Origin of the sequence: Corynebacterium sp. HMSC068G04 (assembly GCF_001814885.1) — a bacterium.
GTDB classification, from domain to species: Bacteria; Actinomycetota; Actinomycetes; order Mycobacteriales; family Mycobacteriaceae; genus Corynebacterium; species Corynebacterium hiratae.
The window spans coordinates 1-57406 of record NZ_KV818336.1 but is presented as its reverse complement, the minus strand read 5'-3'; the positions used below and the strand labels follow the sequence as shown (position 1 = coordinate 57406).

The window sequence follows — 57406 nt, the reverse complement described above, 5'->3', positions numbered from 1 at the left end:
TATCACCCAGCTGTGTGGTACCAGTCTTGGAGGCCGACGGACGTCCACCGGCCAGTGCACCGTTCGACCATGCGGCAATCGGCTGCATCGCGGAGATCACGTTGTTGGCCACGTTGGCGGAGACGCGGCGCTCACCGCCATCGGTCGGGTTCTCGTAGAGAACCTCGCCGGCGGCGTTTTCCACCTTCTGCACGAAGTGCGGCTGGTGCCACACCCCCTGGTTGGTCAGGGTCGCCATTGCCGTCGCCATGTCGAGCGGGCGGGACTGGTACTGGCCCAGCACGACTCCCTCGTACGGCGTGCCACCGTTCTCCGTCAATGTCTTCTCGATCCCCGGCAGGCTGCGAGCAACGCCCAATGCGTGCGCCATGTCAGCGGTGTCCTGCATCTTGTTTTCCAGGTCATCCTGGAGGCGCAGGAAGGACGTGTTATAAGAATTCTTCAGCGCCTCAGCGATGGTGCAGCTGCCGCAGCCGCCGCCCACGTTGGTAACGATCTGAGAGCCTGGTAGCTGGTACGGCGCAGAGGAGTAATACGTACTGAGGTCGATACCCTGCTGGAGGGCCGCAGCGAGCGCCATGATCTTAAAGACCGAACCGGTCTGCAACGGCGAGTTGGCATAGTCCCAACCATTAGAATCATCGCCGCCGAAGTAACCGCGTACAGCGCCCGTGGCAGGGTCGATGGTCACGGCGGCGGCGCGGGCGTCCTCTTGCAGCACAGCAAGCTGTGCATGAGCGGCGTCGGTCGACGCGTTCTGCACGGTCATGTCAATGGTGGTGGTCACCTTAAGGCCGCCAGTGGCCAGCTGGTCTTCGGTAATACCCACGCGGGACAGCTCATCGATGACCTGGTTCTTGATGTGACCATAGGCACCCGGCGCTTCGGTATACGCGGAATACTCAGACGGATCGCGGGTCTCCGGGAAGACGAGCTGATCGCGTTCAGACTGATCCAAGTCACCCATCTCAACGAGGCCATCCATGACGTAGTTCCAGCGAGCTTGGGACCGTTCCTCATCTACCCACGGATCAAGGACGGACGGGGACTGGATAACACCCGCCAGCAGCGCGCCTTCTTCCTTAGTGAGGTCCTTGGCGTCCTTATTAAAGTACGCATTGGATGCAGCCTCGATGCCATACGCGTTGCGGCCGAAGTAGACCGTGTTGAGGTAGGCGTTGAGGATGTCCTCCTTGGACCATTCGTTGGTCATTTTCACCGAGTAGATGAGCTCACGAATCTTGCGGACGTAGGAATACTCGTCACCAACGAGAGTATTCTTCACATACTGCTGAGTAATCGTCGAGCCACCACCGGCGGAAGCATCACCGGTGAGCTTGCCCAAGACGGCACGGCCCAGACCTGTAAAGGAAAAGCCCGAATTGGTCCAGAACTCGCGGTCCTCAGCCGCGAGGACAGAATCCTCAACGTAATCCGGGATCTCATCCAGAGTTACTTGGCGGCGGTTACCCTCCGGTGGAACTAGCTTGGCCAGCTGGGTTTCGCCGTCACCGGCGACAATCGTGGAAATCTGGCTCGGCTGCAGCTCCTTGGGCTCGGGGACGTCGTATTGCGTATACGCGTATCCAAAGAGTAAGGCGGGGATGCCGACAATTACGAATAAGACAGCGAGCACGATCCACGGCCAGCGGCGTGTGCGGCCGGACGAACGCCTACTCCTGTGCGAGGTGCTCTTCTTGCGATTACCTGACTTTCGCCCGGAGGTTTCCTTCTCGGTCACTAATCCGTGTCCTCATCAATCCTGTACAGAAACTGTAAATACATGCAGCTTACCGGCGTGAACTGGGAAGCCAAAACTACCTTCGAGCATAGACCGTGGCCGCTCGAAGCAGATGATTCCAGCGGCATGCCGGGCACACTTCCACGAAATGCACTGTAAACTCCAGTCCCTCGGCCGCCATTTCTGCAATTTCCGCCGCGCTGCGCGCGCTTCCCGCACGGCGCTTTAAAGAGTCGCCATAAACCCAGCGGGTCAGTCGCAGCTCTTCTCCGCACACCGGGCAAGGCTTCTGCATGTCAACGCCGTGATGCTCCGCCGCCGCGCGGAGGAGAAAATCAGCATCACACAGTTCTTCGCGCTTCACTTTCCCCGCGCGAAGCTCGCGCAGATGCTGCGCGCGCTCCCATTCATAGGAGACTTCATTGCGGTAGACCACTTCTGGCCTTGTCTTTGCAGACTCTGCCTTGGACGGAGAATTCACGCCGGACAGTGTAGTGCGGGCAGCGTCAACAATCTAGGCTCCCCCTGGGCACTTCGCGACGCAAAACCTAATTTTTTAGTCGGCTAACTACCGCCGAGAGTGGTTTGTAGCTACACTTATTTTCCATGAGTGAAGAAACTATCGAATCCCCGATCCCCTACGAGGACGCCCTGGATGTTGCCCGCCAGATCCAGCCCGCGCTCAATAAGCTCATGCTCATCTTCCAGCGCACAACGGAGGGCACGTCCCTAACCACCTCGCAGGTCTCGATCATGAATCAGCTGCGCCTGCGTGGGCCCTCTCGTGTCAGCACCATCGCCCAAGCAGAGCTAATCCGGATGCCCACCGCGTCCAATGCACTGTACCAATTGGAGCGCCAGGGCTTCGTGGAACGACACCGCGATGAAAAGGACCGCCGCGGTGTTCTCGTCGCTCTGACCCAGCTCGGCGAATCCGAGCTGACCATCGTCTCTCGCCAGCGAGCGGCAGCTTTGGCCGAGATACTGCGCTGGCTTGAACCGGAGGACATCAAGGACGCCAATTCTTTGGTCAACCTGATTTCCAAACTCGCGGATGTGTACCGCCCCACCATGGACGGAAAATAGACCAAAAAGCGCCGGTAGAACAGATTTTATTTTAAAGCGTGAAGGGTCGATAATGAAGGAAACGACCCCGATCCTTTTGATGAATGGCTAAGAAATCTTCACATCCCGCGGAAGGACAGTCCTCCTCGGAAGACCGTATCTTGCCGCTTCGCGTACTCGTCTCGTGGAGCCCGAGCTCCACGGGCACCGAGGCCATCGAGTTTGCCGCATGGCTCGCGCGTTCCACGCCCGTTCAGATCCGGGTAGTATCCACGATTTCGCAACCCTTCACCGTGACGTCGCTCAGCAAGCTCAGCGGCTCCTATAAAAAGTGGTTCAAAGCGGAGCGCGCGACCTGCGAACGCGCCGTTAAGCAGGCCTTGGACGCAGCCGGAGTGGGCAAGACCCAGCTCGATAAGAACGTCTCCGTTCTCATCGCAGGACCGTCCCGCCCGCAGCTGCTGGAGCAAGCGGCTACGGATTTCAACGCGCACGTCATCCTCCTCGGGGCCAACCAGTCCGCGCCCAAGGGCCGTTTCTTCTCCGGTTCTACCGCCGATGCGCTGCTGCACTACTCGCCGCTTCCCGTGGGTCTCACCCCGCGCGGTATCAAGCTGTCCAAGCACGGGGTGACGCGCATCAATTTCGCCTTCACCGAACTTGGCCGCGCCGACGATCCCGCCCTCCGGCACGCGGCATGCATTGCGCAGCGCGGCGGTATCCCCTTGCGTATCCTGGCGTTTTCCGCCAAGGGGCTGGTCGACGTCCCCCTCGAATACTCCCCCACTTTTCCTTCCGACGCCCCCAATTGGCGCGAGCACTCGCTCTCGTTGTTGGACCGCGCCCACGATTTCATCGCAGAGGTCTTCCCGGAGATTTCCGTCACGACGGACATCGGCAGCGGTCACGGCTGGGCCGGCGCGGTAGATTCGCTCAAGTGGAAAAAGGGCGACCTGCTCTGCTTGGGTTCCTCCCCCATGGGGCCGATCGAGCGCGTCTTCATCGGTAGCACCGCCACCGAACTTCTCCCCCACGTGGGAGTGCCAGTCCTGGTCTGCCCGAGCACCTATGACACCGAAGCACGTTAGACTTGCACAGCATGGCAGCAGAGCACCCCGAAAATGATCTCACGTCCGACGCGGACTATACCAACCTGCCTCGCCCCGAGCCCCGCAGCTTTGATGAGCTTGCCGACGAACCCGATCCCCTCGCCGTCGCCGAGGCCAACCGCCGCTCCTCGCGCCAGGCGCTGTGGTTTATGGTGGCTATCCTTGTGAGCTCGGCGCTGTACGCGCTCCTCCTCGCTGGATTCTTCAGGTTCTTCGGAACCACGACCGACTGCCTTCAGGCCGAATACGCAGCTTGGCTCTGCACGAGGACCCAGCGCACGGTGTTCGCCACGACGACGCTGATCATCCCCTTCATCGGCATGATCGGCTGCGCCGTCATCATGGTGCGCAAACTCAAGGCCTACGTGCGCTGGCGCGGTTGGATGGCGATTTTCTGGGTCATGGCCGGCAACTTCATGATCTGGTGCATCAACGATATCCAGATCCTGCTGGCCCCGGTGCTTGAAAACTAACCCTGCGCTTGGGCGGCAGCCACCTCGGCGCAGTCCGGCCGCCCACAGTGCTGGGTTTCCACGTGCTGGATACAGTCATCGCAGATGAGCACCTGCTTGCGGCACGTGTCCTCATTAATGCAATTGTGGAAGGTATTCGTCCCCTTCCCACAGTGCACGCAATGCCCCAGCTGAATAAAGCCTGGATCCTCTAGGCCCTGACCAAACTCGTGGTGCATGCGCTTGTCAAAGACGTACATCGAGCCTTCCCACAGGCCATCGTTGCCGTACTTTTCGCCATAGCGAACAATGCCGCCGTCAATCTGATAAACCTCGTTAAAGCCGCGGTTCTTCATCAGCGCGGAGAGGATTTCGCACCGGATGCCGCCCGTGCAATAGGAGACCACGGGCTTATCCTTCATCCAGTCATACTTGCCAGACTCGAGTTCGGCGATGAAGTCGTGGGTCGTGCGCACATCCGGCACCACGGCATTCTTGAATTTGCCGATTTCCGCCTCCATGGCGTTGCGGCCATCGAAGAAGACGACCTCCTCACCGCGCTCCTCCACCAACTTGTTGACCTCTTCGGGCTTGAGGTGGACACCGCCGCCGATGACACCGTTCTCGTCCACTTTGAGCTCGCCCGGCGCGCCGAAGGCCACGATCTCATCGCGCACCTTGACCGACAGGCGCGGAAAGTCTTCCGCTCCGCCCTCGGACCACTTGAACTCCATCTTCTTGAATCCCGGGTACTCACGGGTTTCGCGCACGTAGCGCTTGCACGCATCCATGTCCCCGCCCACGGTGCCGTTGATGCCGTGCTCCGAAATGAGGATGCGGCCCTTGAGCCCGAGCTTCTCGCACAGGGAGCGCTGCCACAGCATGATCGCGGTGGGGTCCTCGATGGGAGTAAAGCAGTAGTAGAGGAGAATCTTGCCAATAGTCACGCCCGCAAGTCTAGGCCTGCTAGTGGCAAGATCCCCAATCTTTCGGCGAAGTCTTAGCGCTTCTGGTACAGCGCGCTCTTGCGGGCAAAGACCGGATCGGAGGTCACCAGGACGCCCAGGTTGCGGAAGATGCCCTCATCCACCGAACCCAAGATGGTGGTGGTGTGCACGTCACAGCCCTGAAGCTCCTTGAGCGCCTCAAGCGCGCGGCGGGCATTCTCGTCCTTCGCTGCCGATACCGACAGCGCGATAAGCACCTCGTCGGTGTGCAGGCGCGGGTTCTGCGAGCCCAGGTGCTTTGTCTTCAACGTTTGGATGGGCTCGATGGATTCCGGGGACAACAAGTGCAGCTCATCATCGATGCCAGCGAGGTGCTTGAGCGCATTGAGCAGCGCGGCTGCGGAGCAGCCCAGCAACGGGGAGGTGCGGCCGGTGATGATGGTGCCGTCGTGAAGCTGCAGCGCGGCTGCCGGGCCTTGCGTCTCTTCCGCCTTCTGACGTGCTGGGAGCACAACCGGACGGTCGGTGGACTTGATGCCGGCCTTCGCCATGACCACGGCGGCGCGCTCGGACTGCGTGGTGTCGAGGCCGTTGCGGGCTTCCTCCACCAAAGTCTTGAAGTAGCGGCGGATGATCTCCTGCTGGGAGGCCTCGCGGCAGACTTCGTCATCGGTGATGCAGAAGCCCACCATGTTCACGCCCATGTCCGTCGGGGACTGGTAGGGCACGGTGCCGGTCAGCCGCTCCAGCAGGGACTTCAGCAGCGGGAAAGCCTCGACATCACGGTTATAGTTCACCGTGGATTCGCCGTGCGCGGAGAGGTGGAAGTGGTCGATGACGTTGGCGTCGTTGAGATCCACCGTGGCCGCCTCATAGGCCAGGTTCACCGGGTGATTAAGCGGCAGGTTCCAGATGGGGAAGGTTTCAAACTTGGCGTAGCCTGCCTGCACGCCGCGCAGATTCTCGTGGTAGACCTGCGAGAGCGCGGTCGCCAGCTTGCCGGAGCCCGGCCCCGGCGCGGTGACCACGACGAGGTCACGGGTGGTCTCCACGTAGTCGTTCTTGCCCAGGCCGTCCTCGGAGACAATGAGGTCGATGTTGGCGGGGTAGCCCGGGATGACGCGGTGGCGCGCCACCGTCAGCCCCAGGCGCTCGAGGCGCTCGATGAAGGCCTCCGCCTGGCTGTTGCCGTCCTCGAGCTGCGTCATGACGATGTTATTGACAAGGAATCCGCGGCCCCGGAAGACGTCGACAAGCCGCAGCACATCGTCTTCGTAGAGGATCCCCAGGTCACCGCGCATCTTTTGGCGCTCGATGTCCTTGGCGTTGATGCAGACGAGGATTTCTACGTCATCCTTGATGCGCTCGAGCATCGCAATCTTGTTATCCGGGGTGAAACCGGGCAGCACGCGGGAGGCGTGCATATCGTCGAAAAGCTTGCCGCCCATCTCGAGGTAAAGCTTCCCGCCGATTTCTTTGCGCCGAGCGTTGATGTGCTCCGACTGCAGTTCAATGTATTTTTCACGGTCAAAACCGAGTGCGCGCCCCATAGTATTTAGGCCCTTCCGTTCAACGGGTAGTACCCGGAAAGTCTACAGCAGCACAGCCCCCGCGTAGACTTCCTGACATGCCTGAGGGACACGTTATTCACCGCCTTGCTCGGACACTCAATGCGGATTTCCGTAACAAGCCGCTGGCCGTGAGCAGCCCCCAAGGTCGGTTCGCTACGGAGGCCGCGCTTGTCGACGACTCCCGCCTCTTACTCGCCGAAGCCTTCGGTAAGCACCTCTTTCTGCACTTCGATGCGGATAACCCGCGCCACGTTATCTACGTCCATCTGGGCCTCATCGGTTCCCTACGCTTTGAGCCGTCTGCCGATGTCTGGGGCCAAATCCGGCTGCGCATCGATAACGGCACCACAGCCGCGAATCTGCGCGGCCCGCAGTTCTGCACGCTCATTACGGAGGAGGAATACCAGGCCAAGGTGGCGAAAGTGGGCCAGGATCCGCTGCGCAAGGATGCCGACCCGGATGCCCTATGGGCCCGCGTGCATGCCTCGCGGCGCAGCATCGGCGCGATGCTCATGGACCAAGGCCTCTTTGCTGGCGTGGGCAATATCTACCGCGCAGAAGCCCTATTCCGCCAAGAACTCTCCCCCTTCATCCCCGGCAACCAGCTCGACCGAGCAGAGTTCGATGCCATCTGGTCTGATCTGGTCGATCTCATGGACTACGGCGTCGAACGCGGCCGCATCGACACGGTCCGCCCCGCCCATACGCCGGAGGCCATGGGCCGCGAGCCCCGCAAAGATGACCATGGCGGCGAGGTCTATGTCTACCGTCGCGCCGGGCAACCCTGCTACGTGTGCGGCACCGAGATCCGGGAACAGGTCATGCAGGGCCGCAACCTCTTCTGGTGCCCTACCTGCCAACCCGCGCGCTAGGGTGTGGGTTATGCGCCCTGCTTATACCGTCGCCACTGTCCGTGCCGCTGAGAAGCGCCTGCTAGAACAACAGTCTCATGAGGATCAGCTCATGAAGCTGGCCGCCGCGGCGGTGGCAGAAACCGCATCAGTGATGTTGGAGGCACGCCCCGGCGCGGTGCTCATTCTCGCTGGCTCCGGCGGCAACGGCGGGGATGGGCTCTACGCCGGGGCGGAGCTGGCTTCACGCGGGGTTACGGTCCATGCTTTGGTTCCAGAGCGCTGCCACGAGGAGGCCCTCGCTGCGTTCCGCAGTGCTGGCGGCACGGTCCTCTCTCCCGGCGAGGTCCCTACTGATACCGCGCTGCTTATTGACGCCATCGCTGGCCTCGGATCCGCTCGCGGCCTCTCCGATGCATCCCTGTCCCTCTACCGCGATACCACCGCTGCCGGGGCCGCGGTTTTAGCCGTCGACATGCCCACCGGCGTCGACGCCGACACGGGAGTCTGCGCCGCGGATGCCGTTAACGCCGATGTCACCGTCACCTTTGGCTCGCCACGCCTCGGCCACGCGCTGGCCGCCGAATGCGGGCAGGTTGTGGTCTCCGATCTCTTCTTGCCCGGCGTGCCTTCTTTTGCTGAGACCCTCGCCGAACTCGATGAACCAGCGGCATTCATCGCTCACGAGCCCTCCGTGCCGACGCCCTATGCGTGGCAATCGGGCGAACTCGATCTTCCTGGCGGGCGTGCTACCCGCCCCTGGCCGGTAGGCTGCACTGGCCCCATCACCGATCCCACACCAGGCGCGCGCTCCGATAAGTACTCCGGCGGGGTCGTCGCCCTGGTTGCCGGAAGCGATACCTACCCGGGTGCGGGGATCCTCTGCGCCACCGCGGCGGTGCGCGCCACGCCCTCGATGGTACGTTTCATCGGGGATAACTCGATTACCTCCCTGCTTCCCGAGCTGGTCTGCCATTCCGATGTGTCCTCCGCCGGGCAAGCCCAAGCCTGGGTCGTGGGCCCTGGCCGCGGTACCGATGCCGCGGCGGCCACCGAACTGCGAAAGGTGCTAGCGCAGGGACTGCCCACCATCCTCGACGCCGACGCCCTAACACTTCTAGCGCGCAATACCTCCCTGCGCCAGACAGTCACCGAACACCCGATGACCATCCTCACCCCGCATGAAGGTGAGTTCCGCCGCCTCTACGAGGCCACTTTCGGATCTGCTCCCGATGCGTCTGATGGCTGGAGCTGCGCCCTCCACGAGCTAGCCGAGGAGCTGGACAGCATCATCTTGCTCAAAGGCCGCTTGACCCGCGTCACCGCTCCAGGCCAGCCGCTCTATTCCTTCAACGCCGGTCACTCTTTTGCCGCGACCCCCGGCTCCGGGGACGTGCTCTCCGGCATTCTGGGCGCGGTCATGGCCCAGTTCTTCGCCAGCGCTCCCGCCGCGTCACCTGCCGGGGTCATCGCCGAGGTCCTCCACGCCGGCGCTATCCACACGCACGCGGCGGCCATCGCGGCCGAAACCCCCGAGGGCTTCGCGCCCTGTTCGGCCTCCCAGATCGCTGCGGCTATCCCGCGGGCCATCGCGCGGCTCCTCAACGCCGAGCGCTAGCTCCTTGGCCCGGCGCTAGCTCCGCCGCTAAGTACGTTTCGATCAAATAGCGCCCAGAAATTTGAAGATCTGGGACCTTGTTTGATCGATCTGTACCTGGCCGCCACCACCTTGGTACGTTTTCGCAACGAAGCCCTAGAATTTCGCGATTTTCGGACCACTATTTACGAAAACGTACCGTGGCGCGGCGCAGGATCCCGGACGCGGTACCGACGGACTTGCGCATGAGCCCGCGTGGCCCCACCGCCACCGTGCCGCGGCGCAGCGAGGTGTTCTCCCACGGCCACGTCATCCCGGCCCATGCTGCTGCGACGGCAAGGATTTCCACTGCGATGTAGCCAGGCCATGGGCCGAATAGGTTGATGATGGAGGAGCTGCCCGGCGCGTGGTTCAGGAAGCCATAGTTGCCGTCGGTCTTCGCATTGACCGCCATGGCGGTGGCCATCCACACCGGCGTGACCTTCACGGCGAAGCGATAGCCCTTCCACGTCGGCCGGTAACCCAAGCCAAAGGTCAGCGCCATGGGCACGGCGAGGGCCACGATGTGGAAGAACCAATAGGTGCCAAACCGCAGCCAGCGCGGGGAGAAATAGTAGATGACATCCGGGGTGATAATGGCCTGCGGGTTGAGGATGATGCCCCAGAAGTAAGACAGGGTCAGGGCATGCTCATTGCCGGTAATGAGGCCCAGCGCCAGAATCGGGCGCAGCACATCGCACAGGTGCAAAGGCAAAGACTCGCGGATATCGAATTGCTTCGGGTCCAGGGAGATGACCGTCCACGCAGTGCCCGCCACCAGCAAGGCCCAGCCCACCATCCGGCGGATGAACGCCTCGCGGGAGGTTCCCTTGATTCTGCGGGCAGCGACGATAAAGACCCCGCAGGCCACCACGGTGATGCTCAACATGAGCGCGTGCAGCGCGGTCCACTGCTGCATGCGCGGGTAGTCAGTTGGGCTTACTCGGGGCTTGCGGGGTCGAATCATAACGGGGCTTTAATCTACCCCTTTGTATGAACACGTGAGAGATGAGAGGCTTCCTACGCGGCTAGCTCAGAGTATTCGGAAAGCTTTCCGTCCTTGACCTCAACCACGTTGTCGGCATAATCAAGCAGGCTGCGGTCGTGCGTGATGAACAGGGTTGCGGTATCGAAGTCATCGGTGACACCGCGCAGGAGCTTGGCAATCTCGCGGGAGAGCTTGGAGTCGAGGGCAGAGGTGGGTTCGTCGGCAAGCAGCACGGAAGGCTGGCCCATGAGCGCGCGCGCAATGTTGACGCGCTGGCGCTGGCCGCCAGAAAGCTGGTTCATCCGGCGGTTGCCAAAGCCCTCCAAGCCCACGAAGCTGAGCAGCTCATCGGCACGATCCTGGCGCGGCTTGCGGCCCTCCATGTGGTCAATGATGAGCAGCTGTTCGCGCGCCGTCAGGGCGGCCAGCAGGTTGGCCTGCTGGAAGATGAGGCCGCGGGAGCCGGTTCGCTCCACGCTGCCGGAGTCCGGCTCGATGAGGCCGGCGGCTACGGACAGCAGGGTGGACTTGCCGGACCCGGATTCGCCGATGACGGCGGTGAGCTCGCCGGGTTTGACGTCCAAGCTGACGCCGTCGAGTGCAGTGGTGCGGGACTGGCCGTCTGGGTAGGTCACCACGATGTCGCGAAGGGACAGTGAAGGGGAAGAAGCAGTGGTAGTCATTAGGCGTTGCCTCCTAGGGCATCGAGCGGATTGATTTTGGAGACGCGGCGGGTGGCCAGGAAGGCACCAGCGATGCCGAGCAGCCAAATGCCGAGTGCGGGGACGATGACGGTCATGGCGGAGACCTCGAAGGGCACGGCACCTTGGGCGGCAAGGCCCAGCAGCCAGCCGACGAGCGCGCCTACCCCCACGCCAATCGCCAGGATGATGGCAGCCTGCGCGATGGCATCCTTGAGCAGGTACTTCACGCTTGCGCCAAGGGCGCGCAGGATGGACAGGTCGCGGGTGCGCTGGATGGTCCAGATGCTCAGAAAAGCGATGGTGACCAGCGCGGAGATTCCGTAGAGGAAGGCCTGCATGGTCAGCAGGGAACCGCGCTCCGAGCTATAAGCCGGCAGGCCGGACAGGGCCTTGCTCATGGACACGGAGGTGTCGGTCGGCTCCTGGGACAGCACGGCTACGCCCACCATGTCCTCAGGAGAATGGGAGACCTGCTGCCAGGTTTCAGTAGAGACCCACACCACCGGGGAGTGGGAGTAATACTCATCCTCGACCACCCCGTTGACGTCCAGGTCCACGCCGCCGAGGGTGCCCCGGGATGGCGCGTTCAGGGCGTCGTCGATGGATTGGCTCAAGACCATGCCCTCCTCCGGAATCACGGTGCTGGAGCCAGGGATCTGGGTACCTTCGGGCAGGCCGAAGACCGCCACGCCGCCGTGGCCCTCAAGCTTGGTCTGCGAAGTACCGAGCGGAATGCCAGAAGCGGGGACATCCTCGGCGAAGATCTCCGACTCGGTGAAGGACGGGTCTTCCGTCGAGAAGGTCACATAAGGAGTCTGCTCCCCGAGTGCCTCGAGTGCGGAAGTATTTTGCTTGGACAGGCCTTGGGTCAGGCCGGACAACATAACGAGCAACAACGTAATTAGAGCCACGACGCCGCCGATCAGGAAGAACCGACCGCGGGCGGTGACTATCTCTCTCAATGCCAGGAACATACTCTTAATCCTGCTGTGGCCAGCGCAGAAAGTAATCGAGTAGCCAGTTGAACCTCCACTCAACCAGTTGGTTGATTCCCCTCCTCCAGCCAGAGGATAAGCTGGAGCGCCGTGATGATGAGCAACAAACTGTGGACCGTGGGACTGCATGCCATGTTCGGCTTTCTCCTCGTCTTCGGCGTGCTCCGCGCGTGGGCCGATGACCGCCTTGACGCCCGCGCTCTCGGCCTCTCCATCGCACTCGCAGTGGTCTACACGGGGTTTGCCATCTTCGGCTCCCGCACCATCACCCGCCCCGTCCCCACCACGCTGTGGCTCGCCGCCCTGTGCCTGCTGTGGATCGGGCTTATGGTGCACGCCCAAGACTTCATGTGGCTCGAGTTCCCGCTGGTCTTCGTCTTTATCCATGCGCTTCCCTTCTGGCCGGGAATCGTCGCCAGCGTGGTGCTGTGGGCCGTCGCCGCCTTCGTCCCCGCATGGATCCACCCGCAATTCTGGACCGCGGCCGCAGCCATCGGGCCGTTCATCGGCACCTGCTTTGCCGTGGCCGTCTACCACGCCGCCCGCCGGGTTCAGGCGGAGGCGGCGCACCACGCGGCCGTCGCCAAGCAGCTGCGTGAGACCCAGGAGGAGCTAGCGGCCAGCGAGCACCAAGCCGGGCGCCTCGAGGAACGGGAGCGGCTCTCCCGCGAAATCCACGACACAGTGGCGCAGGGGCTGTCCTCCATCGTCCTGCTCAGCCGCGCCGCCAAGAACACCTCCGCTCAACAGGATGTCACCGAGCAGCTCGCGCTCATTGAAAAAGTGGCCCAGGACAACCTGGCGGAGGCCCGGCGCTTCGTCAAAGAGCTGGCGGCGCCTGCCTCCTCCATTGACGCGGAACTGCGCACACTTGTGGATGAGCTCCAAGCCCAGGCTAAGGGCCTGGGGCTGCGCACCCGCTTCGGGCTCAAGCTCACCGGCAGTGCCGACGTCCCCGCCGAGTTTTCCCACGTCATCCTGCGCGCCGCGCGCGAAGGACTCACCAATGTCATGAAACACGCCGATGCCGACCGCGCCGTGGTCACTCTGGGCTCTTTCGAGGATGGAATCATCCTCGATGTCGTCGATGACGGCCGCGGCATCGAAGGACCACGGGGCTTCGGGCTGACCGGCCTGGAGCAGCGTGTTCGCAGCGTTGGCGGCAGCGTCCAGGTAGAATCTTCACCCGCCGGCACCGCACTCGCGGTGCGAATCCCAACAGGAAGCAGCAGCAATGGTCAACGTGATGCTCATCGACGATCACCCCGTAGTCCGCGCCGGGCTGCGCGCGATTCTTAACGCCTTCCCCGACATCGTGGTGGTGTTGGAAGGCTCCGATGGCTCGGCCGTCGAAAAGCTGGCGGATGCTGATGTTCCCCATATCGATGTGGTCGTCTGCGATATCCAGATGCCGGACGTCGACGGCATCGCCGCCACTCGGCGCGTGCGCGAGCTCGACGGTCCACCGGTGCTCATTCTGACCACCTATGACACGCAGGCGGATATCCTGGCCGCCGTGGAGGCGGGCGCGCTGGGTTACCTGCTCAAGGACGCCCCCGAGGAAACCCTGCACGCCGCGGTGCTCGACACGGCCGCAGGAAAGCGGACCTTGGCGCCTGAGGTCACCAACCTCCTGGCGGAGCGCTTGGCGCAGCCGGAGACCGCGCTGTCCGCGCGCGAGCTGGAGATCCTGCAGGCGCTGTCCACGGGAGATTCCAACAAGCAGATTGCCCAGCGGCTCTTCATCTCCGAAGCCACGGTCAAGACCCACCTCATCCACGTCTATCAAAAGCTCGGCGTGGAAACCCGCACGGCGGCCGTCTCCGCGGCCCGTGAGCGAAAGCTCATCCAATAGATGCATACCTACGATTGCATCGTGGTGGGTGGCGGCCAATCCGGCCTGGCCACCAGCTATTACTTGCGCCGTCAGAAGCTCGATTTCCTCATCCTCGACGCCAACTCCTCCCCCGGCGGGGCCTGGCAGCACGTGTGGGATTCACTCACGCTCTTTAGCGATGCCCAGTCCTCCACCCTGCCCGGCTGGCCCATGCCCGCCCATCCCGGTTTCCCGCCGGCTTCCCACGTGGTGGATTACCTCACCCGCTATGAGCAGCGCTATGACCTGCCGGTCCGGCACGGGGTGACGGTGGAGCGCGTGCTTGACGACGTCCCCCTCTTCCACCTCTTCACCACCCACGGTGAGTTCCGCTCCCGCACCGTCGTGGCTGCGACGGGCACCTGGTCCGCGCCGTTCATCCCCTTCTACCCCGGTGAATTCCAGGGGCGCCAATGGCACACGGCGAGCTACCCGGGGTGCGGTCCTTTCTTAGAGCGCGGCCACAACAATCCTGTAGCCGTTGTCGGCGCGGGCAACTCCGGTGCCCAAATCGCCGCCGAGCTAGCTCTCGCGGGCGTGGACACCACGTGGTTTACCACGCACCCGCCGCGCTGGATGCCGGATGATGTCGACGGGCGCGTGCTCTTTAGCCGCAACAGACAGCGCATGCTGGCAAAACTTCGGGGCGAGCCGGACCCGGGGCCGGAAAGTGAGCTAGGAGACATCGTCATGGTCCCGCCGGTGCTCAAGGCCCGTGATAATGGGCTGCTGCGCGCCACCGGCATGTTCTCCTCGCTGGACCAGTTGAACCGCGAAGGCTTCAGCGATCTCATCTGGGCCACCGGCTTCCGCCCAGCGCTGCGCCCCTTCCCTGGGCTGCTGGCAAAAGGAAAGCCCACGGTGGAAGGCTTCTTCCCCGTGGGCTATGGCTCGTGGACGGGCCCGGGCTCGGCCACGATTACCGGTGTCTCCCCCTATGCGCGGCGGGTGGCGGGGGACGTCGCCAAGCTCGTGCGTACGCCCAGCTAGGCACTACAGCGTCGCCATGGCGAGGAGCACCACCGCTGCCACCGCAAGCAGGAATCCGAGGCGGCGCAGAATCTTCATCTGCTCTTCGCGTCCCACGCGCGCCATGAGTGCGGCGCCGAGGACAGCACCCACCGTGTTGTATAAGAGGTCGTCGATATCGCTAAAGCCCAGCGCAAAGATGTACTGGGCGCTTTCGATGCACAAGCTGATCACGAGCCCAAGGAGCATCGTCCCGCCCAAGCCCCAGCGAATCCTGACGCGGTTGCGCCCGGCCACGTAAATCGCCGCTCCCAGCGGCATGAAGAGAGCAATATTCCCCAGGAGATCGGTCCACCCGCCGTACCACACGGAGGCGTTCTCAAATCCGCCAAAGAGCTGCAGGTTGACCCTTCGCACCGCGTGCGCGGAACCATCCACCACGCCGGGAACGTCCATGAAGGGCTTGCCCACCGTCGCCAACACCACGACCACCAGGGACAGGGCTGCGACAAGGAGGGAATCACGAAGCAGGTGCCGATACGGATCCGGCGCGGGCCGCAGCCGATTGCGCGGGCGTTGAGCTTCTATCCCAGTCATGCGCCTCACCCTAGTGGTTTTCGCTGACAATCGGCTGAAGCAGTAGCCAGAAAACACTGCTTCACATCCTCTGTACGATAGTGTCCATGAACACACTGATTGTCACTCGCACCGATTCCGGAGTAACGCACTCGTTCCAAGAGCAGCCCCTGCTCGGGGAAGGTGACACGGTCGTGGATGTGCAGTTTTCCTCCCTCAATTACAAAGACGCCATGGCCCTGGAGGGCGATAAAGGTGTCATGCGCATCGATCCGCTCGTCCCGGGCATCGATGTGGTGGGCACCGTGGTGGAAACGTCCGATTCACGCTTGAGCCCTGGCCAGCTTGTCGTCTCCTGCGGCGATGGCCTGGGCGAGTTCCGCCATGGCGGCTACACCACCCGCCAGCGCGTCAACGGTGAAGCCACCATCCCCGTGCCTCAACGCTTCAGCGCGCACGATGCCGCCGCGATTGGCACGGCCGGATACACCGCTGCTATCTGCGTGAACCAGCTGCGCACGCACGGCACGACGAAGGGCCATATCCTCGTCACCGGTGCCACCGGCGGCGTGGGCTCCATCGCGGTCCAGCTGCTCAAGTCTTCCGGCTACGAGGTCACCGCCGTCACCGGCCGCGTGGAATCCCAGTCGGAGTACCTCACCTCACTCGGCGCGGATCACGTGCTTGACCGTGCAGCGCTGTCTGAGACCGGCCGCCCGCTGCAGAAGGCGCTGTACGACGGCGCCATTGACACCGCCGGTTCCACCGTCTTGGCCAACGTGCTGGCGCAGGTGCGCTGGGGCGGCGTGGTGGCGGCCACCGGTATGGCGGCTGGTCCGGACCTTCCTGCCTCGGTGCTGCCATTCATCCTGCGCGGCATCGTGCTGGCCGGCGGTAACTCCGTCGATGCGCCCCGCGAGGTGCGCGAGGCGGCCTGGCAGCTTCTCGACGAACACCTCGACCTCACCATGCTGAACTCTATTACTGAAACGGTGCCGCTGGCCGATGTCGCCACTGCCGCTCAAGAGCTGCGCGCCGGCTCCCGCCATGGGCGCACGGTAGTCGAGATATAGGAAGGGGCAGGTGTGAGCGGGCAGCCGTTTACTGCCCGGCCCCTTTAGTGGTGCACGCGGTGCGATAGGGACTCGTCGTCGGTGCCGGGGGCATTACCCAGCTCACCGGTGAATTCATCGTCGCTGCGCGCCAACCAGATGGAGGACACAACCAGTCCGCCCCAGATGACGACGACGAAGAGGATGAAGAGCAGGATTGCGCTTGTAGTCATTGTTATTCTCCTTTCCTACTAGCCGCTACTTGTCGTCCGTGTTCGGTGCGGCGGCGTTGCCTGTGGCAAGCGGGTTCGGTGTGCCGGCCGGGCGGCCGCCCACTGGGACGCCGTAATCAGACGTCTCTATGCCGTCTAGGTACTTGTTTCCGCGGAAGTCCACTAGCGGCATGACGAAGCTAACGAGCAGAATGACGCCCAGCACGGTCCAGCCATAAAGACCAATCTGGGTGGAGGAGTAGCCCTCATAACCTTCGCGGACAATCGTGGTGATCTCGTTGACCAGGAAGTAGACGAGCAGCAGCGGGGTGGCGATGAAGGTCAGGAACTGCCAGAAGCCACCCACCTTGAACTGCGACACGGCGTTGATGTGCTGCTGGATCTCGCGGCGGCGGCCGGTCACCCAGCCGACGACTACGAGGGCGCAGATGGCGCCGAAGACGATGCCCAAGTTGTTGGTGAACTTATCCATGATGTCCAGAGTGACCAGGCCCGAGGAGGTGGCGAACAGGAAGCAGGACAGTACTCCCATCGCGCTGCCAACGCTGATGGCAGAAACGCGGCGGGAAATGTTGAACTTATCTGCCACGGCGGAGACAACGACCTCCATGATGGAGATCAGCGAGGTCACACCGGCCAGGAACAGGGAGCCAAAGAAGAGGACACCGAACAGCCAGCCGAGCGGCATGAGGTTAATGATCGTCGGGAAAGCGATGAAGGCCAGACCGATACCAGACTCAGCCACCTCATCGACAGACACGCCCTGCTGGGCGGCCATGTAGCCCAGAGTGGCGAAGACGCCGATGCCGGCGAGAACCTCGAAGGAGGAGTTCGCAAAGGCGGTAACCAGGCCCGTGTTGGTGAGGTTGGTGCGCGGCTTGAGGTAGGACGCGTAGGTGATCATGATGCCGAAACCGATGGACAGGGAGAAGAAGATCTGTCCGTAGGCGGCGATCCACACCGACGGGTTGCTCAGCACGGACCAGTCCGGAGTGAAGAAGGCGTTGAGGCCCTCGGCAGCACCGTCGAGGAAGAAGGCGCGGATCACCAGAATGATGAACATGACGGCCAGGACCGGCAGGAAGATGGAGGTCAGCTTACCGATGCCCTTGTTGATGCTCGTGGCCAGCGTAGCGATGCAGACAACCCATACGAGGATCATGACGCCCAGAATGGATGGGACAACGTGCCCGGAATAGGTTGCCTCCGCGTCTGCTTGGAGGAAGTCAACTATGAAGTACGTCGAGGGATCCTCGCCCCACGTCTGCTGCAAGGACTTAATAGTGTAGAGCGCTGCCCACGCAATGATGGCGGCGTAGTAGATGGCGATGAAGAAGTTCACGCCGACCTTGAACCAGCCGATTCCTTCCCAGCGGCTGCTGATACGGCGGAATGCCAGCGGCGCAGAACCGCGGAAGCGGTGACCAATGGCGAGATCGAACCACAGGATGGGGATACCGGCGGTCAGCAAGGCGACCATGTACGGGATGAGGAAGGCGCCGCCGCCGTTCTCATAGGCAACGTAAGGGAAGCGCCAGATGTTACCCAGGCCGACGGCGGAGCCGATGGCGGCCATGAGGAAGACGAAACGCGTATTAAAAGTATCGCGTGTAGAGCGAGTCTTATGCGGGGTTGATGTGGTCATGAGAGAACTTTCTTCTTGAGCAAATATCGCGCACCACAAGACCGTAGGAATTGTTTATACGGGCCGCGTACGACGAGTATTAGCGAGAAGCTTAGCCTACCTGCCAACCTATAGGTACCGTTTTGAATAATTATTTACCCCCACAACGCCACACCCCCTTTAGGGCCTGACCCTCCAGCCGGAACAAAAGCCAGCGGAGAAAGGGTTAAGCGCTAAAGGGGGTGGCGAGTGAACAAACTCGGGGCGATTAAACGTGCAGATCGCGGTCCTGAATACCCTTCGGGACGGTGAGCACACCGATGAGGGAAACGACCGAAATCGCGATGCCGTAGGCGGCGATGGCCATCGAGGTCTCGTACCGCGTGTACAGCATCTCTGCAATCATCGGGGCAAAGGCACCACCGATGATGGAGCCGAAGGCGTAACCGATGGACACGCCCGACAGGCGCACCTTCACCGGGAACATCTCCGCGTACATCGCTGACTGCGGGCCATAGGTCGCACCCAGGATGACGCCCAAGAGGAACACGGCCACGCCGAAGAACATGACGTTGCCCGAGTCAACCGCCCAGAACACCGGGGTGATATACAGCGCCAAAACGATGTAGCCGCCAATGAACGTCGTGCGGCGCCCCAAACGGTCAGACAGGTGGCCGAAGTACAGCGTGCCGATAAACCAACCAATCGACGCGATCAGGGCTACCCCAAGGGCCTGGGGGCGGGTATAGCCCACGACCTTCGTGCCATAGGCGGTGAAGTAGGCGATGACGAAGTAGCCAATCGCGTTGTTGGCGGCGAAGATGACCGCGCACTTGATGACGGTTCCGAGGTGGCCCTTGAACAGGACCGCAAGCGGTGCCGTGGACTTTTCCTTTAGTTCCTCCATCTCCGCGAAGGCCGGGGACTCTTCTACTGCCCGGCGAATCAGGTAGCCCAGGAGAATGAGCACCACGGAGGACAGGAACGGGATGCGCCAGCCCCAGGCAAGGAACTGCTCCGGAGTGAGGACGGAGGAGAGAACCAGCATGAAGATGGTGGCAAGAAACATACCAAGAGGCACACCAACCTGCGGGAACGCGCCGAACAGTCCACGCTTGCCCTGCGGCGCGTGCTCAACGGCCAGCATCGCCGCGCCGCCCCATTCGCCGCCGGCGGAGAGGCCCTGAAGGATGCGCAAGATCACTAGCAGGATAGGCGCTGCCATGCCGATAGAGGCGTACGTCGGCAGCACACCCATCAACATGGTGGCCAGGCCCATGCCGACCAACGTGACCACGAGGACCGGCTTGCGTCCGAGCCGGTCACCCAAGTGGCCGGCCAAAATTGCCCCGAGAGGACGGAAAAGGAAGGAAATACCCAGCGACGCCCAGGCAATGATCTGTGCGAGGGAGGCGCTTTCGTTGGAGACCGGATCGAAGTACTGGGTAGCGAAGATCAGGCCGGCGGCCTGAGCGTAGATGAAGAAGTCGAACCACTCAATGGTGGTGCCGACCATCGAACCGGCGAGCACGCGCTTGTGCCCTGTAGTGATTCCCGGCCCTTGGGCAGGCTGTTGGGTGACTGGTGCAGACATAGTGGGAGTCTTTTCTCTATGGGTGCAGAAGCACGGTGGATACAGTTAAAGCCAGTGAACGAAAGGGGCAATGAGTGAGGCGGGGCGTGCCGAAGAAGCCGAGAACGCTGCAGTGTTTTACTGATCGCGGTTGTCGACGATCCTCTTGGCCTTGCCCTCACCGCAATCGACGTGGTCAGTAATCTCGACGCCAACGGTGACGCCGATGCGCTCCTTAATCTGTTTCTTCAGCCACGCGGCGGAGGCATCGATCTGATCAGGAGTAGCCTCCGAGGAGTGCTCAACCACCAGGGTGAGGTGGTCCATACGGCCACGCTTGCTCAGCACGCACTGGTAGCGCGGGCGAAGCAGGCGGTCCTCGGTGATGATCTCCTCGAACTGCGACGGGAAGCAGTTCACGCCACGCAGGATGATCATGTCATCGTTGCGAGCGGAGATGCGGTCGATGCGGCGCATCGAACGCGCAGTGCCCGGGAGCAGGCGGGTGATGTCGTGGGTGCGGTAACGAATGATCGGGAAGGCCTCCTTGGTGAGGGAGGAGATGACCAACTCGCCGTACTCGCCGCCTGGAACCGGCTGCATGGTCTCCGGATCGATGATCTCTGGGTAGAAGTGGTCCTCCCAGACGGTCAGGCCATCCTTGGTCTCGACACATTCTTGGGCCACGCCAGGGCCCATTACCTCGGAGAGGCCGTAGATATCGGTGGCCGTAATGCCGAAGCCTTCTTCGAGTTCGCGGCGCATTCCCTCGCTCCACGGCTCGGCGCCAAAGACGCCGGCGCGCAGGGAGGATTCGCGCGGATCCAGGCCTTCCTTGCGCATGCGGTCAAGGAGGTTGAGCACGTAAGACGGCGTACCCAGAATTGCGTCCGGCTGGAAGTCCTGCATGATCTGGATCTGGCGCTCCGTCTGACCACCGGAGGTCGGAATCGCCGTGGCTCCTAGGGCCTCAACGCCATAGTGAGCGCCCAGGCCGCCGGTAAAGAGGCCATAGCCGAACGTAATCTGCACCTTATCGCTCTTGCGCAGGCCGCCTGCCCGCAGCGAACGGGCTACGAGCTCGGCCCAAATACGCACGTCATTCTCGGTGTATCCCACGACGGTCGGGCGACCCGTGGTGCCGGAAGAAGCGTGGATGCGGGAGATTTGGTTCTGGCCAACAGCAAACATCCCGAAGGGGTACTCCGCGCGAAGGGTTTCCTTGTCGGTGAACGGGAACAGCGCAAAGTCCGAGAGTTCCTTGAAGTCATCCGGGTGAACGCCCTTCTCATCGAACGCACGGCGGTAGTGCGGGACGTTGTAGTACGCGTGGCGAAGCTCGTTCTTCGCGCGCGCGGTCTGCAGCGCAATGATTTCATCGCGGGAGGCGTACTCAATGCCCATCTGGGGGCCGTGGTGGTCAGAGAAGATATCAAACGTTGCGGTCACGTCAGTTGCCTTTCATTTCGAGGAGAGGGGAATACCACACCCTTTAAGCTCCCTCGAAAGTGCTGCAAGAAGTTGGTTAGCTGGGACAACGCACAAAAGTACGTTAATTACTTACCGTTCGGTTGGGTAAGTCTTGTGACGTACACTACAGGCCGTTGTGGTGATAGACAACACAATTAGGCCAAGTTTTTGAAGCGCGACACATCATCGCAGGCCACGGCGGTTTCACCGACAAAAGAAGCCCCCACCCCCATATGGAGCCCCAACGGCGGAGCGAAACGCTCGCCCCCGACTAGCCGATCGACTACTTGCCCATCGCGACTAGCCCGTCGCTTGCGGAGCTAGGCCGCCAAAAACAACACTCTCAAAAGCGCTGGCCAGCTCCTCGGCACCAAGTCGCCCCTCCGGCTCGTACCAATCAGACGTCGAGTTAATCATTCCGAAAATCATGCGGGTCAACAGCGGAGCCTCAATGTCGGAGCGGATAGCCCCCTCCTCCTGAGCAGCCTCCACCAGCGGAACCACGGAACGCGTCAGCGTACGGCGGCGCTCCAACGCGCTCCGCTCCACCTCGGAGTTTCCACGCAAACGGAGCAAGAGCGCGACAGACTTCGGGTCGGAGCACAGCACCTCAATCGAGCCACGCAACAGCCCGCGCACCCTCTCCCCCGCCGATACATCGGCCGCGGCCATCTCTTCCGCGACCGCTTCCAAACGGCTCAGTGCCTGCACTACCGTGAGCTCCAAAATCTCTTCTTTCGACGAGATGTGGTGATAGAGCGCGGACTTAGAAATCCCCAATTCGCTCGCCACGTTATCCATCGACGTGGCGTCGTAGCCGCGGGCTGTAAAAGCACGGACAGCTGCACGAATGACATCTTCACGGGAGTAGCCGGGGCGGCCACGTGCCGCGCCCTGGACAGCGGATTTCTCATTCTTCACGCAGTCCATTCAAGCAGAGAGCCCCGAGCACCGTTAGACTAGTGAGCCACCACACCCCTTTTCGCTCCTTCGGCAGCACTGCGGAAACCCCTTACCTCAAGGAGGAATTCCCATGAGCACCGAGCACCCCATCCTCGCCCCCGGCGTCGCCGAAGGCCCCGAGTTCACCCACGTGCGCACCATGTTCGACGATGACCGTGCCACCGCGGAGATTGGCGCGAAAATTACCGCGCTAGACGTCGGCAGGTGCGAAGGCCACTTCACCGTCCGCCCGGAGATGTGCAATGGACATGGCACGGCACAAGGTGGCTATCTATACATGTTTGCCGATTCCATCTTCGCCGGCGTTTGCAACTCCGGTGGCGACTTGGCCGTGGCCGCGCACAATTCAATCCACTACATCGCCCCCGCCTTCGAAGGGGATGTCGTTGACGGGGTTGGGGTGACCCGCCAAGCCTGGGGCCGCAACGGCGTTGTCGATGTCACCCTCAGCATCAAGGGAAAGCCCATCGCCGAATTCCGCGGCACGTACCGCGTGCTGCCCGCCAAGCCCCAGAACCGCAACAAGTAGGGCGCAGCTCACAAACTTGGTTGACATAGCTCACACATGCCCCATATACTGACCAACCAGTCAGTAAGTATCACCGAGCCGACACTGAGCAGAGAGGGAACGATTCCTCCCATGACCCCATCAGAGAAAACACTCGCCGCCGTCCCGGCCGCGGATGAAGCACAAGCACAGCAGCGCTTCGACGAGCTCATCGCCGAAGACTCCCGCATCGAGCCCACCGACTGGATGCCCGCTGCCTACCGCAAGACCTTGACGCGTCAGATTTCCCAGCACGCGCACTCCGAAATCATCGGCATGCAGCCGGAGGCCAACTGGATCAGCCGCGCGCCTTCGCTCAAGCGCAAGGCCATCCTCATGGCCAAGGTGCAGGATGAGGCCGGCCACGGCCTCTACCTCTACTCCGCCGCGGAGACCTTGGGCACCTCGCGCGACGAGCTGGTTCAGCAGCTGCTCGACGGCACCGCCAAGTACTCCTCCATCTTCAACTACCCGGCGCGCACGTGGGCCGACATCGGAGCCATCGGCTGGTTGGTGGATGGCGCCGCCATCTGCAACCAGGTACCGCTCTGCCGCGCCTCCTACGCCCCATACGGTCGCGCCATGGTGCGCATCTGTAAGGAAGAGTCCTTCCACCAGCGTCAAGGTTGGGAGATCCTCTACGAGCTGTCCCACGGAACCCCCGAGCAGAAGCAGATGGCGCAGGAAGCCATCAACCGTTTCTACGGCCCAGCACTGCAGATGTTCGGCCCGCCGGATGATGACTCCCCCAACTCCAAGCAGTCCATGGCATGGAACATCAAGCGCTTCTCCAACGACGAGCTGCGCCAGCGCTTCGTGGACATGATTGTCCCGCAGGCCGAAGCCCTTGGCCTGCACTTCGAGGACCCGGACCTGAAATGGAACGAAGAGCGCGGCCACTACGACTTCGGCGAGCTCGACTGGTCCGAGTTCAAGGCCGTCATCAAGGGCGAAGGCCCCTGCAACGTGCAGAGGATGCAGCGACGTCGCCAAGCGCATGCCGACGGCGCGTGGGTCCGTGAGGCTGCCGCAGCCTACGCCGAGAAGCACCACTCGGCTGACACCTCGCTTATCGCCTAAGCCCAAGCACACTGCCCAACCAGCCACGACACTTTAAGGAAGATTCCATGTCCAGCTCCACCTGGCCCATGTGGGAGGTCTTCGTACGCTCCTCCCGCGGCCTTTCCCACGTTCACGCCGGCTCGCTCCACGCACCGGATGCCACCATGGCCCTGCGCAATGCCCGTGCCCTTTACACCCGCCGCAACGAGGGAACCTCCGTCTGGGTTGTGCCCAGCGAAGCCATTGCCTCCTCCGACCCGGACTCCAAGGGCGGATTCTTCGAATCCCCGCAGGGCAAGAGCTACCGCCACGCCACGTACTACGACAAGTCGGAAGGAGTGCCGCACCTGTGACCGGATTTGCAGCCGCCGATTCTGCGACCAAGCAATCGCAGGGCAACGGCATCACCGCAGAAGACATCGCCGCCTCCGGCGCAGTGGCCCCCGAGGACACGGCTCGCTATGCGCTCATGCTGGGCGATGACGCCCTCATCCTGGCCCAGCGCCTGGGCTGGTGGATTTCCCGCGCGCCGGAGATGGAAGAGGACATCGCACTGGGCAACATCGCCCTCGATCTCATCGGGCACGCCCGCTTCCTACTGACCTACGCCGGTACCGCATGGGGCAAGACCGAGGATGACTTGGCTTACTTCCGTAACGAGGAGGAGTTCCGCTCCGCGCGCTTGGTCGAGCAGGAGAACGGGGACTTCGGCTACACCATCGCCCGCCAGCTGCTCTTCTCCTACTACCAGTACGGGCTCTACACGGCCTTGCTGGAGTCGCAGGATGAAACCATTGCGGCGATCGCGGCGAAGGCCATCAAGGAAGTCGAGTACCACGTCGACCACGCCAACCAGTGGATTCTTCGTCTGGGCCAAGGCACCGAGGAGTCCCACCGCCGAATCACGGAGGGCCTGATGTACATGTGGCCCTACCTTGACGAGCTCTTCGAAGACCTCCCGATCCACGAGAAGCTGGCGGCAGAAGGCATCGCAGTTCTGCCCTCGAGCCTGCGCGCGCAGTTCGATGAGCGCATCGCCTACGTCCTAGACAAGGCAGGTCTGGCCATCCCGGACGTCAAGCAAGCCCGCTCCGGGCAGCGCACCGGGCGTTTCTCCGAGCACCGCGGTTTCATCCTCGCGGAGATGCAGTCCTTGGCGCGCCAACACCCCGGCGCGACCTGGTAAAGACAAGGAAAGGACCAAGGTTTCATCGTGTCCATCACAGATAAATCCCACCCGCTGCGCCCCACGCAGCCTGACGACGCCCACGTGTGGGACGTCGCCGCCGAGGTGCCCGATCCGGAGATCCCCGTGATCTCTATCGCCGACCTTGGAATTCTTCGGGACGCTCGCCTAGATGGCGATACCGCGGTGGCCACGATTACCCCCACCTACTCCGGCTGCCCCGCCATGGAACACATCACGGCGGACATCACCACAGCGCTGACCGATGCCGGCTACGCGAAGGTGCGCGTCGATCTCGTGCTCCACCCGGCGTGGACCACCGACTGGATGACGGAGACCGGCCGGCAAAACCTCAAGGACTACGGCATTGCCCCGCCCAGCGGTAAAACCCGGGCCACGCCGGAAGGTCCTATCCCGCTCACACTCGAACCGCCGCCGGCCATCGAATGCCCCCACTGTGGCTCCCGCCGCACACGTAAGCTTGCCCAATTCGGTTCCACCTCCTGCAAAGCTCTCTACAACTGCCAGGATTGCTTGGAGCCCTTCGACTACTTCAAGGTGCACTAATGACCACGACCCCGTCTGCCCCCACAAAGAAGAAGGCCACGTTCAACACCCTGACCGTGTCCGAGGTGCGCGCCCTGACTTCAGACTCCGTGGAGGTTTCCTTCGCTATCCCTCCGGAGCTCCAGGACGACTATGACTACATCCCCGGCCAGTACGTTGCACTGCGGGCAACCATCGACGGCCAGGAAGTCCGCCGCTCCTATTCCATCTGCGATGTGCCTCGCGACGGCGTGCTGCGCGTCGCCATCAAGCGCGACCGCGGCGGCGTGTTCTCCACGTGGGCCAATGACACCCTGCAGCCCGGCGACACCATGGACGTGATGAACCCGCAGGGCGCGTTCACCTCGAAGACCCACCTGACCGGGCTTAACAACCCGGAAGCCGTGCGCGCGGAGCTGGAGAAGCTCGAAAACCCGCACCTCGTGGCCATCGCCGCCGGTTCCGGCATCACGCCGATCATGGCGATCGCCCAGACCGTGCTCCACACCTCCCCCGACACCACTTTTGAGCTCATCTTTGCCAACAAGGGTGGTGGCGACGTCATGTTCGCCGAAGAGATCGGTGACCTCAAGGACAAATTCCCCACGCGCTTTGCCGTGCACCACGTCCTCTCCCGCGAGCAGCGCGTCAACCCGCTGTTCTCCGGACGCATCGATGCTGAAAAACTCCAGACCCTGCTGGATAACGTCGTGCGCACGGACGCTGTCGACGAGTGGTTCCTCTGCGGTCCCTTCGATTTGGTGCAGCTGGTGCGCGATGAGCTGGCCAGCCGCGATGTCGGTGAGAAGGACGTGCGCTACGAGCTGTTCACCACCGGTAAGCCCTCTGGGGATCAGAACCAGGCCGGGCGCCACGTCGAGGTGGATCCGGAAGGCGATAACGTCAGCATCAACTTCCAGCTCGATGGCCTCTCCGGCTCCGTGGAGTCCCCGGTTTCTGCCAACGAATCCCTGCTCAACGCCGCCCTGCGCGTGCGCTCCGACGTCCCCTTCGCCTGCGCCGGCGGCGTGTGCGGCACCTGCCGCGCCAAGCTGGTCGAGGGCGAGGTCGACATGGCGGAGAACTACGCGCTGGAGGCCGATGAGGTCAAGGCTGGCTACATCCTGACCTGCCAGTCGCGCCCCACCACGCCCACCATCGTCCTCGACTTCGACGCCTAGGAGAAACATCCATGATCGACCTGCACCACGACGCCGAAGCCGGGGTTATCGAGCTCGTACTCAACAACCCGAAGGCCCTCAACTCCCTCGCGGAGGAAGACCTCGCCGAACTCTCTCGCTGCCTCGATGAGGCCGCGCAGCTTAGCCCCCGCGCACTCATCTTGCGCGGTGAAGGCAAAGGCTTTTGCGCCGGCCGCAACATCAAGGGGCTCAACCCGCGCGAAGACGACGCCACCGCCTACCTCGCGGACGTTGTCACTCCCGTGCTCACAAAGATCGATAACTTCCCTGCCCCCACCTTCGCCGCCGTGCACGGCCCCTGCCTGGGTGTCGGCCTCGGTCTCGCTTTGGCCTGTGACGTCGTCTACGTTGCCGAAGATGCCAAGTTCGGTTCCCCATTCGCCAACCTAGGCGCCACTCTCGATTCGGGAGGGCACTCCCTCTTCGTCGAACGCCTCGGCACACACCGCGCGATGGACCTCATCATCACCGGCGAACTCATCTCCGGTGCGGAAGCGGTGCGCGCTGGCCTCTTCTCCCGTGCAGTCCCGGCAGAGGAGCTGCTGGAGTTTACCCGGGGCGTCGCCCAGCGCGCAGCCCGCGGCGCCACCCAAGCTTTTCTCACCAGCCGCACCCTGGTCCAGGACATCCGTGACAACGGCACCGGTTTGTGGGCCAGCGTCGATGCCGAGAACACCGCCCAAGGAAAACTCTGCGATACCGAGGACTACTACGAAGGCTTCGCCGCTTTCAATGAGAAGCGCCCGCCGGTCTTCCGCGGACGCTAAAACCTCCAGACCTTCTAGAACGCATACCGCGCAGTTCACACAGCGCAGTACACACACAATAGTTAAGGAATCATATGACTGCATACCTGGTATCCGGCTTCCGCACCCCCGTGGGCCGCTACGGCGGCGCACTGTCCTCGGTTCGCCCAGATGACCTCATGGCCACCGCCATCAAGAAGACGGTGGAGGAGGCCGGACTCGATCCCTCCGCGGTGGATGAAGTCATCATCGGCAACGCCAACGGCGCCGGCGAGGAGAACCGCAACGTCGCCCGTATGTCCTGGCTGCTCGCCGGGTTCCCGGACACCGTTCCCGGGATGACGGTCAACCGTCTGTGTGCTTCGGGCATGTCCTCGATTGCCCTGGCCACCGCCCTCGTGGAGTCCGGCCAGGCGGATATTGTCATCGCCGGTGGCGTCGAATCCATGTCCCGCGCGCCCTGGGTCTTGGAGAAGCCGAGCAAGCCTTTTGCCAAGCCAGGCCAGGTTTTTGATACCTCCATTGGCTGGCGTTTTGCCAACCCAAAGTTCGCGGAGCAGGAGAAGATGACCTACTCCATGCCGGAGACCGCCGAGGAGGTGGCCAACGTCTTCGGCATTAGCCGCGAGGAAGCCGACGCCTTCGCCGTGCGTTCCCAGGAGCGCGCGCTCGCTGCTATCGAAGCCGGCAAGTTCGCCAGGGAGATCGTGCCCATCGAGGTCACCGACCGCAAGGGCAACGTCACCGTCGTCGACACCGACGAAGGCCCCCGCCCGGGCACCACGATGGAGATCTTGGCCAAGCTGCGCCCGGTGACCTCACTGGGTGACGTCACCACGGCGGGTAACGCCTCCTCGCTGAACGACGGCGCCTCCTGCGTCATTGTCGCCTCCGGCGAGGCTCTCAAGAAGCACAACCTGACCGCCCGCGCCCGCGTGGTGGCCAACTCCGCGCGCGGTGTGCGCCCGGAGATCATGGGCACCGGCCCCATCCCGGCGACCCGCGACGTGCTGGAGCGCGCCGGCTGGGAGCTCGACAGCGTGGACGCCGTCGAGCTCAACGAAGCTTTTGCCACTCAGTCACTGGCCTGCATCCGCGAGCTGGGCTTGGACGAGGACAAGGTCAACGCGTGGGGCGGCGCCATCGCGCTGGGCCACCCGCTGGGTTCCTCCGGTTCCCGCATCACGTTGACCCTGCTCAACCGCCTGGAAACGGACGGACTGCACCGCGGCATCGCCACGATGTGCGTGGGCGTGGGCCAGGGCACCGCGATTGCGATTGAGAGGGTGTAGATGACTACTGCCATTGAGATTTCAACGCGCGGCGAGAAGGACGAGATAGTCGTCGCCAAGCTCAACCGCCCCGAGGTGCGCAACGCCATCGATGAGCAGATGGTGACGGAGTTCCACGAACTCTGCGCGCAGCTCGAGTCCGATCCCCGCATCCTCATCATCACCGGCTGCACGGTGGACACCCCGAAGGGCCCACGCGGGATCTTCGCTTCCGGGGCAGACATCGCGCAGCTTCGTGAGCGCCGCCGCGAGGATGCCCTCCGTGGCATCAACTCCGGCATCTTCCACCGCATCGCCTCACTGCCGGCCCCCGTCATCGCGGCGGTGGATGGCTACGCCCTCGGCGGCGGTCTGGAGCTAGCGCTGGCCGCTGACTTCCGCGTGTCCACCCCCTTTGCCAAGTTTGGACAGCCCGAAGCCGGCCTGGGTATTGCCGCCGCTGCGGGTGCTACTTGGCGCCTCAAGGAGTGCGTCGGCACGCCCCTGGCAAAAGAAATCCTGCTGGCCGGGCGCATCCTCAACGGCGAGGAGGCACTAGCCAACCACCTGGTCAGCGAGCTGCATGAGCCGGATGCGCTTGTCGACGGCGCCCTGGAACTAGCCGGGCGCATTGCCCAGCAGGACCCGCTCGCCGTGCGCTTGACCAAGCAGCTCATCGCCATGCCAGATGCGGCGCACCCGGCGGTAGACAACATCGCCCAGGCCGTGCTCTTTGAGTCCCCCGCCAAGTTTGAGCGGATGCAGGCCTTCCTGGACCGCAAGAAATAAACCTTCCACTCACAAGGAGAGTCAACTCATGTCCTCAGTACTGCAGGTTCCTGCCAAGGTCAGCGTGCTCGGCGGCGGCCGTATGGGCGCAGGCATCGCTCACGCCTTCCTGGCCGCCGGCGCGTCCGTGACCGTGGTGGATATCAACGATGACGCCGTGGCCGCCGCCCGCGAGCGCGTGCACAAGGCCATCCGCGGCTCCCTCGACCGCGGCGCGGAGGGCACCTTCGAATCCTGGGATGAGCGTCTCAGCTTGTCCACCGCCGCCTCCGCCTTTGCAGGCTTCGACCTCGTGGTTGAGGCAGTTCCGGAGTCGATGGATCTCAAGGTGGCCGCCTTCCGGGATATTGCTGAGGTGGCCCCGCAGGCCGTCGTCGCCACCAATACCTCCTCGCTGTCGGTATCGCAGCTGGCGGAAAGCATCCCCAACGATGTCATCGGCCTACACTTCTTCAACCCGGTTCCGGCCTCCAAGCTGGTGGAAGTGGTTGTTGCCGAGTCCACCCCGGAAGCGCTCGTGGAGACAGCCAAAGGCTGGGTCGAGGGCTTGGGCAAGACCGCGGTGGTGGTCAAGGATGCCCCTGGCTTCGCTTCCTCCCGCCTCGGCGTGGCCATCGCGCTGGAGGCCATCCGCATGGTGGAGGAAGGCGTGGCCTCGCCGCGCGATATCGACAATGCCATGGTGCTGGGCTACAAGTTCCCCATCGGCCCGCTGGAGCTGACCGATATCGTCGGACTAGACGTGCGCCTCGGCATCGCCGAATACCTCGAATCCCAGCTGGGTGAGCGTTTTAGTCCGCCACAGCTCATGCGCGACATGGTTGCCCGCGGGGAGCTGGGCCGCAAGTCCGGCAAGGGCTTCTACGACTACTCCGAGTAGCCACTCCCTCCCACACCCGGCTCGGGCACCACGAAGCGGTACCCCAAGCCGGGCTCGGTGAGGAGGAAGGCGGGATTGGCTGGGTCATCCTCTAGCTTGCGGCGCAACTGGGAGGTGTAAATACGCAGGTAGTGCCCCTGCCCCTCAAAGCCTGGACCCCAGATTTCAGAAAGCAGATCCTCTTTGCGTACCAAGCCGCCGTGGGCGCGAAGCAACGTGGTGAGCACGCCCCACTCGGTGGGGGTCAGGTGCAGCGGCTCGCCACCTTTGGTGATGGAATGGTGCGGAACATCAATCACGATATCCCCGGCGCGAACCACAGCGATCTCAGTGCGCCTCACCGGACTCTGTGGGCTACCATGCCGCAACGCCACTCTCACGCGGGCTAGAAGCTCCTCCATAGAGAAGGGCTTGGTCACGTAGTCGTCCGCGCCGCGGTCGAGAGCTGCGGCGCTAAACAGCGGATCGGAGCGCGCCGTCAGGATGATGACCGGTACCGCAGACCACCCGCGGATTCCTTCCAACGCGACGGTGCCATCCATATCCGGCAGCCCCATGTCCAAAATCACAACGTCTGGCTGCTGCTGCGACACCACCTGTAGTCCCTCTGCGCCTGTACGCGCCTGGTGAACCTCGTAGCCACGAGCCTTGAAGTTAATACTCAACGTATTAAGTAGGCGGGGGTCATCGTCCACAATGGCGATGCTGGTTTTCTTCGTCGTCATTTTTGTTCTCCTCCCGCGACGGGAAACCGCAATATAAAGGTTGCGCCCGGGGTGGCAGCCACCTCGATGCTACCGCCCATGGCCTCTACAAAGCCTTGGACAACAGAAAGACCAAGGCCTACTCCGTTGTCGTTGCTGGTATCACCCAAACGCTGAAACGCTTGGAACAGTTCCTTCTGCTTCTCCGGTGGGATGCCCGGGCCTTCATCGACGACCATCAGTTCTACCTGTTCGGTGGTGGTCTGGGCACTCAAAGTAACGTCGCCGGTTGGCGCATAGCGCAAGGAGTTATCGAAGAGATTGGCCAAGACGCGCTCCATGAGCGCCGTATCCGCGCAGCACGTAACTCCACGCACGCTAGGGTCAAGGTGAATGCGCCCAATTTGCTCTCGGGAATGCCCAAAGGCACAGGAAGCGATGGCGCGATTAGCCACTTCGGCCACCTCGACGATGTCTCGGCGGGCGGTTATGGCGCCAGCTGTGAGCCGGGAGTAATCCAGCAGGTTGGTTACCAATCCGGTAAGTTCCTCGATGCTCGCCGCAGTTTCTGCCAAAAGCATGTCCTGGTCTTCGGGAGTGAATTCAATGTCAGCGTTGCGCAACGAGGACACCGCCAACTTGGCCGTCGCCAGCGGGGTACGCAGGTCGTGGCTCACACTAGACAGCAGCGCTCGGCGCAACTCGTCAGCAGCGGCTATCGCATCTGCGCGCGCGGCCTCAGCAGAGAGCTTTTCGCGGCGAACAATGCCTGCGAGATAGCCCGCTACCACGGTGACCAGACCTCGGTCACGAGCAGACAATGCCGGGCCCTCGAGACGCAGCTGAACCGTGCCATCTGCGCTCGCAACAACGGTGTCCACTTCCTGTTCATGGCGAATTTTTTCGGGAATATGAAGGTGTTTCGAGGTGCGTTCGGGGGTAGCTGCGCGCCAGGTGGCAAGAACGTCACCGTTTTCATCCAGCAGCTCTGCTCTACGACAATTAAAAGCCTCCCCCACCTTGCGCATCACGGCATCTTTCGGGGAAGAATCCGCGCGGCGATTCAAGGCGGCGCGGGAAAACACCGTGAGTAGCTCGGCATCGCGCGCAGCAATAGCCGCGTTCGCACGCTCAATCTTGGCGCGGCGCACGAGCATGCCGACGGCCAGCGCAATAGCCACCATGACTACGGCGATCACGGCGTTAGCGGGATCAGCAATATCGAAGGTATGGATCGGCTCGGTGAAGAACCAGTTGACCGCTAGGCCGGAAGCCACCGCCACCACTACGGCCGGCCACAGGCCTCCTAGCAAACTGACAAGCAGGATGAGCGCAAAGTAGAACGCGGAACAAGTACCTGTTCCCAAATCCTGACCGTCCGCCTGCACCAACAGCGCAGTGAGCCCCACGAAAGCTAACGCTGAGCTAAGCCACGCGATGGCACGCTGCGGGAAGGGGCGGAAAGGATGCAGCATCCGTGTGAGCGGAAGTGGTTTTTCCGGGGGAAGGTTGACTATGTGGCAGTCAATCGAGCCGGATTCACGCAGCACCGTTTCCGCTACCGTACCGTGCCAGTGCACGCCGAAACGACGCCGCGGCGAGACCCCCACTACGAGCTGGGTGGCGTTGACACTCCGGGCAAAATTAAGCAGGGCTTCTGGGACGCTGTCCCCGGTAACCTGGTGCAGTCGTGCGCCCACATCCTGGGCTAAGGACTGCAGCCGGGCGAGCTGTTGCGCTGATCCCCCCACCGAGGAGGAACGAGAGGTGAAGGAATCACCGAAAACAACGTGGACCACGTGCAATTCCGCCGAGGATTTTGTCGCAATGCGCCGCCCGCGGCGGATAAGAGTCTCAGCATGGGCAACGTTTTGGATGGCCACAACCACCCGCTCACGCGCTTCCCACGTTTCGGTGATTTTCTGATCCGAGCGATAAGTGATGAGTGCCTCATCAACCTGATCCGCTAGCCACAGCAGTGCCAACTCGCGCAGCGCGGTGAGATTTCCCACGCGGAAGTAGTTGTTGAGTGCAGGCTCAATGCGTGCCTCACGGTACACGTGGCCGTCGCTCAGACGGGTGCGCAACAGCTGAGGGGAAACGTCAACAAGCTCGATCTCATCGGCAGCACGTACTACCTCGTCCGGCACTGTTTCCTGCGGCGCGATACCCGTGATCTGCTTGATAACGTCGTTGAGGCTCTCCAGATGCTGGATATTGAGAGTCGACATGACGTCAATTCCGGCGTCCAGAATCTGCTCAATGTCTTCCCACCGCTTCTCGTGAACCTCGCCGCGCGGGTTAGAGTGAGCAAACTCATCGACGAGAACGATCTCCGGGTGCCGCTGGATAACCGCCGTGGTGTCCATTTCACCCGCGGAAATGCCCTCGACAGCGCGCCTCGGTACAATCTCCAGCCCCTCGCACAGGGCCTTGGTGTACGCGCGCCCGTGGTCTTCCACGACCCCAACGACAACGTCGCGGCCTTGGTCGACCAGCGTGTGCGCTTCGCTGAGCATGGCGCAGGTTTTGCCCGCGCCGGGAGCGGCGCCCAACAGAATCTTCAGGGTGCCGCGTTTGACCCGCGTCGGGGGTGTCGTCGGTTCGGTCAACATTGCTTCATCTTATGAGCTGATCTTTATGAGCAGGGGGTAGGCGTGGGCAATGCAATGTTGAGTGTGGTCACATTTACCGTGTCCTCACCCAAGAAACCCAGGCTGGCATGCTCAGTATTGTCTGCAATCAGCTTCTTCACGTCTTCGATACGCATACTCTGTTCCCGGGCCACACGCGGAGCCTGCAGCTCCGCGTACTCAGGGCTGATGCCGGAATCCACGCCGGAACCGGAGCCGGTAACGGCATCGGCAGGCACGTGCTCCACTGATACGCCTTCGCGCTGAGCAATCTCCTCTCGGCGTTCCCGGATGGCCTTCTCTAGCTCCGTGCTTGATGTGCCGTAGTTACTCATACCTTCCGCGCGGGCGAAGAAGTAGGGGCCATTTTCCAAGCCATCCTGAATCTGAGTGGAACCGACCAGGCATTCACCCTGGTAGATAAGGTTTCCCTCGGCAGATTTCGGGGTGATGCGAGATATTCCCCACACCGCGGCCGGATAGATCATGCCCAGCGCGACGACGCATAAGAACACGGCGACGAATCCGGCGATGAGATTACGCAGATAAACACGCATTATTGCTTCCTTTTTCTTTGCAGGTTTTCTTTATAGGCCTGGAAGGAGGGAGACGACATGGTCGATAACCCAGATGCCGATGAAGGGGGTAATAACACCGCCGAGACCCCAGATGCCGAGGTTTCGACGCAACAGTGAGGACGCGGAGGCCGGCTTGTAGGACACACCCTTGAGCGCCAATGGGATGAGCGCGACGATGATGAGCGCGTTGAAAACAACTGCGGACACAATGGCGGACTCAGGGGAATGTAGGTGCATAACGTTGAGGCGCTCCAAGTGCGGCAACTGCGTAGAGAAAAGCGCCGGCAGGATGGCAAAGTACTTCGCCAGGTCATTGGCCAAGGAGAAGGTAGTCAACGCGCCGCGGGTGATAAGCAGCTGCTTGCCAATTCGGACGACATCGATGAGCTTTGTCGGGTCAGAATCCAAGTCCACCATGTTGGCAGCTTCCTTCGCCGCGGAGGTACCAGTGTTCATGGCCACGCCCACGTCCGCCTGGGCCAGCGCCGGGGCGTCGTTAGTACCGTCACCCGTCATGGCCACCATTCGGCCTTGTGCTTGCTCCTCACGGATGCAGGCGAGCTTGTCCTCTGGAGTAGCTTCGGCGATGTAATCATCGACGCCGGCTTCCTTGGCAATGGCTGCTGCGGTCAGCGGGTTGTCACCGGTCACCATGATGGTCTTGATACCCATCTGACGCAGTTCAGCGAAGCGCTCGGCCATGCCGGGCTTGACGACGTCACTCAGTTGCACCACCGCAATAACCGTGCGGCTGCCATCGGATTCTTCCACAGCGACAGGCAGCGGGGTGCCACCGTCTTGTGCAATCTGGGTTACGGAATCCTCGATCTCTTGCGGCCAGGTGCCACCTGCTTCAGTCACCCACTTGCGTACGGCATCGCCAGCGCCTTTGCGCAGCTTGCGGTGAGCCAGGTCGAGACCGGACATCCTCGTCGACGCGCTGAATGGAACGACCTCCGCACTCCGCGCTTCTGTATCTCCTTCGCTGGACAGGGAGTAGTTTTCAGTCAGCCAGGCCACGATGGAGCGACCTTCTGGGGTTTCATCCGCTAGGGAGGAAATGCGAGCAATCGCTGCAGCCTCGCGCTCGTCAACGCCCGAAGCCACAATCAGGCCGGTGGCCTGGCGGTTTCCGTAAGTGATGGTGCCTGTCTTGTCCATGAGGAGCGTGGCGACGTCACCAGCTGCCTCCACCGCACGGCCGGAGGTGGCCAGAACGTTGTGGCGAACGAGGCGGTTCATTCCGGCGATACCGACTGCCGAAAGTAGGGCGGCAATGGTGGTAGGGATTAGGCAGACCAACAGAGCGATAAGGGATAGTGGCGAAAGCTCCGCGCCGGTGAATAGACCCATCGGGGCAAGCGCAGCGACGGCGACGAGGAAGAGGATGGTCAGCGTGGAGAGCAGGATGCTCAGCGCAATCTCGTTCGGAGTCTTGCGGCGTTCCGCGCCCTCCACCAAGGCGATCATGGTGTCAACGAAGGTGGAGCCCGGTTCGGATGTGATTTTGACCTTGATGGAATCAGAGAGCACCACGGTGCCGCCGGTCACGGCACAGCGGTCACCGCCGGCCTCGCGGACCACAGGGGCCGACTCACCAGTAATAGCCGATTCATCTACGGTGGCAGCACCTTCGATGACGTCACCGTCACCCGGGATGGTCTCCCCTGCTTCCACACGCACGATGGCACCCTTGGTCAGCCCGGACGCGGGGACCACTTCAATGCCAGAGTCAGTAATGAGATTGGCGGTGGCATCATCGCGCACAGAGCGCAGACTGTCTGCCTGGGCCTTGCCACGGCCTTCGGCATAAGCCTCGGCGAAGGCGGCAAAGGCAATGGTGAACCACAGCCATACCGTCACAACCCATCCGTAAAAGCTGGGGTTGAGGATGGACCACACAGTGGTCAGTGCGGCGCCGACCCACACGACGAACATCACGGGGTTGCGTACTTGGGCGAGCGGGGACATTTTGCTCGGCAGCGTTTTCAGCGCCGCAGCCGCGAGGCCGCTGTTCTTCTCCGGTGCGTTGCTATGAGGAGTCTTATCCGGCTCAGCGGTGATGGTGTGGGTTGTCATGATAGTGCCTCCGAAATGGGACCCAGGGTGAGGACGGGGAAGAAGGTGAGTGCTGCGACCAGCAGGATGACGCCGATGGTCAACAGGGAGAAGGTGATGCCGGACGTGGGCAAGCTGCCTGCGGTGGTGGCCTGGCGCTTCTGCCCTGCCAGGCTTCCGGCCAGGTATAGGGCGAAGACGATCGGCAGGAAGCGACCCAACAGCATGGCCAAGCCCAACGTGATCTGCCACCAGGGCTCAGTCACCGTCAGTCCAGCAAAGGCAGAACCGTTGTTATTCGCCGCCGAGGTAAAGGCGTAAAGAACTTCCGACAGGCTGTGGGCATTATCAGCCGTTCCCGGCGCACCGAAGTTGGTCGCTGAAGCTTCCACGAGCTTGCGCTGCGCCACGGAAGCGCCGACACCCACAAGAACCAGAACCGGCATGGTGAGGATGTACAGGCTGACCGCTGAAATTTCCTTGCGGCCAATCTTGTTGCCCATAAACTCCGGTGTGCGGCCCACTAGGAGGCCACCGATGAACACAGCGAGGATAGCCACAACCAACAAGCCATAGAGGCCAGTACCCACGCCGCCCGGCGCGATTTCACCCAGCAGCATGTTGAGGATGAGCAGACCACCGCCCAGTGGGGAATAGCTATCGTGCATAGAATCCACCGCACCAGTCGAGGTACCCGTGGTAGACACGGCGAACAGTGCTGAGGCATCAATGCCTAGTCGCTGTTCGATACCTTCCATGTTGGCGCCTGCCAACTGAGACGCACCGCCGACAAGGGTGTGCTGTGCCCAAGTCACCAGAACAACCATGACGGTCCACAAACCACCAGCCACGCTGAGCAGCGTCCACGCGTGCTTCTGCGACTTGAGCATCACACCATACGTGCGAATCATGCAGAAAGAGATGACAAGCAGAGAGAAGATCTCCACCAGGTTGGTAAAGCCGGTCGGGTTCTCAAACGGGTGCGCAGAGTTGGCACCGAAGATGCCACCGCCGTTGGTACCCAGGAGCTTAATGGCTTCCTGGCTGGCCACGGGAGCACGGGAAATATCTACACCGGACTCCGTAACCAGGTTCGAGCCAAAGGTTTGCATGGTTCCGCCGAGGACGAGCACGGTGGAGATGAATAGCGACAGGGGAAGCAGGATGCGGACGAGGCCGCGGGTGAGGTCCACCCAGAAGTTGCCGATGAGGTGCTGACCATTCTCGGTTGCCAACGTATCGCGGTCATAACCCAAGTGGCCGATGCCGCGGATCAAGGCAACAGCAACACACATGCCCACTGCGGCTGAGGCGAAGTTTTGCACGGTCAGGCCCAACATCTGGGAGGCGTTGGTCAGGGTATCTTCACCCGAGTAGGACTGCCAGTTGGTGTTGGAGGTGAAAGAAGCCGCGGTGTTGAAGGCCATCCACGGCTCCACTGCGTCTTCGCGGGCGTTGCCAAAGCTTGGCAACACTGCTTGGAGCCGCTGCACTGCGTAAAGGACGAGGACGGAGGCCAAGCTGAAGCCCAGCAGCGCACGAGTGTAGTTCTTGGCGTTATGGCCCCGGTTAGGGTCAATACGCAAAATTCTGTACACAAGGCGCTCGACAGCCCAGTCTTTTTCAGAGGTATATGTGCGGGCCATCCAATTGCCCAGCGGCACGTAGGCCGCCGCTAGAAGTGCAAGGAGGGCAAGATACTGCGGCGCCACCGCCGCAATGCTAGCGATCATGCGAAACGCTCCGGGTCAATAAGGGAAATGATGAGATAAGCCACGAGCGCGACAACAATGATGAGCCCGATGACTGCTGTGATGGTGTTCATGTTCTACGCGTCTCCGTCCATAAACTCGTTGATGGAGGAAGGACCGCTGAACACAAGGACCACGATCACTATGACCAGAATGTCCAACATGTGGGAGAGACCCCCTTGGGTGAAAGCGATACTAGGTGTGCTCGGTGCCCCAAAGCACCAAGCGCCGGTGCATAGTGCACCTGCCGAGCACTGACGTTAGGCCCGTTCTCCCTGGGACCTACCGGTTATTTGCGGCTTCTTTACGCCTCTCTACCCCGATTTTTACGCTTTATTTACACCCGCCTTTACCCCCGCCTACTTAGGGTCAACGAGCGCGTTCGTGATGCGTGCCGTGCACAGCCTCCTCCCCTCCTCATCTGTAATGACGATCTCGTGGGAGCACAGCGTCTTGCCCAGCTTGATGGCGGTGGCCGTCGCCGTAACCAGGCCGGTGCGCCCGGAGGCGTGGTGTGTCGCATTGATGTCCACGCCCACGGCGACCTTGCCCAGCGTCGAAGCATGAATCACCGCCGCCCAGCTGCCGACGGCCTCGGCGATGCAGGCCATGGCACCGCCGTGGAGCAGACCGAAGGATTGGGTATTGCCCTCCACCGGCATGGTTGCTACCACCCGTTTAGCCGACTCTTCCAGGATTTCTACGCCCATCTTCTTGTCCAGCTCACCCAACTGAATCTTCCATACCTCTGCGGCCATGCCGTGCTCCTTACTTAATCCTAGAAATGTGACGCAGACTATACTAGCCTGTATTTACTGACCAACCGTTCGGAAACTAATGGAAAGGCCAAACTTTTCGCTATGACTGAAGCCCTCGTCCCCAGCTATCTCTCCGGCCAGTGGCTCACCCCGGACAACCCTTCGCGCGTTGCGGACGTGCACGACGCCTCCACCGGGGATGTCGTCGCCCTAGTTAGCGCCGAAGGCCTCGACATCGCCGGCGCCATCGATTACGCCCGCAGCACCGGGCGCGAAGGGCTACAGAAGCTCACCTTCCACGAGCGCGCCCTCAAGCTCAAGGAGCTGGCGATCTATCTCCAAGATCACCGCGAAGAGCTCTACGAACTGGCCAACAAGGCCGGCGCTAACAAGCGCGATAATTTCGTCGATATCGACGGCGGCATTTCCACCATGTTCACCTTCTCCTCGAAGGGCCGCCGCGAGATGCCCAACTGCACCGTCATGCCGGATGGTGAGGCGGAGGTCTTTTCCAAGGACGGCTCCTTCATTGGCCGCCACATTTACACCTCGATCCCTGGCGTTGCGGTGCAGATCAACGCCTTCAACTTCCCCGTCTGGGGCATGCTGGAGAAGTTCGCCCCGGCCTTCATCGCGGGCGTGCCCTCCATTGTTAAGCCAGCGACACCGACCGGCTACATCACCGCGGCGTGTGTTCGCCTCATGATTGATTCCGGAATCCTGCCGGAGGGCAGCTTGCAGCTCATCTCCGGCTCCGCCCGCGACCTGTTGGATCACCTGGACTATCGCGATCACGTGGCCTTTACTGGCTCTGCTGATACTGCGAATACCCTGCGCGCACACCGCAACGTCATCGAGGGCGGCATCCAGTTCAGCGCGGAGGCGGACTCCCTCAACGCCGCCATTCTGGGCACCGATGTCACCGCGGATTCCCCGGAGTTCGACGCCTTCGTCAAGGCAGTCTTCGGCGAGATGACCTCGAAGGCGGGTCAGAAGTGCACCGCCATCCGCCGCGCCATCGTCCCGCACGCGCTTGTCGACGCCACCATTGACGCCCTCAGCACACGCCTTAGCGACAAGGTGGTCGTGGGCGATCCGCGCGATGCTTCCGCCACCATGGGCCCACTGGTCTCTGCGGATCAGAAAGCTGACGTCGCAGAAGCCGTCGAGAAGCTCAAAGCAGGCGGCGGTGAGATTATCTACGGCGGCGAGGAGGCCGAGGGCGCCTTCTTTAACCCCACCATCCTGCGCTTTGCCGATAACCGCGCCCCAGCTGTCCACGACACCGAGGCCTTCGGCCCCGTCGTCTCCTTCCTGGGTTACGACTCCCCCGCCGAGGCCATCGAGCTCGCCGCCTTGGGCTCTGGCTCGCTGGTTGCCTCCGTTATTACGCATGACCCGCAGCTGGCACGCGAGTATGCACTCGGCATCGCCGCCCATCACGGCCGCCTGCACTTCCTCGACCGCGATGATGCGAAGACGTCTACCGGCCACGGCTCTCCCCTCCCGCACCTCGTCCACGGTGGCCCGGGCCGCGCCGGCGGCGGCGAAGAACTGGGTGGTGTGCGCGGCATCCTGCACTACATGCAGCGCACCGCCGTTCAGGGAACCCCGGACCACCTCACCGCCATTACCGGCCAGTGGCACCGCGGCGCAGCCGTGCAGCGCGTGACCCGCGCCGACGTGGAAAACGGCCAGGGTACCCACCCCTTCCGCAAGGACCTGGCCACTCTGCAGATTGGTGACCAGTTCGCCTCCGATCTGCGCCACGTCTCCCTCGAGGAAATCCTCGAGTTCGCGGAGAAGACCGGCGATACCTTCTACGCCCACACCGATGAGGAAGCCGCCACCGCCAACCCCTTCTTCCCGCGCCGCGTCGCACACGGTTACCTGCTGGTCTCCTGGGCAGCCGGCCTCTTCGTGGAGCCCGCACCGGGCCCGGTTCTGGCCAACTACGGCCTGGAGAACCTGCGCTTCATCACGCCGGTGACCTACGACGATTCCATCCGCGTGGAGCTCACCGCCAAGCGCATCACCCCGCGCGTGACCGATGACTACGGCGAGGTCTGCTGGGACGCCGTGCTCTACAACCAGGAGGACGAGATCGTGGCGACCTACGATGTCCTCACCCTCGTGGAGAAGGTCAACACGACCTACGCCTAGGCCACAACCTCGGCATAAAGATGATGCTGTGCGAGCCAAGTCACACAATCGAGTCCGGTTTCTTTTATCATTACTGTCATGAAAGAAACTACCTCAACCACTGGCTCCGTCATCATCGTCGGCAGCGGCCTCGCCGGCATGGTCGCCGGCTATGAGGCCCTCAAGGGCGGCAAGCACGTCATCTTCCTCGAACAAGAGAACCGCAACAACCTAGGCGGCCAGGCCTTCTGGTCCCTCGGCGGGCTGTTTTATGTCGACTCCCCCGAGCAGAAGATGATGCGTGTCAAGGATTCCGAAGAATTGGCCTGGCGCGACTGGGCCAACTCCGCCGACTATGACCCGGTGACCGAGGAAGACCGGCACGATTTTTGGGGCGCAAAATGGGGCCGCGAATACGTACGCTTCGCCGCTAATGAAAAGCGCGGCTACCTCAAGTCCTTGGGCCTCAACGTCCTGCCCACCATCGGATGGGCCGAGCGCGGTTCGGGCGATGCCTCCGGCCACGGTAACTCCGTGCCGCGCTTCCACCTCACCTGGGGCACGGGCCCAGAGGTCGTGCGCGTGTTCCGCGAGCCGCTCCTTAAAGCAGAAGAACAAGGCCAGGTCGAATTCCATTTCCGCCACCGCGTGGACGAGCTCGTCGTCGACAAGGACGACGCTGGCAGCCCGCGCGTCGTCGGCGTGCGCGGCAGCGTCCTCTCCCCCACCAGCCAGCCGCGCGGCGAGGCTAGTTCGAGGGATGTGGTCAAGCACTTCGAGCTGCGCGGCTCCGCCGTCGTCATCGCCACCGGCGGCATCGGCGGCAACCTGGACAAGGTCCGCCGCATGTGGCCGACTCAGCGCTGGGGCGAATGCCCGAAGGAACTGGTCACGGGCGTTCCCGCGCATGTCGACGGCCGCGGCATCGACATCGCCCAGCAGGCCGGCGCCTCAGTAGTCAACACCGACCGCATGTGGGCCTACACCGAGGGCATGACCAACTGGAACTCCATCTGGCCCGGCCACGGCATCCGCATCATCCCCGGCCCCTCGGCACTGTGGCTCGACGCCGAAGGCAACCGCCTGCCCACCAACCTCTTCCCCGGCACCGATAACCTAGCGGCCTTGGCCCACATTGGCCAGACCGGGCACGGTTACTCCTGGTTCGTGCTCAACCAGGCCATCGTGGATAAGGAGTTCATTTTCTCCGGCTCAGAGCAGAACCCGGATCTGACGGATAAGGAATTCAAGAAGCTCGCCGGCAAGCTAGGCCCCGGCACGCACGTGGCAGTCAAAGCTTTCATGGAAAACGGTATCGACTGGGTCGTGGAAGACAACCTGGAGGATCTCGTCACCGGAATGAACGAAATCTCTCCGGAGGGCTCCCCCACCATTGATGTAACCCAACTTAGGAAAGTTCTGGAAGATCGCGATTCCCAGCTGGATAATCCCTTCAGCAAGGACGCCCAAGTCAACTATCTCCGCGTGGCCCGCGGCTTCTTAGGCGACAAGCTCATCCGCGTTGCTCCCCCACACCGCATCCTCGATAACTCCAAGGGCCCTCTCATCGCCGTGCGCCTGAAGTTCCTGACCCGCAAGACGCTCGGCGGCCTGGAGACCAACCTGGACGGCCAGTGCCTCAACGCCGACGGTACGGTTCTGCCTGGCCTCTATGCCTGCGGCGAGGCCTCCGGTTTCGGCGGTGGCGGCATGCACGGCAAAAATGCGCTGGAAGGCACCTTCCTGGGCGGGTGCATCCACTCGGGCAAGCGCGTGGGCGAAGCGTTGGCGCGCGGCTAGCACTGTTTTCTAATACTGTCGGGCACTATGAACCTCGCTAGGAACGTCCGCATCGACGTGGAGAATCCCTTCTTCACCACCTCCCGCTTCGTCGCCGCCCCCGCGGAACTCACCGTGGGCGAGATGATGATCATTGTCCACGCCGCGCTCGGCCTTGAGCCCTCTCATCCGGGAATCCTCGTGGGCGAGGAAGGCACGCCGATCGACGTCCTCACCATCATTGACCAGGACTTTTTCGAGACCTTCCGGGAAGTAGCGCACTACCACCCCTCGGACGGCGCATGGAATATCAGCATCAGCGTGGCGGACACCTCGCGCGTCGTCATGGGGCTGCCAGCCCTCATCGCCGGTGAGGGCCCCGATCTGATGAGTGAGCTGGGCAGTGCCGAGGCGATGTTCAAGGTAGTCCTCGATGTCCAGGCGACTATGGCCTACATGGCTGTTCCTACCGAGAGCATGGAGCGCATCTTCGCGCTCTTCCCCAACTACACACTGGACCAAATCCACCAGCGCCTCACCACCTTCTTCCCGCCGGCAGTGGCGCAGCGCCTCGCCACCATGGGCACGGAGGCCGCCAACCTGGAGGGCGGCACCAAGCCCGCACTGCCTGGGGATCTCCCCCTGGATCCTTTCCGCTCCACACCCTTCGAGGACATCCCGGTGCCCTCCTCGGAGATGCTGGAGGAATGGCGCGCGGAAATCCACGAGGCCTACCCGGAGCTGCGGCCCGACTATGAGCTGCCGGCGCTTGACGACGCCACCGCTCACCACGTAGGCCAGCGTATACGCGAATACCTCGAGGTCATCGAGGAATATCCACGCCTGACCGGGGCCGGCTACCTCAAGCAGGCGGCTGTCGCGCGCCTCAAGGAAGGGCTGAATAGCCCCAATGATTTTGATGACGTCAAGCGCGAGGACTACCACCAGCCGCTGTTGAACCTGCGCGGATTCCTCACGGACTTGGATTGGCTCAAGACCACAACGACGCAGATCAAGCTCACCAAATATGGCCGCAAGGCCATGAGCGATCCGCTCTGGGCAACGCAGGTCATCATGAACAACATCCCTTATGCCTACGCCGAACCGGAGGGCATTCCTCAGCTCTCCTTCGAACTAGTCCACCTATTGCGCGGTGAGTGGGAGTTCAATCCGGAATACGACTACACGCACGCCATCACCCGCGACCTGCTGTTCACGCTGGGCATTCTCGAGGATGACTCCACGTTCCCTGACATCACCGATGGGTGCCAAGGCTTCCTCGGCGAAATCATCACCAAGGTGCGCAAGGAGCTGAACCAAGAGCTGGACTAGTTCCAAGTCGCGACCTTGTAGACGCCACTAATGACACTGCTACCTAGTATTGTTCGGCGGTGGGGTGGGGTTGTTCCACGCTAAATCCGCCTAGGACAGGAAGGCGTCCTGCAAAAGGCATCTGGCAAAAGGCATCTTTGGGTCTAAAAACGCCATCTGCACTGAGTAAATGGCGTTTTTGGCCGCGAAAACGCCTTATGACAGATGCCTTTTGTCAGACGCCCTTTGTCAGTTACCTCCCGCATGTCGATGGAAACACGCAGACGTCGCGCTGCGAGGGGAGTGACGAAGGTACACGCCTAGGCGCAAAACTGCCCTAACTGACGATTTTCCCCACGATCATTCGCTGGAAGGCGCTGGTTTCGTCAACTAGGGCAGTTGGGGCCCTGATCTATCGGGGCCCGTTGGTTTTATTTGACCACCAGGTTGACCATGCGGCCCGGCACGTAGATCTCCTTGACCACGTTCTTGCCCGCCGTCAGCTCAGCGATGCGCTCATCTTCCTTGGCAATACCCACGACGGTGGCTTGGTCAGCGTCGGCAGGCACCATCACGCGTGCCTTGACCTTGCCGTTGATCTGCACCGGAACCTCAATCTCGTCGTCGACGAGGTACTTTTCTTCGAACTCCGGGAAGGACTCGTAGGTGATGGTCTCTTCATGGCCGAAGCGCTTCCACAGCTCTTCCGCGATGTGCGGGGCGACAGGGGAGACCAGCTGGGCCAAGGGCTCCACAGCGGCGCGCGGAGCGCCCTTCGGGTAGGCCTTGGTCAGGTAGTTCACGTACTCGATGAGCTTGGCCACCACGGTGTTCAGGCGCAGGTTCTCGTAGTCATCGCGCACGCCGGCGATGGTGCGGTTGAGGTGCTTCAGGTCATCCTCGGAAAGCTCTGCGTCCGTCGTGCACAGCTCGCCGGAGTTCTCATCGATAGCCAGGCGCCACAGGCGCTGGAGGAAGCGCTGCGCACCGACGACGTCCTTTGTTGCCCACGGGCGGGAGGTATCCAGCGGGCCCATCGACATCTCGTAAACACGCAGGGTATCGGCACCGTACTCGTTGCAGATGTCATCCGGGGCCACGGCGTTCTTCAGGGACTTGCCCATCTTTCCGTACTCCTGGTTAACCTCTTCGCCGTTGTAGAAGAACTTGCCATCCTTCTCCTCAACCTCGGCGGCTGGGACGTAGACGCCACGGGAATCGGTGTAAGCGTAGGCCTGGATGTAGCCCTGGTTGTAGAGGCGGCGGTAGGGCTCCTTGGAGCTCACGTAGCCCAGATCGAAGAGGACCTTGTGCCAGAAGCGCGAGTAGAGCAGGTGCAGCACGGCGTGCTCAACGCCACCGACGTAGAGGTCAACGCCACCCGGGTCGTTGGCACCGTGCTCGTCTGGGCGCGGGCCCGTCCAGTAGCGCTCGTTCTCAATATTGCAGAAGATCTCGTCATTCGTCGGATCGATGTAGCGCAGCTGGTACCAGGAAGAACCTGCCCACTGCGGCATGACGTTGGTATCGCGGTAGTAGGTCTTGGGGCCATCGCCCAGGCCCAGGTCCAGTTCCACCTCAACCCACTCGCGGGCCTTGGCCAGCGGCGGCTGCGGGGAGGAATCGGCATCATCCGGGTCGAAGGACACCGGCTTGTAGTCTTCTACCTCTGGCAGCTCGATGGGCAGCATCGACTCCGGCAGCGGGTAGGCCTGGCCGGCCTCGTCATAGACGATGGGGAAGGGCTCACCCCAGTAGCGCTGGCGAGCAAACAGCCAGTCACGCAGCTTGTACTGGATCTTCTCGCGGCCCACGCCCTGTTCCTCCAGCCACGGGATGATGGCGGCGATGGCCTCGTCCTTGGACATGCCGTTGATGTCCAGGGAATCGTTGGCGGAGTTCACGGCCTTGCCGGACTCGGTATAGGCCTCCTTGGTGATGTCGCCGCCAGCGACGACCTCCGTAATGGGCAGGCCAAAGACGGTGGCGAACTCGTAGTCACGGGTATCGTGCGCCGGGACCGCCATGATGGCGCCGGTGCCGTAGCCGGTCAGGACGTAGTCCGCGATGAAGATCGGGACCTTCTTGCCGTTGACCGGGTTGGTGGCATAAGTGCCCAGGAAGACGCCGGTCTTTTCCTTGTTCTCCTGGCGCTCCAAATCGGACTTCGCGGCGATGGAAGCACGGTAGGCCTCCACGGCCTCCTTCGGATCATCGTGGCCGAAGGTCCAGCGCTCGTCGACATCATCCTCGTAGGGGATGGGGGAGAGGAGGGCGTCGACAAGCTCGTGCTCCGGGGCCAGCACCACGTACTCCGCGCCGAAGAGGGTATCCGGGCGGGTGGTGAAGACGTCGATGTTGTAGCCCTCAGCGTGGAAGGTGACCTCCGCGCCGCGGGAGCGGCCAATCCAGTTGCGCTGCATGGACTTGACCTTCTCCGGCCAATCCAGAAGCTCCAGGTCATCGAGCAGGCGGTCGGAGTAGGCGGTAATGCGCATCATCCACTGGCGCAGGTTCTTGCGGAAGACCGGGAAATTACCGCGCTCGGACTTGCCCTCCGCGGTGACCTCCTCGTTGGCCAACACCGTGCCCAGGCCCGGGCACCAGTTCACGGTGGAGTTGGACAGGTACACCAGGCGGAATTCGTCGAGCGCGTGGCGCTGCTCTTCCTTGGTCAGATCCGCGTAGTAGCGACCATCCTTGGTGGTGCGCTTGCCCACCTCAAGTTCCTTGATGAGCTCAGAAATCGGGCGTGCCTTCTGCTGCTCCTCATCAAACCAGGAGTTATAGATCTGCAGGAAGATCCACTGCGTCCACTTATAAAACTCCGGGTCAGTCGAGGCCACCGAGCGGCGCGGATCGTGGCCCAGACCCAGCATGCCCAGCTGGCGGCGCATATTGTTGATATTCGCCTCCGTGGTGGTGCGCGGGTGCGTACCAGTCTGGATGGCGTACTGCTCAGCCGGCAGGCCAAAGGCGTCATAGCCCAGCGTGTGCAGGACGTTCTTGCCCAGCATGCGGTTAAAGCGGGCATAAGTATCCGTGGCGATATAACCCAGCGGGTGGCCTACGTGCAGACCCGCGCCAGACGGGTAGGGGAACATGTCCTGGATGTTCATCTTCTCCGCGGGAAGTTCCTTACCGTCCTCCGCGAGCGGCCCAACTGGGTTCGGCGCATTAAAGGTGCCGTTATCCTTCCAGTACTGCTGCCAGGCACTTTCAATCTGCGCGGCGAGCTCCGGCGTGTAGCGGTGGGTGGTGTTATCGCTCGGGTTAGTCATGGTTAGACAGTGTAGTCACCGCACGGACATCTCCCCAGTTAGACCCAGCCGGACCGTATTCCTGTTCTGAGGCACGGTAGTAGCTAGGTAGCCTGCGCCGTCGCTTCAATCCGTTCAAGGCGCTTGCGTAGATCCACAATGACGTCGGTTTTGTTGTGAAAAATGTCGATGACGGAACCCTCTTCATCAAAGGGAGGCTGGAAGATCTCCTCGTAGGCCACACCACCGTTGTGAACCAGCACATCTACCAGCATCTTGATAAAGCGTATTTGGGCAGCATTGAAAGACGTATTACTGAGCAGGTCTGCAAACTGCTCCCGGACTGCCGCCTCGTCAAGGCCCACCAAGCGGCGGATGAAGGCAGGAATGCTGTCCCCACCCATGCGCTCACGCAGCTTGTCGACGCTTTCCGTGGAGCCCCCACTTCCCCCGCCTGCCTGGGCTACCATCGCCTCCAGCGCTGTGACGTCCTCTGCGTTAAGCGTCCGTGCACTGCGCAATTTGATCATCGCCAGGTCGTTGGCATGCTCCTGCAGCAATTCGCGCAGGCGTTGCTCCAGTTGGGTGGGGTAGGAACCGGTGCCGGGCAGCCGCGCCGGCATCTCATCATCAATCGTGAGCTCACCCATCTCATCTTGGATGTCGAGGGTGACGGCGTTGCGCTTTCCCTTGGGCACAAACTGAATGAGCGAACGCATGCCGATGCGGATGGTCTCGAGGTCCTCGACCGTCACGTTATTCCACCACTCCGGATCGAGCGCGCGCTCGAGGAAGGACCGCCGTTCGGCCACCATGGGGATGGTGGAACTCACGGCCATGAGGTCATTCGCCATCCTCTCGACTCGTTCGCGCAGTGCCGCGAACTCCGGGCTGTGGTCGAGCAAGCCCACTTGGAGCTTCAAAATCACCAGGTCAAAGCGCTTAGCTGTCTCAGAGTCCTTCATCGTGTCCAGCGGCAAGTGCGCAATATGGCGGCGCAGCTGCTCAGCCTTCTCTTCACTTAGCTCATCCCACGCAGAGCGTTCGCGGTATCGCAACAAGGTTTCCTTGTCGCTGGGGCGGACCATGATGTGGCCTAGCGGTATAGACGCCGCCGAGCCGTGAAGGGAATCAGCAAGCTCGGCGCGCATCTCTGGGGCCGTAGCGTGCTTATCCAACTGAGCAAGCAACCCCACGCGGGCATCAAAGAGCTTTTCCGACAGCGACCGTGGTCGGCCCGTGGCCGAATCACGGGCTTCACCCTTAAAGAACTCATCCACGTTGCCGCAGAAGTCAAAGATGAGGAAGTGCGTCTTGTCCATCCCCGGGCCGAAGAGGTCCGGGCGCAATCGCGTCCCTCGACCCACCATCTGCCAAAACTTGGTGGGGGAGTAGACGGGTTTGAATAAGACGAGGTTGACCACCTCGGGCACGTCAACGCCGGTGTCAAGCATGTCCACGGAAATCGCGATGTTGACGTCCCCGTCTGGATCTGCGAATTCGTCCAGCGCTGACTGCGCATACTTCGTGTGAGTGGTGATCACGGAGGCACCCGTGCGCGAATACTCCGGAAACGTCGCGTCAAAGACCTGCTTGATAAGTTCCGCGTGACGTTGGGTTCGGGCGAAGATGATGGTCTTTCCCAATTGATCTCCGCCCACGCGGATCCCATTCTCCACCACGGTTTTCAGCACCTTGCGAATGGTGTCCTTGTTGAACAGGTAGCGGTTGATCTCCGCCGAAGAAATCTCTCCGGGCGGATCTAGGCGCCCACCGTCCTCGTCGGTACCCCAATCGGACGTGTCCCACGCCAGCTGCTCCTCGGGGGAAAGCTCGTCATAAGACATGCCCCGGCGCAGGAAGAGTGAGTCCTGCCGAGCCGTCTTGAAGGGAACAAGGTTTCCGTCTGCCACGGCTTCATCGAGGCCGTACTCGAAGGACGGGGTCTTATCCTCCATCTCAAAGAGCGCATACGTGTCATGGTCAATCTCGCTCTTCGGCGTCGCCGTCAGCCCCACCACGTAGGCATCGAAGTACTCCAAAATCCGCTTGAAGCGGTTGTATACGGAGCGGTGGGCCTCATCTACGATGATGAGGTCGAAGTCGAAGGGACCGAACTTCGCCGGCGTGTCGCCGTCATCCCCAATCAGGTTCATCATGGTGTTGTAGGTGGTCACATACACATCACCCACCTGCTCAGGGTTTTTGATGAGATTCACGGGTGTGGACTCCGCATACATGCTCACAAAGGCTTTGTGCGCCTGGTTGACCAAGGCAGTGCGGTCCGCCAGGAACAACACCTTGCCCACCCAGCCGGCCTGACGCAACAGCTTGGCAGTGGCCACGGCCACACGCGTCTTACCAGTTCCTGTTGCCATAACCAGCAATGCTTGGCGACGCCTCCGCGTCTCCAACGTCTCCGTCACCGCACGGATGGCTTCAAGCTGGTAGGTGCGGGCGCCACCACCCGCAATATCCGTATCAACCGGCGTCTCACTCAACAGAGCGCGCGTGGTGCGCCGCCCAATCATCCGGCGCAATTGCTGCGCGGTGGGGAAGCCCTCGACCTCGCGGGCGGGATAGCCCACACCGGATCCAGGAAGGTTAGCGGCATCATCGATCAGGTCAATGTGATAGCCGTTGGTGCACAACATGACCGGCCGCGTTCCGTATTCGCGCTCGATGCAGTCCGCGTACAGCTTCACTTGTTGGGAGCCCACGCTCATGGACTCCATGGACTTTTTCGCCTCGATGACGGCCAGCGGTGTGCGGTCATCATCCCACAAGACATAATCTGCGTAGCCAACGCCGGAGGGATTGGGCATACCGTGTAACTCGAGTTCTCGAGTGACTGAATCATCACTAAACCCTGCTGCTTCGAGCATCGGGTCAATGAGCTGTCGGCGCGTCTCGGCCTCGCTGATCGCCAAAGGCGCAGCCGACGGTGCTGCCACCCCGGCGCGCTCTGCAGCGGCTGCTTGTTGCTCAGCCAACTGCTCCTGGAGGGCCTCAATCTTGGCGGCAAGCTCCTGTTCCACCTGCCGCGCTGCTTCGCGCTCTGCTTCGGCTTCTTCCTGCGCATCAGCCAGATCCGCCTTCGCCCGAAGCTCTGCGCTCCGCCGCTTGAGCTCGAACTGGGCCGCCTCACGAAGACGCTTCTCCTCCGCTTCACGCGCAGCTTCCTGTGCCTCATCGAGCAGCAACCGGCTTTTCTTTAGCTCCTCATCCTGCTGCGCCAGCTTTTTGAGGTACGCGGCGGTCTGCGCTTGGGAGCGCCCGGCAACGTGAATGCCTGAAGAGTCAGCTGCGGCCTGGCCCAACAAGTTAGTATCAAAAGCCGCCCGCGGGCCCGGCGCGGCCTGAGGGTTGGCCGAGTGGTACCGCACCGCCCAGGCCATGAGGTCATAGAGGTGCGCCGCCGCCTTCCGCGCCCTCTGCGGGGAGGTCGGCGCTTGCTTGCCCTCCATGTCGTCGGCGTGCGCGGCGTCGTTGCCGCTCTTGCGCAAGATGGTCATCTTGCGCAGCATGGTGTCGTTCTTCACGCACTGAAGGAATGCACGGTCCCTGGTCATCTCCACCAAGCTGAGGTAGCCGGTATCTCCCAGACCCCGGAACGCCCAGATGTGGTTCACTACCCGCTCCAACACCTTGCGCGCATAAAAGCAGGAAATCACCGGGTCCGCATCCACGAACCGCTCTACCTTCAGGCACTCCTCATACGCCGTGGGCCAGACGTAACGCACAAAGCCGAAGTTAGTGCTGCGGACTGGCCCACCCTGCACAGAGTTACGCCCAGGATTCGGGGGAGACGGGGGAGTAGGGGTCACCATAGAGTTCTCCAGGGACATGGTTTCGCATCGGATACGTCTTAATCCCAGTAATTCTAAGTCACCGCCCTATACCTAGCTACCACCATCACTCCGGTTCCTGGATAAATGCTCCGATTCCCCCTTGTTCTTTCCTCACACGCCGCTAAGATCAGCACTATTCCGTTGTTCTACAGCTGGCTGTTCAAAGGCTCACCAATTACCGGAAAGACTACGACCATCACCGACCACAATCGCCCCATTGCCCGGATTGTTCCCATCTCATATCCCAATAGCCGAGTGCAGCAACTAGTAGCTGCCGGAATCCTGAGCCACAACCCCGATCCCTACTCCCCGCTGACCACTACGGCTCCACAGCCGAACAAGACGGACTCTCTGCTACCTGGGAGAGATGTCGTCTCCCTGCTGGATAGAGAAGACCGCTTGTGATGCTTTAAACCCGAAATTTCAGCACCCGCGTATACACGCCCAAAAGAGTCGAAAACTTAGCCACGCCGCGCCTTCTTTGCCACTTCCTTACGGGCATCCTTGAGGATCTGCGCAATGTCAGCTGCGTCTGCGGCATTTACGTCATAGGCCCCGGCAGCTTGGGCCTCAGACGCTAGCTCTCGCAGTGCTTTACGACGTTCAGTCCGCTGCTCACCCCGGTACTGCAGTAAGTCAACGAGCCGAACTCTCCTATGCCTGCCTCCTGAGGGACGCTCGAACGCTATCGACCCGTCCTCAAGTTTTTTCACCAGAGTCGGCCTACTAATACCCAGGAAATCGGCCGCTTCCTGCGTTGTGAGCAGTTGGTCTACAGGCGCAAGAGTAATGGCCTTTCCTTGCCTCATCGCCCAGACAACGTCTGCCAGCACGCTAAATGCTTCTTCGGGTAGATTTACCGTCTGCCCGTCGGGCCCCACAAGCGCAGCAGGTCCCTCCAGTTGGTCCAGGAACCTGCTCACGTCGAGCATTGCTTCTAGGTCTTGCGGCGGGAGAGTCGTGTGAGGGCGATTCCGTGCTTCATTCATGAGGCCATCATAGAGTAATTCGAAATATTCGAAAGGGCAAACACAGCGCCGAACTACTCAAAGTAATCCTCATCCACCTCGACTAGGGCCACGGTCCTCTTGACCTGCACACCCACGCCGTAGCGGATCATCAGTTCCGCCAGCCTATCCCCGTCGATTAAAACGACGCGTGAGGCCACTGCATCCGCATACTCCTGCGCACTCACAGAGAACTTCGCCGTAGTCAGAAACACCCCGCGATCCGCCTGCGCGCCTTGCAGTGCACCCACGAACCCCTGAATATCCGGCCGCCCAATACTCTTGTCCAGCCCATACCGCTTGGCCTGCACATAAATACGGGATAGCCCCAGCGCATCCTGGTCGATAATCCCGTCGATACCGCCATCGTTAGATAGCTGTGTGCGCGTGGCCTTGCCCTGCGTACCGCCATACCCCATAGCCATGAGCAAGTCCAATACTGCCTGCTCAAAGAACGCCGGCTCATTCTCGTGTAACCGAGTAAGCAGCTCACCAGCCACAAACTCATTGTTGCGAGACACACCGGTTTCCACCTGCTCTACCGGATCCAGCTCACTCTCGGATTCTGGAAGGCCGCTGCGCTTATCGACACCCACATCGTCCCCAGCCTTACTTCCCCGATTCCGACCCCGCCACGTTAGTGCCGCTTCCGTCCCCGCAATCTCTCCCAAAAGCTGTTTTTCCGTCATCCCTTCCGGGTAGCGCGCCAACAGATCACGACCAAAGTCTGTAATTTGAAAGCGCGCCCGCGCAGGCGAGCTAATGGCATTCGCCTTCTTAAGGAATGTCAACGCCCACCCAACACGGTTTTCAAAGCGCGACTGCCCCGACGCAATGGTCTCAAGCCTCTCTTCGTCAGTAATGCCCGCATAGGACGCAGTTATCTCGATGAGCTCCCTACGTCGGAGCTCAGCTCCATTTACGTGAAGAGCTTCCAACACCGATACCAAGTAGGCTTCCCATCTTTCGACAGCCATTAGAGCTCTCCTTGGAATGCGCGGGTGGATAGGGATTCTTGTAGTTTTTGAAAGAGATTGAGCTTCCGTCGCATAGAATCAGCCAACGATTTCTTGGTGGACTGCTCGCGATTGAACCGTTCTAAAACAGTAGGATCGGCCACTTGGACCTTAAAAGCACCCAGCGTCTTGCGGTTTATTTTAGGAATGCTAGCCCGCCCTGATGAAGCTGCGGCATACGCCAAAAAGCGACTTGAACGTAGCTGCCAAACAATCCAATCAGTCTGCTTAATGTCTCTAGGAACCAGTGCATACATGTCCGCCGAGCAGACACCATCGTATGCAGCAACGCTGACTTTGTTCAGATATGGACGAATCTTCGAATAAAGAATATCGCCTGATTTAAATGCGTACTTCCCACTAGTTACCCCATCTTCTGCAGCGGACTTAACGCCCACAATTTCGTCCGAACCCGAATACAAATTATTTGGTGCAACATGCGGCATAGTCAAATACGGCTCGCTCGTCGGATCAACCTGACTTGAACGAATATCAACCAGCTCGCTAAGTGCAATTAGTTGAGTTTTTTGGTTGCTCATCGAGAATGGAATTGCACTCAACTCTGCCAATTGAGACTTCACGGCAGCGATTGATTCTGCAACAGCGTCCAAAATCGCCGCGATACGGCGCTGCTCGTCGAGGGGAGGGAGAAGAAACTTTTCTTCGACCACGTCTGCCTTAGAGATCCCTGGAACAGCCGCATGCTTTTGAAGCCGTCCAAGTCGCAAATCCTTTAGTAGCCAGTACAGCCATCGAGAGTCAACCTGTTCCTCAGACTTCGGAAATACACCGAATGCCGTATCAATAATCCAGCAGTTTCCGGAGGACCACTCTACGAATCCAGCACTGCCCTTCCTGCCGACTACAGAGACGGGCCCGACAAAATTGGCCTCTACATGGCTCCCAACTGAACCGGCAGAGCCAAACACTGGAAACTCCCCTGCGACACGTTCCTCTTTCTTAAGGGCTTTGCCATATTTCAGATGACACACATCCCCTAATCGCACCATCAGCCAGTCATGCTTTGCCCTGCTAGCCATGCTATTTCCCCTCGCTAAGCATTGCCTTGAGGTTGGCAAGGCCTTGGGTGATGTCGCGGTCGAGTTCTTCGATTTCGGCGATGATCTCCATCGGGTCGCGGGTTTCTTCTACCTCGAGGACGATCTCCTTGTAGCGGTTCATGGAGAGGTCGTAATCGGTTTGGGCGATCTCGTCTTTCGGCACGGTGAAGGAGTAGTCCGTGCGGGCACGCTCACGCTCGTCGGTGGTGCGGGAGTGCCAACGGGCGACAACGTCCGGAAGGTTATTGAGCTTGAGTTGTTCCTGGGTAAGGGTGACGGGTGTGGGGTCTTCGGCAAGCGCGGGATCGCTAAGGTCCTGGATGTGTGAGGCAGGGGAGGGGCCGAGCAGAGGGGCGTCAAGAAGCGGAATGCGCTTGTCATCCAGTGAGTAGCCATCCGCGGTGACGTCATAGAACCACACCTCATCAGTGCCGCCAGAGTCCGTGCGGGTAAAGCACAGGACGGCGGTGGACACGCCCGAGTAGGGCTTGAATGCGCCGGAGGGCAGTTTGATGACCGCATCAAGGCGCTGATCCTCAACCAAGGTTTTGCGAAGGGCTTTGTGCGCCTTGGTAGAGCCGAAGAGGACACCTTCAGGGACAATCACCGCAGCGCGACCGCCCGGCTTGAGTAGCTGCAGGAAGCGGTGGACAAAAAGAATCTCCGTCTTCTTGGCCGTCGTCACCGACTTGAGCTTGGGATCGACGGCATCCTTATCCAGGCTGCCCGCAAAAGGCGGGTTGGCCAGGACAAGGTCAAAGGCCTCATCGAACGTTGTGGGCAGCTGTTGCAGCGAATCGCGGTAAGAAATGTTGGGTTCTTCAAAGCCGTGCATGAACATGTTCATCGCCGCGATGCGCACCATGGTTTTGTCAAAGTCGAAGCCTGTCAGGCCCTCATTGGTAAACGTTGTGCGCGTGTCCTTGTTAAACAGGTCTGCGCGGTGATGGTGGGCAATCCAATCATTGGCAGCCACCAGGAACCCGGCAGTGCCACACGCTGGGTCGATGATGCGCTGCTGTGGTGTGGGCTCCATGAGCGCGACGAGGAGCTCGATAATGTGGCTGGTCGTGCGGAACTGGCCGTTCGTACCCGAGGTGGACAGCTTGTCCAGCATGTACTCATACAAGTCGCCCTTCATGTCCTTGTTGGAGAAGTGCAGCTGGTCAATGAGCTCCATAACACGCGAGAGCGTGGCCTCAGATTCGATCTCAAAGGAGGCGTTGGCCATGTGTTCTTGGAAGCCCGTGCCGCCCATCTCTTTGATGAAGGGGAAAACTTTGTTGATGATGGTGGCCTTGCGGCGGGCGATGTCACGGTCCTCAATGAGGTTGCGCCACCGCAGATCCTGTTGGCTGGCGTCAAAAATGTCTTCCGTCGCGGTGGGATCTCCTAACGCTCGGCGCTTATCAATCTGGACCTGACGCTCGTCCAAATCCTTGATGAAGAGCAGGTAGGTGAACTGCTCGATGACAGAGACTGGGTTGGAAATGCCGCCGGACCAGAAGGTGTCCCAGATGCGGTCGACGTTGTTTTTGAGGGCGCCGGTAATCATGTAATTCAGCGTAACTGTCGTGGGGAGTCATGCTGGTTATTAGCTCGCGGTAGAGGTAGTACCTCCAGATCTGCCCACGCAGGTTTTAGTACTAAACCTTCTTGACCACGGCAGGCTTGAGCTTCATCGCGCCGAAGCCATCAATCCGGCAATCAATGTTGTGGTCTTCCTGGCCGGTGCCGGCGTCGAAGTTCAAGCGGATGCCGCGCACCTTCGTGCCGGCTTTTAGCGGCTGCTGCGCGCCCTTGACTTTTAGGGTCTTGGTGATGGTGACCGTGTCGCCGTCAGCAAGCGCGTTGCCCACGGAGTCGACGATGGTCGGTTCGCTTCCTTCCGCGGCCGAAGCATCAGCAGAGTCGGCGGAGAACTCGTGCGCACACTCCGGGCAGACGATAAGCGGCGGCATCTCGTAGGTGTACTCAGAGGAGCATTCGGGGCAGGGCGGCAGAGTTGCGGCCGAAGTATCAGACATAGGGGAGAGTTTAACCTGCGTAGCACGAAAAGATGATCCTTCTCTCATTCCATTGATAGATACCCGGGTGGGGTATAGGCTTGAGTAAACACAATCGGACCCATTCGGAAGACTTATGAAACGCCTCATCGCCCTCACCACTGCCTGCGCCGCAGCCATCACCCTGTCCTCTTGCTCTACTGACAGCCCCGTACCGAGTGAAGCCTCGAAAAGCGCCGCTTCCAGCACCGACATCCAACAGGTGCCTGCCGAGGAGATCCTCGCCGAGTTCGATCTCGAAGGGTTGGATGGCCAGGAAATCGTGGACAAGCTGGACCGCCAGTCCAAGGACGAGCGCAATAGCGATCTCCTCGCATCCGTGCGCCCGAACGAGCTCATCCTCGCTACTGAACAGGGTCAGGCCTCCCTGCCGCTGCCGGAGGACAAGTTCTACCTCTCTATTGCGCCGTACCTCTCCCGTACGCACGACTGCTTCAACCACTCCCTGACCACCTGCACCGGTGAGCTCAGCCAGGAAGACATCCACGTCACCATCACGGATGACGAAGGAAATGAGCTAGTCAACGAAGACACCACGACGTTCGACAACGGCTTCATTGGCTACTGGCTGCCGGCCGACAAGAAGGGCACCATCACCATCGAGCAGGACGGCAAGACCGGCGAGGTTCCCCTGGATACCTCTGACGAAGGCGGTACCTGCGTGACCACGCTGCAGATGGCATAATCTGCCCACTCACTCACCACGGTGAATCCCACCTCCTGGGGTTCACCGTTTGTCGTTTTATGGTGTCCACGCAGTGCTTGCCGACGTCAACAGTGGGACCTGACCCCTGTTTGGTAGACACC

51 protein-coding genes (1 of these 51 cut by a window edge) are annotated in these 57406 nt (G+C 61.4%); 24 read left to right on the top strand and 27 right to left on the bottom strand.

What is annotated here, in order from left to right; translation table 11 throughout:
* Together HMPREF2993_RS08190 and HMPREF2993_RS08185 are read right to left on the bottom strand one after the other, a co-directional pair.
* Nucleotides 1-1741 carry the 5' portion of a transglycosylase domain-containing protein gene (locus HMPREF2993_RS08190; RefSeq protein ID WP_070701890.1) on the bottom strand. 485 nt of this gene lie to the left of the window's left edge, so only the first 1741 of its 2226 coding nucleotides appear in the window; its start codon is at nucleotides 1739-1741; its stop codon lies beyond the left edge, outside the window.
* Nucleotides 1742-1817: 76 nt separating this feature from the next.
* Nucleotides 1818-2177 (bottom strand): DUF5318 family protein, encoded by a 360-nt coding sequence (locus tag HMPREF2993_RS08185; protein WP_070701888.1) that lies wholly within the window; start codon nucleotides 2175-2177, stop codon nucleotides 1818-1820.
* A gap of 170 nt (nucleotides 2178-2347) precedes the next feature.
* Here HMPREF2993_RS08185 and HMPREF2993_RS08180 point away from each other — a divergent pair, with 170 nt between their 5' ends.
* The 3 genes from HMPREF2993_RS08180 to HMPREF2993_RS08170 all read left to right on the top strand — a co-directional run bounded on the left by HMPREF2993_RS08180 (nucleotide 2348) and on the right by HMPREF2993_RS08170 (nucleotide 4388).
* Entirely contained in the window at nucleotides 2348-2827 is a 480-nt protein-coding gene (locus tag HMPREF2993_RS08180) for a MarR family winged helix-turn-helix transcriptional regulator (protein WP_046648788.1), read from the top strand.
* 83 nt (nucleotides 2828-2910) lie between these two features.
* On the top strand, nucleotides 2911-3894 hold the full coding sequence (locus HMPREF2993_RS08175; RefSeq protein WP_070701886.1) for a universal stress protein: 984 nt from the start codon (nucleotides 2911-2913) through the stop codon (nucleotides 3892-3894).
* Nucleotides 3895-3905: 11 nt separating this feature from the next.
* Nucleotides 3906-4388, top strand: coding sequence for a hypothetical protein (locus HMPREF2993_RS08170; protein WP_070510178.1), 483 nt, complete (start codon nucleotides 3906-3908; stop codon nucleotides 4386-4388).
* Here HMPREF2993_RS08170 and HMPREF2993_RS08165 read toward each other — a convergent pair.
* Together HMPREF2993_RS08165 and HMPREF2993_RS08160 are read right to left on the bottom strand one after the other, a co-directional pair.
* Entirely contained in the window at nucleotides 4385-5314 is a 930-nt protein-coding gene (locus tag HMPREF2993_RS08165) for an oxygen-dependent tRNA uridine(34) hydroxylase TrhO (protein WP_070701883.1), read from the bottom strand. The two genes, HMPREF2993_RS08170 and HMPREF2993_RS08165, sit on opposite strands and share 4 nt — an antisense overlap.
* Nucleotides 5315-5367: 53 nt before the next feature.
* The gene (locus tag HMPREF2993_RS08160) at nucleotides 5368-6864 is read right to left on the bottom strand and encodes a DUF1846 domain-containing protein (protein ID WP_070701880.1); all 1497 of its coding nucleotides are present in this window, start codon (nucleotides 6862-6864) and stop codon (nucleotides 5368-5370) included.
* A gap of 77 nt (nucleotides 6865-6941) precedes the next feature.
* Between HMPREF2993_RS08160 and HMPREF2993_RS08155 the strand changes: the two genes are divergently transcribed.
* Complete coding sequence (locus HMPREF2993_RS08155) at nucleotides 6942-7757, top strand: Fpg/Nei family DNA glycosylase (RefSeq protein ID WP_070701879.1); 816 nt, start codon at nucleotides 6942-6944, stop codon at nucleotides 7755-7757.
* A gap of 10 nt (nucleotides 7758-7767) precedes the next feature.
* Nucleotides 7768-9354, top strand: a complete 1587-nt coding sequence (locus tag HMPREF2993_RS08150) for an NAD(P)H-hydrate epimerase (protein ID WP_070701878.1) — start codon at nucleotides 7768-7770, stop codon at nucleotides 9352-9354.
* A gap of 160 nt (nucleotides 9355-9514) precedes the next feature.
* Here HMPREF2993_RS08150 and HMPREF2993_RS08145 read toward each other — a convergent pair whose 3' ends face one another.
* The 3 genes from HMPREF2993_RS08145 to HMPREF2993_RS08135 are packed head-to-tail and all read right to left on the bottom strand — an operon-like array spanning nucleotide 9515 to nucleotide 12038.
* Nucleotides 9515-10339, bottom strand: a complete 825-nt coding sequence (locus tag HMPREF2993_RS08145) for a YwaF family protein (RefSeq protein WP_070701876.1) — start codon at nucleotides 10337-10339, stop codon at nucleotides 9515-9517.
* A gap of 53 nt (nucleotides 10340-10392) precedes the next feature.
* Nucleotides 10393-11043, bottom strand: coding sequence for an ABC transporter ATP-binding protein (locus tag HMPREF2993_RS08140; RefSeq protein ID WP_070701874.1), 651 nt, complete (start codon nucleotides 11041-11043; stop codon nucleotides 10393-10395).
* Nucleotides 11043-12038, bottom strand: a complete 996-nt coding sequence (locus tag HMPREF2993_RS08135) for an ABC transporter permease (RefSeq protein ID WP_070701872.1) — start codon at nucleotides 12036-12038, stop codon at nucleotides 11043-11045. Before HMPREF2993_RS08135 ends, HMPREF2993_RS08140 begins: the two co-directional genes overlap by 1 nt.
* 114 nt (nucleotides 12039-12152) lie before the next feature.
* Between HMPREF2993_RS08135 and HMPREF2993_RS08130 the strand changes: the two genes are divergently transcribed.
* Genes HMPREF2993_RS08130 through HMPREF2993_RS08120 form a run of 3 tightly spaced genes read left to right on the top strand, consistent with a single transcriptional unit; the run spans nucleotide 12153 to nucleotide 14925 of the window.
* The gene (locus HMPREF2993_RS08130) at nucleotides 12153-13358 is read left to right on the top strand and encodes a histidine kinase (RefSeq protein WP_070701870.1); all 1206 of its coding nucleotides are present in this window, start codon (nucleotides 12153-12155) and stop codon (nucleotides 13356-13358) included.
* On the top strand, nucleotides 13294-13914 hold the full coding sequence (locus HMPREF2993_RS08125) for a response regulator (RefSeq protein WP_070701868.1): 621 nt from the start codon (nucleotides 13294-13296) through the stop codon (nucleotides 13912-13914). The genes HMPREF2993_RS08130 and HMPREF2993_RS08125 overlap by 65 nt, the downstream gene beginning before the upstream one ends.
* Complete coding sequence (locus tag HMPREF2993_RS08120) at nucleotides 13915-14925, top strand: NAD(P)-binding domain-containing protein (protein ID WP_046648777.1); 1011 nt, start codon at nucleotides 13915-13917, stop codon at nucleotides 14923-14925.
* Between the two features lie 3 nt (nucleotides 14926-14928).
* On the opposite strand, the gene HMPREF2993_RS08115 is transcribed toward HMPREF2993_RS08120, so the two are convergent.
* Nucleotides 14929-15501, bottom strand: coding sequence for a VanZ family protein (locus tag HMPREF2993_RS08115; RefSeq protein WP_070701866.1), 573 nt, complete (start codon nucleotides 15499-15501; stop codon nucleotides 14929-14931).
* A gap of 86 nt (nucleotides 15502-15587) precedes the next feature.
* Between HMPREF2993_RS08115 and HMPREF2993_RS08110 the strand changes: the two genes are divergently transcribed.
* Nucleotides 15588-16553, top strand: a complete 966-nt coding sequence (locus HMPREF2993_RS08110; protein WP_046648775.1) for an MDR family oxidoreductase — start codon at nucleotides 15588-15590, stop codon at nucleotides 16551-16553.
* A 44-nt stretch (nucleotides 16554-16597) separates the two neighbouring features.
* Here the strand turns inward: HMPREF2993_RS08110 and metS are convergent, their stop codons facing one another.
* From metS to HMPREF2993_RS08085, 5 genes are all read right to left on the bottom strand, one after another.
* Entirely contained in the window at nucleotides 16598-16765 is a 168-nt protein-coding gene (gene metS / locus HMPREF2993_RS08105; protein ID WP_046648774.1) for a methionine/alanine import NSS transporter subunit MetS, read from the bottom strand.
* Between the two features lie 25 nt (nucleotides 16766-16790).
* Entirely contained in the window at nucleotides 16791-18410 is a 1620-nt protein-coding gene (locus tag HMPREF2993_RS08100; RefSeq protein ID WP_070701864.1) for a sodium-dependent transporter, read from the bottom strand.
* A gap of 247 nt (nucleotides 18411-18657) precedes the next feature.
* Nucleotides 18658-19983, bottom strand: a complete 1326-nt coding sequence (locus HMPREF2993_RS08095) for an MFS transporter (RefSeq protein ID WP_070701862.1) — start codon at nucleotides 19981-19983, stop codon at nucleotides 18658-18660.
* A 117-nt stretch (nucleotides 19984-20100) separates the two neighbouring features.
* Nucleotides 20101-21366: an AMP-binding protein gene (locus tag HMPREF2993_RS08090; protein WP_371325905.1), complete on the bottom strand. Its 1266-nt coding sequence runs from the start codon at nucleotides 21364-21366 to the stop codon at nucleotides 20101-20103.
* Nucleotides 21367-21732: 366 nt separating this feature from the next.
* Nucleotides 21733-22353: a TetR/AcrR family transcriptional regulator gene (locus tag HMPREF2993_RS08085; RefSeq protein WP_246818623.1), complete on the bottom strand. Its 621-nt coding sequence runs from the start codon at nucleotides 22351-22353 to the stop codon at nucleotides 21733-21735.
* Between the two features lie 112 nt (nucleotides 22354-22465).
* Here HMPREF2993_RS08085 and HMPREF2993_RS08080 point away from each other — a divergent pair, with 112 nt between their 5' ends.
* The 10 genes from HMPREF2993_RS08080 to HMPREF2993_RS08035 all read left to right on the top strand — a co-directional run bounded on the left by HMPREF2993_RS08080 (nucleotide 22466) and on the right by HMPREF2993_RS08035 (nucleotide 30624).
* Nucleotides 22466-22924 carry a hotdog fold thioesterase gene (locus HMPREF2993_RS08080; protein ID WP_070701858.1) on the top strand — a complete coding sequence of 153 codons (459 nt, stop codon included), beginning with the start codon at nucleotides 22466-22468 and terminating at the stop codon, nucleotides 22922-22924.
* Between the two features lie 111 nt (nucleotides 22925-23035).
* Nucleotides 23036-24022, top strand: coding sequence for a 1,2-phenylacetyl-CoA epoxidase subunit PaaA (gene paaA / locus HMPREF2993_RS08075; protein ID WP_046648768.1), 987 nt, complete (start codon nucleotides 23036-23038; stop codon nucleotides 24020-24022).
* Nucleotides 24023-24069: 47 nt separating this feature from the next.
* Nucleotides 24070-24357: a 1,2-phenylacetyl-CoA epoxidase subunit PaaB gene (paaB, locus tag HMPREF2993_RS08070; protein ID WP_070701856.1), complete on the top strand. Its 288-nt coding sequence runs from the start codon at nucleotides 24070-24072 to the stop codon at nucleotides 24355-24357.
* Nucleotides 24354-25190: a 1,2-phenylacetyl-CoA epoxidase subunit PaaC gene (paaC, locus tag HMPREF2993_RS08065; RefSeq protein ID WP_070510123.1), complete on the top strand. Its 837-nt coding sequence runs from the start codon at nucleotides 24354-24356 to the stop codon at nucleotides 25188-25190. Before paaB ends, paaC begins: the two co-directional genes overlap by 4 nt.
* Nucleotides 25191-25217: 27 nt before the next feature.
* Nucleotides 25218-25757, top strand: coding sequence for a 1,2-phenylacetyl-CoA epoxidase subunit PaaD (gene paaD / locus HMPREF2993_RS08060; protein ID WP_070510120.1), 540 nt, complete (start codon nucleotides 25218-25220; stop codon nucleotides 25755-25757).
* On the top strand, nucleotides 25757-26917 hold the full coding sequence (paaE, locus tag HMPREF2993_RS08055; RefSeq protein WP_070510117.1) for a 1,2-phenylacetyl-CoA epoxidase subunit PaaE: 1161 nt from the start codon (nucleotides 25757-25759) through the stop codon (nucleotides 26915-26917). Before paaD ends, paaE begins: the two co-directional genes overlap by 1 nt.
* Before the next feature lie 11 nt (nucleotides 26918-26928).
* Nucleotides 26929-27705: an enoyl-CoA hydratase/isomerase family protein gene (locus tag HMPREF2993_RS08050; RefSeq protein ID WP_070701854.1), complete on the top strand. Its 777-nt coding sequence runs from the start codon at nucleotides 26929-26931 to the stop codon at nucleotides 27703-27705.
* A gap of 74 nt (nucleotides 27706-27779) precedes the next feature.
* Entirely contained in the window at nucleotides 27780-28976 is a 1197-nt protein-coding gene (locus tag HMPREF2993_RS08045) for a thiolase family protein (RefSeq protein WP_070701852.1), read from the top strand.
* On the top strand, nucleotides 28977-29744 hold the full coding sequence (locus HMPREF2993_RS08040; RefSeq protein WP_070701850.1) for an enoyl-CoA hydratase/isomerase family protein: 768 nt from the start codon (nucleotides 28977-28979) through the stop codon (nucleotides 29742-29744).
* A 28-nt stretch (nucleotides 29745-29772) separates the two neighbouring features.
* Nucleotides 29773-30624 (top strand): 3-hydroxyacyl-CoA dehydrogenase family protein, encoded by an 852-nt coding sequence (locus HMPREF2993_RS08035; protein WP_070701848.1) that lies wholly within the window; start codon nucleotides 29773-29775, stop codon nucleotides 30622-30624.
* On the opposite strand, the gene HMPREF2993_RS08030 is transcribed toward HMPREF2993_RS08035, so the two are convergent.
* The 7 genes from HMPREF2993_RS08030 to HMPREF2993_RS08000 form a co-directional block, all read right to left on the bottom strand.
* Nucleotides 30612-31349, bottom strand: a complete 738-nt coding sequence (locus HMPREF2993_RS08030; RefSeq protein WP_070701846.1) for a response regulator — start codon at nucleotides 31347-31349, stop codon at nucleotides 30612-30614. The two genes, HMPREF2993_RS08035 and HMPREF2993_RS08030, sit on opposite strands and share 13 nt — an antisense overlap.
* Nucleotides 31346-33943 carry an ATP-binding protein gene (locus HMPREF2993_RS08025; protein WP_070701844.1) on the bottom strand — a complete coding sequence of 866 codons (2598 nt, stop codon included), beginning with the start codon at nucleotides 33941-33943 and terminating at the stop codon, nucleotides 31346-31348. The genes HMPREF2993_RS08030 and HMPREF2993_RS08025 overlap by 4 nt, the downstream gene beginning before the upstream one ends.
* A 23-nt stretch (nucleotides 33944-33966) precedes the next feature.
* On the bottom strand, nucleotides 33967-34518 hold the full coding sequence (locus HMPREF2993_RS08020; protein WP_049146693.1) for a potassium-transporting ATPase subunit C: 552 nt from the start codon (nucleotides 34516-34518) through the stop codon (nucleotides 33967-33969).
* Between the two features lie 30 nt (nucleotides 34519-34548).
* Nucleotides 34549-36618, bottom strand: a complete 2070-nt coding sequence (kdpB, locus tag HMPREF2993_RS08015; protein ID WP_070701842.1) for a potassium-transporting ATPase subunit KdpB — start codon at nucleotides 36616-36618, stop codon at nucleotides 34549-34551.
* A complete protein-coding gene (gene kdpA / locus HMPREF2993_RS08010) occupies nucleotides 36615-38327 on the bottom strand; it encodes a potassium-transporting ATPase subunit KdpA (RefSeq protein ID WP_370876133.1) in 1713 nt (570 codons plus the stop codon). Before kdpA ends, kdpB begins: the two co-directional genes overlap by 4 nt.
* Nucleotides 38327-38422, bottom strand: coding sequence for a K(+)-transporting ATPase subunit F (gene kdpF / locus HMPREF2993_RS08005; protein WP_039672809.1), 96 nt, complete (start codon nucleotides 38420-38422; stop codon nucleotides 38327-38329). The genes kdpA and kdpF overlap by 1 nt, the downstream gene beginning before the upstream one ends.
* A gap of 285 nt (nucleotides 38423-38707) precedes the next feature.
* On the bottom strand, nucleotides 38708-39106 hold the full coding sequence (locus tag HMPREF2993_RS08000; RefSeq protein WP_070701838.1) for a PaaI family thioesterase: 399 nt from the start codon (nucleotides 39104-39106) through the stop codon (nucleotides 38708-38710).
* Nucleotides 39107-39208: 102 nt separating this feature from the next.
* Here HMPREF2993_RS08000 and paaZ point away from each other — a divergent pair, with 102 nt between their 5' ends.
* From paaZ to HMPREF2993_RS07985, 3 genes are all read left to right on the top strand, one after another.
* The gene (gene paaZ, locus HMPREF2993_RS07995) at nucleotides 39209-41269 is read left to right on the top strand and encodes a phenylacetic acid degradation bifunctional protein PaaZ (protein ID WP_070701836.1); all 2061 of its coding nucleotides are present in this window, start codon (nucleotides 39209-39211) and stop codon (nucleotides 41267-41269) included.
* Between the two features lie 78 nt (nucleotides 41270-41347).
* On the top strand, nucleotides 41348-43048 hold the full coding sequence (locus tag HMPREF2993_RS07990) for an FAD-binding dehydrogenase (RefSeq protein WP_070701834.1): 1701 nt from the start codon (nucleotides 41348-41350) through the stop codon (nucleotides 43046-43048).
* Nucleotides 43049-43075: 27 nt separating this feature from the next.
* Nucleotides 43076-44359, top strand: coding sequence for a hypothetical protein (locus HMPREF2993_RS07985; RefSeq protein WP_070517321.1), 1284 nt, complete (start codon nucleotides 43076-43078; stop codon nucleotides 44357-44359).
* A gap of 410 nt (nucleotides 44360-44769) precedes the next feature.
* Here HMPREF2993_RS07985 and leuS read toward each other — a convergent pair whose 3' ends face one another.
* Entirely contained in the window at nucleotides 44770-47619 is a 2850-nt protein-coding gene (gene leuS / locus HMPREF2993_RS07980) for a leucine--tRNA ligase (RefSeq protein WP_070701832.1), read from the bottom strand.
* A gap of 83 nt (nucleotides 47620-47702) precedes the next feature.
* On the bottom strand, nucleotides 47703-51341 hold the full coding sequence (locus tag HMPREF2993_RS07975) for a type I restriction endonuclease subunit R (protein ID WP_070701899.1): 3639 nt from the start codon (nucleotides 51339-51341) through the stop codon (nucleotides 47703-47705).
* Nucleotides 51342-51533: 192 nt separating this feature from the next.
* On the opposite strand from HMPREF2993_RS07975, the gene HMPREF2993_RS13485 reads away from it, so the two are divergent.
* Complete coding sequence (locus HMPREF2993_RS13485) at nucleotides 51534-51854, top strand: type II toxin-antitoxin system Phd/YefM family antitoxin (RefSeq protein WP_141758283.1); 321 nt, start codon at nucleotides 51534-51536, stop codon at nucleotides 51852-51854.
* 56 nt (nucleotides 51855-51910) lie between these two features.
* Here HMPREF2993_RS13485 and HMPREF2993_RS07970 read toward each other — a convergent pair whose 3' ends face one another.
* The 5 genes from HMPREF2993_RS07970 to HMPREF2993_RS07950 all read right to left on the bottom strand — a co-directional run bounded on the left by HMPREF2993_RS07970 (nucleotide 51911) and on the right by HMPREF2993_RS07950 (nucleotide 56560).
* Complete coding sequence (locus HMPREF2993_RS07970) at nucleotides 51911-52381, bottom strand: excisionase family DNA-binding protein (RefSeq protein WP_246822412.1); 471 nt, start codon at nucleotides 52379-52381, stop codon at nucleotides 51911-51913.
* A gap of 110 nt (nucleotides 52382-52491) precedes the next feature.
* Nucleotides 52492-53433 (bottom strand): restriction endonuclease, encoded by a 942-nt coding sequence (locus HMPREF2993_RS07965; protein WP_070701828.1) that lies wholly within the window; start codon nucleotides 53431-53433, stop codon nucleotides 52492-52494.
* Complete coding sequence (locus HMPREF2993_RS07960; RefSeq protein WP_070701826.1) at nucleotides 53433-54512, bottom strand: restriction endonuclease subunit S; 1080 nt, start codon at nucleotides 54510-54512, stop codon at nucleotides 53433-53435. Before HMPREF2993_RS07960 ends, HMPREF2993_RS07965 begins: the two co-directional genes overlap by 1 nt.
* Before the next feature lies 1 nt (nucleotide 54513).
* Entirely contained in the window at nucleotides 54514-56088 is a 1575-nt protein-coding gene (locus tag HMPREF2993_RS07955; RefSeq protein WP_070701824.1) for a type I restriction-modification system subunit M, read from the bottom strand.
* Between the two features lie 91 nt (nucleotides 56089-56179).
* Entirely contained in the window at nucleotides 56180-56560 is a 381-nt protein-coding gene (locus HMPREF2993_RS07950; RefSeq protein WP_070525139.1) for a zinc ribbon domain-containing protein YjdM, read from the bottom strand.
* 115 nt (nucleotides 56561-56675) lie between these two features.
* On the opposite strand from HMPREF2993_RS07950, the gene HMPREF2993_RS07945 reads away from it, so the two are divergent.
* Nucleotides 56676-57284 carry a CueP family metal-binding protein gene (locus tag HMPREF2993_RS07945; RefSeq protein ID WP_070517622.1) on the top strand — a complete coding sequence of 203 codons (609 nt, stop codon included), beginning with the start codon at nucleotides 56676-56678 and terminating at the stop codon, nucleotides 57282-57284.
* Nucleotides 57285-57406 lie beyond the last annotated feature (122 nt).

Coding starts and splice junctions, on each gene's coding strand:
- HMPREF2993_RS08135 (WP_070701872.1), bottom strand. CDS start 12,038: ATGTTCCTGGCATTGAGAGAGATAGTCACCGCCCGCGGTCGGTTCTTC.
- HMPREF2993_RS08170 (WP_070510178.1), top strand. CDS start 3,906: ATGGCAGCAGAGCACCCCGAAAATGATCTCACGTCCGACGCGGACTAT.
- paaA (WP_046648768.1), top strand. CDS start 23,036: ATGACCCCATCAGAGAAAACACTCGCCGCCGTCCCGGCCGCGGATGAA.
- HMPREF2993_RS07950 (WP_070525139.1), bottom strand. CDS start 56,560: ATGTCTGATACTTCGGCCGCAACTCTGCCGCCCTGCCCCGAATGCTCC.
- kdpF (WP_039672809.1), bottom strand. CDS start 38,422: ATGAACACCATCACAGCAGTCATCGGGCTCATCATTGTTGTCGCGCTC.
- HMPREF2993_RS08140 (WP_070701874.1), bottom strand. CDS start 11,043: ATGACTACCACTGCTTCTTCCCCTTCACTGTCCCTTCGCGACATCGTG.
- metS (WP_046648774.1), bottom strand. CDS start 16,765: ATGACTACAAGCGCAATCCTGCTCTTCATCCTCTTCGTCGTCGTCATC.
- HMPREF2993_RS07945 (WP_070517622.1), top strand. CDS start 56,676: ATGAAACGCCTCATCGCCCTCACCACTGCCTGCGCCGCAGCCATCACC.
- HMPREF2993_RS08000 (WP_070701838.1), bottom strand. CDS start 39,106: ATGGCCGCAGAGGTATGGAAGATTCAGTTGGGTGAGCTGGACAAGAAG.
- HMPREF2993_RS08155 (WP_070701879.1), top strand. CDS start 6,942: ATGCCTGAGGGACACGTTATTCACCGCCTTGCTCGGACACTCAATGCG.
- HMPREF2993_RS08150 (WP_070701878.1), top strand. CDS start 7,768: ATGCGCCCTGCTTATACCGTCGCCACTGTCCGTGCCGCTGAGAAGCGC.
- HMPREF2993_RS08100 (WP_070701864.1), bottom strand. CDS start 18,410: ATGACCACATCAACCCCGCATAAGACTCGCTCTACACGCGATACTTTT.
- paaE (WP_070510117.1), top strand. CDS start 25,757: ATGACCACGACCCCGTCTGCCCCCACAAAGAAGAAGGCCACGTTCAAC.
- HMPREF2993_RS08020 (WP_049146693.1), bottom strand. CDS start 34,518: ATGCGTGTTTATCTGCGTAATCTCATCGCCGGATTCGTCGCCGTGTTC.
- HMPREF2993_RS08160 (WP_070701880.1), bottom strand. CDS start 6,864: ATGGGGCGCGCACTCGGTTTTGACCGTGAAAAATACATTGAACTGCAG.
- HMPREF2993_RS07955 (WP_070701824.1), bottom strand. CDS start 56,088: ATGATTACCGGCGCCCTCAAAAACAACGTCGACCGCATCTGGGACACC.
- HMPREF2993_RS08045 (WP_070701852.1), top strand. CDS start 27,780: ATGACTGCATACCTGGTATCCGGCTTCCGCACCCCCGTGGGCCGCTAC.
- HMPREF2993_RS08130 (WP_070701870.1), top strand. CDS start 12,153: ATGATGAGCAACAAACTGTGGACCGTGGGACTGCATGCCATGTTCGGC.
- HMPREF2993_RS08025 (WP_070701844.1), bottom strand. CDS start 33,943: ATGTTGACCGAACCGACGACACCCCCGACGCGGGTCAAACGCGGCACC.
- HMPREF2993_RS08080 (WP_070701858.1), top strand. CDS start 22,466: ATGAGCACCGAGCACCCCATCCTCGCCCCCGGCGTCGCCGAAGGCCCC.
- HMPREF2993_RS08120 (WP_046648777.1), top strand. CDS start 13,915: ATGCATACCTACGATTGCATCGTGGTGGGTGGCGGCCAATCCGGCCTG.
- HMPREF2993_RS08030 (WP_070701846.1), bottom strand. CDS start 31,349: ATGACGACGAAGAAAACCAGCATCGCCATTGTGGACGATGACCCCCGC.
- HMPREF2993_RS07990 (WP_070701834.1), top strand. CDS start 41,348: ATGAAAGAAACTACCTCAACCACTGGCTCCGTCATCATCGTCGGCAGC.
- paaZ (WP_070701836.1), top strand. CDS start 39,209: ATGACTGAAGCCCTCGTCCCCAGCTATCTCTCCGGCCAGTGGCTCACC.
- HMPREF2993_RS08180 (WP_046648788.1), top strand. CDS start 2,348: ATGAGTGAAGAAACTATCGAATCCCCGATCCCCTACGAGGACGCCCTG.
- HMPREF2993_RS13485 (WP_141758283.1), top strand. CDS start 51,534: ATGCTCCGATTCCCCCTTGTTCTTTCCTCACACGCCGCTAAGATCAGC.
- HMPREF2993_RS08090 (WP_371325905.1), bottom strand. CDS start 21,366: ATGGGCATTGAGTACGCCTCCCGCGATGAAATCATTGCGCTGCAGACC.
- HMPREF2993_RS08125 (WP_070701868.1), top strand. CDS start 13,294: ATGGTCAACGTGATGCTCATCGACGATCACCCCGTAGTCCGCGCCGGG.
- HMPREF2993_RS08115 (WP_070701866.1), bottom strand. CDS start 15,501: ATGACTGGGATAGAAGCTCAACGCCCGCGCAATCGGCTGCGGCCCGCG.
- kdpB (WP_070701842.1), bottom strand. CDS start 36,618: ATGACAACCCACACCATCACCGCTGAGCCGGATAAGACTCCTCATAGC.
- HMPREF2993_RS08095 (WP_070701862.1), bottom strand. CDS start 19,983: ATGTCTGCACCAGTCACCCAACAGCCTGCCCAAGGGCCGGGAATCACT.
- HMPREF2993_RS08145 (WP_070701876.1), bottom strand. CDS start 10,339: ATGATTCGACCCCGCAAGCCCCGAGTAAGCCCAACTGACTACCCGCGC.
- HMPREF2993_RS07970 (WP_246822412.1), bottom strand. CDS start 52,381: ATGCTCGACGTGAGCAGGTTCCTGGACCAACTGGAGGGACCTGCTGCG.
- HMPREF2993_RS08175 (WP_070701886.1), top strand. CDS start 2,911: ATGGCTAAGAAATCTTCACATCCCGCGGAAGGACAGTCCTCCTCGGAA.
- HMPREF2993_RS07960 (WP_070701826.1), bottom strand. CDS start 54,512: ATGGCTAGCAGGGCAAAGCATGACTGGCTGATGGTGCGATTAGGGGAT.
- HMPREF2993_RS08040 (WP_070701850.1), top strand. CDS start 28,977: ATGACTACTGCCATTGAGATTTCAACGCGCGGCGAGAAGGACGAGATA.
- HMPREF2993_RS08110 (WP_046648775.1), top strand. CDS start 15,588: ATGAACACACTGATTGTCACTCGCACCGATTCCGGAGTAACGCACTCG.
- HMPREF2993_RS07965 (WP_070701828.1), bottom strand. CDS start 53,433: ATGGCTGTCGAAAGATGGGAAGCCTACTTGGTATCGGTGTTGGAAGCT.
- HMPREF2993_RS08035 (WP_070701848.1), top strand. CDS start 29,773: ATGTCCTCAGTACTGCAGGTTCCTGCCAAGGTCAGCGTGCTCGGCGGC.
- paaB (WP_070701856.1), top strand. CDS start 24,070: ATGTCCAGCTCCACCTGGCCCATGTGGGAGGTCTTCGTACGCTCCTCC.
- leuS (WP_070701832.1), bottom strand. CDS start 47,619: ATGACTAACCCGAGCGATAACACCACCCACCGCTACACGCCGGAGCTC.
- HMPREF2993_RS07985 (WP_070517321.1), top strand. CDS start 43,076: ATGAACCTCGCTAGGAACGTCCGCATCGACGTGGAGAATCCCTTCTTC.
- HMPREF2993_RS08050 (WP_070701854.1), top strand. CDS start 26,929: ATGATCGACCTGCACCACGACGCCGAAGCCGGGGTTATCGAGCTCGTA.